Annotated in this window: 54 protein-coding genes (2 of these 54 cut by a window edge); 19 read left to right on the top strand and 35 right to left on the bottom strand. The window is 63.3% G+C overall.

The window, feature by feature from the left end; translation table 11 throughout:
• From scpA to nadB, 6 genes are all read left to right on the top strand, one after another.
• Positions 1–1929 carry the 3' portion of a methylmalonyl-CoA mutase gene (scpA, locus tag SALLO_RS0103435; RefSeq protein WP_022834920.1) on the top strand. 225 nt of this gene lie to the left of the window's left edge, so the window shows 1929 of its 2154 coding nt (coding positions 226–2154); its start codon lies beyond the left edge, outside the window; the stop codon is at positions 1927–1929.
• Between the two features lie 242 nt (positions 1930–2171).
• Positions 2172–2600 (top strand): type II RES/Xre toxin-antitoxin system antitoxin, encoded by a 429-nt coding sequence (parS, locus tag SALLO_RS14925; RefSeq protein ID WP_022834919.1) that lies wholly within the window; start codon positions 2172–2174, stop codon positions 2598–2600.
• A gap of 10 nt (positions 2601–2610) precedes the next feature.
• On the top strand, positions 2611–3123 hold the full coding sequence (locus tag SALLO_RS0103425; protein WP_211214076.1) for an RES family NAD+ phosphorylase: 513 nt from the start codon (positions 2611–2613) through the stop codon (positions 3121–3123).
• Between the two features lie 267 nt (positions 3124–3390).
• Positions 3391–4335, top strand: a complete 945-nt coding sequence (mdh, locus tag SALLO_RS0103420) for a malate dehydrogenase (RefSeq protein WP_022834917.1) — start codon at positions 3391–3393, stop codon at positions 4333–4335.
• A gap of 180 nt (positions 4336–4515) precedes the next feature.
• Positions 4516–5880 (top strand): serine hydrolase, encoded by a 1365-nt coding sequence (locus tag SALLO_RS14920; RefSeq protein WP_169577875.1) that lies wholly within the window; start codon positions 4516–4518, stop codon positions 5878–5880.
• 114 nt (positions 5881–5994) lie between these two features.
• The gene (gene nadB, locus SALLO_RS0103410) at positions 5995–7584 is read left to right on the top strand and encodes an L-aspartate oxidase (protein ID WP_022834915.1); all 1590 of its coding nucleotides are present in this window, start codon (positions 5995–5997) and stop codon (positions 7582–7584) included.
• 118 nt (positions 7585–7702) lie between these two features.
• Here nadB and SALLO_RS0103405 read toward each other — a convergent pair whose 3' ends face one another.
• From SALLO_RS0103405 to SALLO_RS0103390, 4 genes are all read right to left on the bottom strand, one after another.
• Entirely contained in the window at positions 7703–8623 is a 921-nt protein-coding gene (locus SALLO_RS0103405; RefSeq protein ID WP_022834914.1) for a universal stress protein, read from the bottom strand.
• Between the two features lie 593 nt (positions 8624–9216).
• Positions 9217–9537: a PIN domain-containing protein gene (locus SALLO_RS18860; RefSeq protein WP_211214075.1), complete on the bottom strand. Its 321-nt coding sequence runs from the start codon at positions 9535–9537 to the stop codon at positions 9217–9219.
• A gap of 51 nt (positions 9538–9588) precedes the next feature.
• Positions 9589–9918: a helix-turn-helix domain-containing protein gene (locus SALLO_RS0103395; protein WP_040605934.1), complete on the bottom strand. Its 330-nt coding sequence runs from the start codon at positions 9916–9918 to the stop codon at positions 9589–9591.
• A gap of 240 nt (positions 9919–10158) precedes the next feature.
• Complete coding sequence (locus SALLO_RS0103390) at positions 10159–10893, bottom strand: polyprenol monophosphomannose synthase (protein ID WP_022834912.1); 735 nt, start codon at positions 10891–10893, stop codon at positions 10159–10161.
• Positions 10894–11034: 141 nt separating this feature from the next.
• On the opposite strand from SALLO_RS0103390, the gene SALLO_RS0103385 reads away from it, so the two are divergent.
• Positions 11035–13581 carry an ABC transporter permease gene (locus SALLO_RS0103385; protein ID WP_022834911.1) on the top strand — a complete coding sequence of 849 codons (2547 nt, stop codon included), beginning with the start codon at positions 11035–11037 and terminating at the stop codon, positions 13579–13581.
• Between the two features lie 38 nt (positions 13582–13619).
• Positions 13620–14393 (top strand): SDR family NAD(P)-dependent oxidoreductase, encoded by a 774-nt coding sequence (locus SALLO_RS0103380; protein ID WP_022834910.1) that lies wholly within the window; start codon positions 13620–13622, stop codon positions 14391–14393.
• Between the two features lie 73 nt (positions 14394–14466).
• Here SALLO_RS0103380 and SALLO_RS0103375 read toward each other — a convergent pair whose 3' ends face one another.
• From SALLO_RS0103375 to SALLO_RS17600, 7 genes are all read right to left on the bottom strand, one after another.
• Entirely contained in the window at positions 14467–15069 is a 603-nt protein-coding gene (locus SALLO_RS0103375) for a biotin transporter BioY (protein WP_022834909.1), read from the bottom strand.
• 147 nt (positions 15070–15216) lie between these two features.
• On the bottom strand, positions 15217–15567 hold the full coding sequence (locus SALLO_RS18995; protein ID WP_228702764.1) for a hypothetical protein: 351 nt from the start codon (positions 15565–15567) through the stop codon (positions 15217–15219).
• Positions 15568–15600: 33 nt separating this feature from the next.
• Positions 15601–15810 carry a nucleotidyltransferase domain-containing protein gene (locus tag SALLO_RS18850; RefSeq protein ID WP_407689955.1) on the bottom strand — a complete coding sequence of 70 codons (210 nt, stop codon included), beginning with the start codon at positions 15808–15810 and terminating at the stop codon, positions 15601–15603.
• 195 nt (positions 15811–16005) lie between these two features.
• Complete coding sequence (locus tag SALLO_RS0103365; RefSeq protein ID WP_022834908.1) at positions 16006–16362, bottom strand: type II toxin-antitoxin system PemK/MazF family toxin; 357 nt, start codon at positions 16360–16362, stop codon at positions 16006–16008.
• Positions 16359–16592, bottom strand: coding sequence for a DUF2281 domain-containing protein (locus SALLO_RS0103360; RefSeq protein WP_022834907.1), 234 nt, complete (start codon positions 16590–16592; stop codon positions 16359–16361). Before SALLO_RS0103360 ends, SALLO_RS0103365 begins: the two co-directional genes overlap by 4 nt.
• 219 nt (positions 16593–16811) lie before the next feature.
• Positions 16812–17729 (bottom strand): restriction endonuclease, encoded by a 918-nt coding sequence (locus tag SALLO_RS0103355; RefSeq protein WP_022834906.1) that lies wholly within the window; start codon positions 17727–17729, stop codon positions 16812–16814.
• Between the two features lie 163 nt (positions 17730–17892).
• Positions 17893–18651 carry a hypothetical protein gene (locus SALLO_RS17600; RefSeq protein WP_169577874.1) on the bottom strand — a complete coding sequence of 253 codons (759 nt, stop codon included), beginning with the start codon at positions 18649–18651 and terminating at the stop codon, positions 17893–17895.
• A gap of 304 nt (positions 18652–18955) precedes the next feature.
• On the opposite strand from SALLO_RS17600, the gene SALLO_RS14900 reads away from it, so the two are divergent.
• A complete protein-coding gene (locus SALLO_RS14900) occupies positions 18956–19348 on the top strand; it encodes a site-specific integrase (RefSeq protein ID WP_022834904.1) in 393 nt (130 codons plus the stop codon).
• A gap of 19 nt (positions 19349–19367) precedes the next feature.
• On the opposite strand, the gene SALLO_RS14895 is transcribed toward SALLO_RS14900, so the two are convergent.
• The 3 genes from SALLO_RS14895 to rpoN form a co-directional block, all read right to left on the bottom strand.
• The gene (locus SALLO_RS14895) at positions 19368–19904 is read right to left on the bottom strand and encodes a fasciclin domain-containing protein (protein ID WP_022834903.1); all 537 of its coding nucleotides are present in this window, start codon (positions 19902–19904) and stop codon (positions 19368–19370) included.
• Between the two features lie 139 nt (positions 19905–20043).
• Positions 20044–21381 (bottom strand): TolC family protein, encoded by a 1338-nt coding sequence (locus tag SALLO_RS0103335; RefSeq protein WP_022834902.1) that lies wholly within the window; start codon positions 21379–21381, stop codon positions 20044–20046.
• Between the two features lie 172 nt (positions 21382–21553).
• Positions 21554–23056: an RNA polymerase factor sigma-54 gene (gene rpoN, locus SALLO_RS0103330; RefSeq protein ID WP_022834901.1), complete on the bottom strand. Its 1503-nt coding sequence runs from the start codon at positions 23054–23056 to the stop codon at positions 21554–21556.
• A gap of 704 nt (positions 23057–23760) precedes the next feature.
• Here rpoN and ruvB point away from each other — a divergent pair.
• Complete coding sequence (gene ruvB / locus SALLO_RS0103325) at positions 23761–24816, top strand: Holliday junction branch migration DNA helicase RuvB (RefSeq protein WP_022834900.1); 1056 nt, start codon at positions 23761–23763, stop codon at positions 24814–24816.
• A gap of 22 nt (positions 24817–24838) precedes the next feature.
• Here ruvB and SALLO_RS0103320 read toward each other — a convergent pair whose 3' ends face one another.
• From SALLO_RS0103320 to cruF, 4 genes are all read right to left on the bottom strand, one after another.
• On the bottom strand, positions 24839–25456 hold the full coding sequence (locus SALLO_RS0103320; RefSeq protein ID WP_051141278.1) for a hypothetical protein: 618 nt from the start codon (positions 25454–25456) through the stop codon (positions 24839–24841).
• Positions 25457–25555: 99 nt separating this feature from the next.
• Positions 25556–26233, bottom strand: a complete 678-nt coding sequence (locus tag SALLO_RS0103315) for a 1-acyl-sn-glycerol-3-phosphate acyltransferase (protein WP_028566848.1) — start codon at positions 26231–26233, stop codon at positions 25556–25558.
• A gap of 6 nt (positions 26234–26239) precedes the next feature.
• Positions 26240–27166 (bottom strand): phytoene/squalene synthase family protein, encoded by a 927-nt coding sequence (locus SALLO_RS0103310; RefSeq protein ID WP_028566847.1) that lies wholly within the window; start codon positions 27164–27166, stop codon positions 26240–26242.
• Between the two features lie 7 nt (positions 27167–27173).
• The gene (gene cruF / locus SALLO_RS17595) at positions 27174–28040 is read right to left on the bottom strand and encodes a bisanhydrobacterioruberin hydratase CruF (RefSeq protein WP_022834898.1); all 867 of its coding nucleotides are present in this window, start codon (positions 28038–28040) and stop codon (positions 27174–27176) included.
• 149 nt (positions 28041–28189) lie between these two features.
• Between cruF and SALLO_RS14885 the strand changes: the two genes are divergently transcribed.
• Positions 28190–28891 carry a WbqC family protein gene (locus SALLO_RS14885; protein WP_022834897.1) on the top strand — a complete coding sequence of 234 codons (702 nt, stop codon included), beginning with the start codon at positions 28190–28192 and terminating at the stop codon, positions 28889–28891.
• Positions 28888–29448 (top strand): dCTP deaminase, encoded by a 561-nt coding sequence (gene dcd, locus SALLO_RS0103295; protein ID WP_022834896.1) that lies wholly within the window; start codon positions 28888–28890, stop codon positions 29446–29448. Before SALLO_RS14885 ends, dcd begins: the two co-directional genes overlap by 4 nt.
• Before the next feature lie 30 nt (positions 29449–29478).
• Here the strand turns inward: dcd and SALLO_RS0103290 are convergent, their stop codons facing one another.
• Positions 29479–31482 (bottom strand): alpha-ketoacid dehydrogenase subunit alpha/beta, encoded by a 2004-nt coding sequence (locus SALLO_RS0103290; RefSeq protein ID WP_022834895.1) that lies wholly within the window; start codon positions 31480–31482, stop codon positions 29479–29481.
• Between the two features lie 229 nt (positions 31483–31711).
• On the opposite strand from SALLO_RS0103290, the gene SALLO_RS0103285 reads away from it, so the two are divergent.
• A complete protein-coding gene (locus SALLO_RS0103285) occupies positions 31712–33820 on the top strand; it encodes an elongation factor G (RefSeq protein WP_022834894.1) in 2109 nt (702 codons plus the stop codon).
• Positions 33821–33832: 12 nt separating this feature from the next.
• Here SALLO_RS0103285 and SALLO_RS14880 read toward each other — a convergent pair whose 3' ends face one another.
• Entirely contained in the window at positions 33833–35263 is a 1431-nt protein-coding gene (locus SALLO_RS14880; protein WP_022834893.1) for an alpha/beta hydrolase family protein, read from the bottom strand.
• A gap of 215 nt (positions 35264–35478) precedes the next feature.
• On the opposite strand from SALLO_RS14880, the gene SALLO_RS14875 reads away from it, so the two are divergent.
• From SALLO_RS14875 to SALLO_RS14865, 6 genes are all read left to right on the top strand, one after another.
• Positions 35479–36585, top strand: a complete 1107-nt coding sequence (locus tag SALLO_RS14875) for a glycosyltransferase family 4 protein (RefSeq protein ID WP_022834892.1) — start codon at positions 35479–35481, stop codon at positions 36583–36585.
• Positions 36582–37463 carry a sulfotransferase domain-containing protein gene (locus SALLO_RS18365; RefSeq protein WP_022834891.1) on the top strand — a complete coding sequence of 294 codons (882 nt, stop codon included), beginning with the start codon at positions 36582–36584 and terminating at the stop codon, positions 37461–37463. Before SALLO_RS14875 ends, SALLO_RS18365 begins: the two co-directional genes overlap by 4 nt.
• A 4-nt stretch (positions 37464–37467) precedes the next feature.
• Entirely contained in the window at positions 37468–38610 is a 1143-nt protein-coding gene (locus SALLO_RS0103265) for a glycosyltransferase family 4 protein (protein WP_022834890.1), read from the top strand.
• Positions 38607–39566, top strand: coding sequence for a sulfotransferase family protein (locus tag SALLO_RS0103260; protein ID WP_084696127.1), 960 nt, complete (start codon positions 38607–38609; stop codon positions 39564–39566). Before SALLO_RS0103265 ends, SALLO_RS0103260 begins: the two co-directional genes overlap by 4 nt.
• Positions 39567–39695: 129 nt before the next feature.
• The gene (locus SALLO_RS0103255) at positions 39696–40259 is read left to right on the top strand and encodes a DinB family protein (protein ID WP_022834888.1); all 564 of its coding nucleotides are present in this window, start codon (positions 39696–39698) and stop codon (positions 40257–40259) included.
• Positions 40256–40717 (top strand): GIY-YIG nuclease family protein, encoded by a 462-nt coding sequence (locus SALLO_RS14865; RefSeq protein WP_022834887.1) that lies wholly within the window; start codon positions 40256–40258, stop codon positions 40715–40717. The genes SALLO_RS0103255 and SALLO_RS14865 overlap by 4 nt, the downstream gene beginning before the upstream one ends.
• 2 nt (positions 40718–40719) lie before the next feature.
• On the opposite strand, the gene SALLO_RS17590 is transcribed toward SALLO_RS14865, so the two are convergent.
• From SALLO_RS17590 to SALLO_RS17580, 15 genes are all read right to left on the bottom strand, one after another.
• Entirely contained in the window at positions 40720–41658 is a 939-nt protein-coding gene (locus tag SALLO_RS17590) for a DsbA family protein (protein ID WP_051141274.1), read from the bottom strand.
• Between the two features lie 68 nt (positions 41659–41726).
• Complete coding sequence (locus tag SALLO_RS0103240; RefSeq protein ID WP_022834885.1) at positions 41727–42281, bottom strand: hypothetical protein; 555 nt, start codon at positions 42279–42281, stop codon at positions 41727–41729.
• A gap of 12 nt (positions 42282–42293) precedes the next feature.
• A complete protein-coding gene (locus SALLO_RS0103235; RefSeq protein ID WP_022834884.1) occupies positions 42294–43796 on the bottom strand; it encodes an NADH-quinone oxidoreductase subunit N in 1503 nt (500 codons plus the stop codon).
• Positions 43797–43843: 47 nt separating this feature from the next.
• The gene (locus SALLO_RS0103230; RefSeq protein ID WP_022834883.1) at positions 43844–44140 is read right to left on the bottom strand and encodes a 4a-hydroxytetrahydrobiopterin dehydratase; all 297 of its coding nucleotides are present in this window, start codon (positions 44138–44140) and stop codon (positions 43844–43846) included.
• A 34-nt stretch (positions 44141–44174) separates the two neighbouring features.
• Positions 44175–45809: a complex I subunit 4 family protein gene (locus SALLO_RS0103225; RefSeq protein WP_022834882.1), complete on the bottom strand. Its 1635-nt coding sequence runs from the start codon at positions 45807–45809 to the stop codon at positions 44175–44177.
• Between the two features lie 58 nt (positions 45810–45867).
• Positions 45868–47877, bottom strand: a complete 2010-nt coding sequence (gene nuoL, locus SALLO_RS0103220) for an NADH-quinone oxidoreductase subunit L (protein ID WP_022834881.1) — start codon at positions 47875–47877, stop codon at positions 45868–45870.
• A gap of 77 nt (positions 47878–47954) precedes the next feature.
• The gene (gene nuoK, locus SALLO_RS0103215) at positions 47955–48260 is read right to left on the bottom strand and encodes an NADH-quinone oxidoreductase subunit NuoK (protein ID WP_022834880.1); all 306 of its coding nucleotides are present in this window, start codon (positions 48258–48260) and stop codon (positions 47955–47957) included.
• A 40-nt stretch (positions 48261–48300) separates the two neighbouring features.
• The gene (locus SALLO_RS0103210; RefSeq protein ID WP_022834879.1) at positions 48301–48810 is read right to left on the bottom strand and encodes an NADH-quinone oxidoreductase subunit J family protein; all 510 of its coding nucleotides are present in this window, start codon (positions 48808–48810) and stop codon (positions 48301–48303) included.
• Between the two features lie 221 nt (positions 48811–49031).
• Positions 49032–49559 carry a rhodanese-like domain-containing protein gene (locus SALLO_RS0103205; protein ID WP_022834878.1) on the bottom strand — a complete coding sequence of 176 codons (528 nt, stop codon included), beginning with the start codon at positions 49557–49559 and terminating at the stop codon, positions 49032–49034.
• Entirely contained in the window at positions 49556–50356 is an 801-nt protein-coding gene (locus SALLO_RS0103200) for a GntR family transcriptional regulator (RefSeq protein WP_022834877.1), read from the bottom strand. Before SALLO_RS0103200 ends, SALLO_RS0103205 begins: the two co-directional genes overlap by 4 nt.
• Positions 50357–50578: 222 nt before the next feature.
• A complete protein-coding gene (tesB, locus tag SALLO_RS0103195; protein WP_022834876.1) occupies positions 50579–51448 on the bottom strand; it encodes an acyl-CoA thioesterase II in 870 nt (289 codons plus the stop codon).
• 186 nt (positions 51449–51634) lie between these two features.
• Positions 51635–52405 (bottom strand): coiled-coil domain-containing protein, encoded by a 771-nt coding sequence (locus tag SALLO_RS17585; protein ID WP_022834875.1) that lies wholly within the window; start codon positions 52403–52405, stop codon positions 51635–51637.
• Between the two features lie 168 nt (positions 52406–52573).
• Positions 52574–53212 (bottom strand): thiamine phosphate synthase, encoded by a 639-nt coding sequence (locus tag SALLO_RS0103185; protein ID WP_022834874.1) that lies wholly within the window; start codon positions 53210–53212, stop codon positions 52574–52576.
• The gene (locus SALLO_RS14850; protein ID WP_022834873.1) at positions 53209–54018 is read right to left on the bottom strand and encodes an aspartyl/asparaginyl beta-hydroxylase domain-containing protein; all 810 of its coding nucleotides are present in this window, start codon (positions 54016–54018) and stop codon (positions 53209–53211) included. The genes SALLO_RS0103185 and SALLO_RS14850 overlap by 4 nt, the downstream gene beginning before the upstream one ends.
• A 121-nt stretch (positions 54019–54139) precedes the next feature.
• Positions 54140–56585: the 3' portion of an efflux RND transporter permease subunit gene (locus SALLO_RS17580; protein WP_022834872.1), read on the bottom strand. The gene runs 1445 nt beyond the window's last position; only the last 2446 of its 3891 coding nucleotides appear in the window; its start codon lies beyond the right edge, outside the window — the gene reads right to left on this strand; its stop codon occupies positions 54140–54142.

Raw genomic sequence — 56585 nt, 5'->3', positions numbered from 1 at the left:
CAGTACGCCGGCTTTTCGACCGCCGAGGAATCGAACGCCTTTTACCGGAAAGCCCTGGCCTCGGGGCAAAAGGGGCTCTCCGTCGCGTTCGACCTGGCCACGCACCGCGGCTACGACTCCGATCATGAGCGGGTGCGCGGCGACGTGGGCAAGGCCGGCGTGGCCGTTGACAGCGTGGAGGACATGAAGGTGCTGTTCGACGGCATTCCGCTCGACGAGATGTCCGTGTCGATGACCATGAACGGCGCGGTGCTTCCGGTGATGGCCTTTTACATCGTGGCCGCCGAGGAGCAAGGCGTGTCGCACGCGCAACTGAGCGGCACCATCCAGAACGACATCCTGAAGGAGTTCATGGTGCGCAACACGTACATCTATCCCCCGCAGCCTTCCATGCGCATCATTGGGGATATTTTTGCGTACTGCGCCGACGAGATGCCGCGCTTTAACGCCATCAGCGTGAGCGGCTATCACATGCACGAGGCCGGGGCCCCGGCCGACCTGGAGCTCGCCTACACGCTTGCGGATGGTCTGGAGTACCTGCGCACCGGGTTGGACGCGGGCCTCGGCATTGACGACTTCGCACCGCGCGTGTCCTTCTTTTGGGCCATCGGCATGAATCCGTTCATGGAGATCGCGAAGATGCGGGCCGGACGGCTGCTGTGGGCGAAGCTGGTGAGGGAATTTGCTCCTGAAAATCCGAAGTCGATGGCGCTGCGCACGCACTGCCAGACCTCGGGGTACTCGCTGGCCGAGCAGGATCCGTTCAATAACGTGATGCGCACCGGGCTAGAGGCCCTCGCGGCCGCGCTGGGGCACACGCAGAGCCTGCACACCAACGCCCTCGACGAAGCCATTGCGCTGCCCAGCGACTTTGCCGCTCGCATTGCGCGCAACACGCAGCTGTACCTGCAACACGAAACCGACATCACGCGGGCCATCGACCCGTGGGGCGGCTCCTATTACGTCGAGCGCCTCACGGCCACGCTCGCCCGCCGCGCCTGGGCCCTCATCCAGGAGGTGGAAGACGCCGGCGGCATGACGGAAGCCATCGAGCAGGGCCTGCCCAAGCTGCGGATTGAAGAAGCCGCCGCCCGTAAGCAGGCGCGCATCGACACCGGAAAAGACGTGCTGGTGGGCGTCAACCGCTACCGCCCCGACGACGTTGAGCCCATCGACACGCTCGAAGTAGACAACGAAGCCGTGCGCCGCCAGCAGATTGAACAGTTGGGGGCGCTCCGCGACGCCCGCGATGCAACAACCGTCGACGACGCCCTCGACGCCCTGCGCCACGCCGCCGAAACGGGCGACGGCAACCTGCTTGCCCGCGCCGTAGACGCCGCCCGGGCCCGCGCGACCCTCGGGGAAATTTCGCGGGCGCTGGAAGACGTATACGGTCGTCATGTCGCGCGCACCGCGTCGGTCAGCGGCGTGTATGCCGAAGAAGCCGGACGCGACGAACAGTTTCAGGCGACCCGCGCCCTTGCCGACCGGTTTGCCGAAGTGGCCGGGCGCCGCCCGCGCATCATGATCGCAAAGATGGGCCAGGACGGCCACGACCGCGGCGCCAAGGTCATTGCCACCAGTTTTGCCGACCTGGGGTTCGACGTTGACATCGGCCCGCTCTTTCAGACGCCCGCCGAGGCCGCCCGACAGGCCGTGGAAAACGACGTGCACATCCTGGGCGTCTCCAGTCTGGCCGGCGGCCACAAGACCCTGGTGCCCGAGGTGATGGACGCGCTCGCGGACTTTGGCCGCGACGACATCCTCGTGATTGTGGGCGGGGTGATTCCGCACAAGGATTACGACGTGCTGTACGAGCACGGCGTGGCCGGCATCTTCGGTCCCGGCACCGTCATCGCCGAGGCCGCCGCACAAATCCTGCATGTGCTGCTCGAACAGTACGGCGCTCCTACACCAGCGCACGGATAAAGGGCCATATTCGTGTGCCATGCAGTAGGACATATCAATCCGACTTACGTCCTATAACCAGCAACATCCGAGCTCCCCTCTGACCATTCATGTCATTGTGAGCGGACACCGGGAGCGTGGAGGCCTTTGGCGGCAATCTCCGCGATGAGACAACATCTTCCCGCAGATGAGAAACAGCGAAGCATCTAATCGCGTGGAACGCCACATGGCACACCGTTCTCCGCCACACGCCCCGCGCGGTTATGAAATGCTCCGCTGCTACGACATCCGCTGCACTGCACGATGCCCTCGCTCCCGATGCGCCACCCACCGAAGCGATTGCCATCATTCGTGAGGGCGTATCCACTGACGCCTTGCAGCGCCTAAAAGAAGCACTGGCGCTCACGGACGCCGCGCTGGCACGTGTTGTGCGCATCCCCAAACGCACGCTAACCCGCCGCAGACGCGAGGGCACGCTTCGCCCCGACGAGTCTGAGCGCGTAATTCGCCTGCTTCAGCTCATCCGCCACGCAACGTCTGTGTTCGGCTCAACGGAAGACGCCCGAACCTGGATGCACGAACCCAACGTGGCGCTAGGAGACGAAACGCCCCTACAGTTTGCCGACACAGAGCCCGGCGCGCGTCGCGTCGACCAGCTGCTTGGTCAAATTGCACACGGCGTCGCCCTGTAGCCCAGCCCACGTGGTTTCCTTCGTTCAGCCCACCGTCCCTGTGGCGCAACGCATCACGGCATGGCGCATCACCCAGGCAACGTATCAGGACACAGCGTTTACGGGAGAAGGCGCCAAGCAATACGGGGGACGCTTCAACAGCGTGGGCGTCCCCGTGGTCTACACCGCCGAGTCGCTAGCTTTGGCAACGCTAGAGCTGCTCGTGCGCGTCACCCAACGCAAGCATCTGCAGTCATACGTACGCATTCCCGCGTACTTCTCATCCGATCACGTTGCCACGCCAGATCGCCTGCCCGATGGATGGGACGACCGCCCGTACGGCCCCGTGAGTCAAGCCGTAGGTGATGCGTGGGCCCGGTCTAATCAATCGCTTGTGTTGAACGTCCCGAGCGTGGTGGAGCCCCTCGAATCGAACTATCTTATCAACCCCCGGCATCCGGCCTTCGACGCTTTGGAGATCGGCACGCCACGCCCGCTGCGCCCCGATCCGCGAGTCTTTGACTCACCAAGAGCCGCACACTGACGCCGCCCACGAGCAACCTATCACCCGTGCAATCATCGGAGGCAATCGGCGCCATGGGACGATCCCTTTCACACCCGGAGATCGCATCGTAGATATGACCAAGGCCCCATCGCAGATATGACCTTCGGTCGCCGCTGCTTCGGCACGCAAGCGCTTCCGAAGGCCACGTGAATTTGTCGAATTTTGGTGGCAGGGCAATGCGTCATCCGCCATTTTGTGTAGTGAGACGCTCAAAATCGCTCTTTTCTGATCCGAACGGAGAATATTATGAAGGTTACCGTTATCGGCGCCGGCAACGTAGGCGCAACCGCCGCCGAGTGCGTTGCACGCAAAGACATGGTGCAAGAGGTGGTGATGGTCGACATCCAGGAAGGCATGCCGCAGGGCAAGGCCCTCGACATGATGGAGTCGGCGCCCATCCACGGGTTCGATACCCGCATCGTGGGCACCAACAGCTACGGCCCCACCGAAGGCTCGGACGTGTGTATCATCACGGCCGGCCTGCCGCGCAAACCGGGCATGAGCCGCGACGACCTGCTCGCCAAAAACGCCGAGATCGTAGGCTCGGTGACATCGCAATTCGCCGCGGGCAGCCCCGACGCTGCCATCATCGTCGTCTCCAATCCGCTCGACGTCATGACGTACGTGGCGTTCGAGGAGAGCGGCTTTGCCGATAACAAGGTGATGGGCATGGCCGGCGTGCTCGACACGGCCCGCTACCGCGCGTTCCTCGCGATGGAGCTAAACGTGTCGGTGCGCGACATTCAGGCGCTGCTCATGGGCGGCCACGGCGACACGATGGTGCCGCTCCCCCGCTACACCACCGTTGGCGGCATCCCGATCACCGAGTTGCTCGACGACGACACCATCCACGGCATCGTGGAGCGCACCAAGGGCGGCGGCGGCGAAATCGTGGAGATGATGGGCACCTCGGCCTGGTACGCCCCCGGCGCGGCGGCCGCGGAAATGACCGAAGCCATCATCAAAGATAACAAGCGCATCCTGCCCTGCGCGGCCTATTGCACCGGCGAATATGGCCTCGACGACCTGTTCATTGGCGTGCCCGCTCGGTTGGGCGCGGACGGCGTGGAGGACATCATTGAGGTGGACCTCAACGACGACGAGCAGGACCTCATGGCCACCTCGGCCGATCACGTGCAGTCGAATCTCGACACGCTGGCCCGCCTGAAGGACGAAGGCAAGATCGGATAACGACCCGCAAGCACGTCTCGAAAGCCCCCACCGCACCGCCCGTCGGCTCCCCGGCGTGGCGGTGCGCTGCATTTGGCTGCGTTACATTATTGTATCATTTTAAGATTGGGGGGTTGTTACCGTCGAGCGTGTATGCACAGTGGATCGCCTCATGCTATGATTCCTACACACGCAGCCGCCATGTATCGCTCCCTACTTATTTTCTTTGCTCTACTCGTTGGATGCAGCGCCGCAACACCGCCGGTCGCCCAAGATCCTCCGACAACGGGTCCCATCCCCGAAGAGAATCTCCAGATGGCAGCCGCCTACTCCGAAGCCCATGCGGGCGATGCAGTGCTGGTGTGGGTGGACGGCACGCTTGTGTTGGAGACGTACCAGAACGGGTACGACGCTACGACACCGCATCTTTTGGCCAGCGGCACCAAGACCTTCAACGGAGTGCTCGCGCACGCAGCCATTGCCGATGGGCTGCTGATGCTCGACCAGCGCGTAGCCACGGTCCTGCCGTCCTGGCGCACGGATTCTCAGAAGGCTACGATTACGATCCGGCAGCTGCTGCACCTTACCAGCGGACTCAAGACCGGCGTTCACCCCTCCATGACTTTTGCGGAGGCCCTCAACCAACCGCTTGTGCATCCGCCGGGCGAAGGCTTCCGCTACGGCTCAACCGGCTTTCAGGTATTTGGGGCCGTGCTGCGCGACGTGCTTGGCGACACGACGCCCACACAGTACCTGCAGGAGCGCCTCCTCGACCCCATCGGGGCCGAGGTCGCGCGGTGGGCCCGCACGCAGGGCGACCCGAACCTGGCGGGCGGCGCGTACATGACGGCCCGCGACTGGCTGCGCTTCGGTCGCCTCATCCTTAACGACGGACGCTGGGCGGGCGCCGCGGTGGTGCCGCCGGGCCTCATCGACCGCCTCACCACGGCGAGCCCTGTAGCGCCGGGTTACGGGCTGTCGGTCTGGCTCAACGCCCCGGTAGATACCAGCAACGCGTTCTTCCAGCAGATCCCCCGGTCTGTAGGCGGTGCCCAAGAACGCCTCATCTATGGCGAGGGGCCGCCGGATGTGTTCATGGCGGCCGGTCTGTTCAACCAGCGCCTGTACATCATCCCGTCGCGCCACATGGTCGTCGTGCGGCTCGGACGACCGAATGCCGAATGGCAGGACAGCGAGTTTCTGGCGCGCCTGCTCGATGGCACCGCCTACGAAGCCCCGCCACGCCCGCCGGCGGATCCGGAGATGATCGCCAACCTGTACCTGCTCCGCCTCTCGAAGGACTTAGACCTCACGTCCAAGCAAGAGCAAGCCGTGCGCCCGATACTCGTTGACCATATCACGCAGCTTCGCGCCCTTAGGCCGCCAGAGGCCCAACGCGACGCCCTGAGCCGCCGCGCGCGCTGGCGCCTGCTGCAAAAGATGCGTCGCCTCAACGAACGCACCGCGGCGCGCCTGCGAACCGTCCTTACCCCTCAACAGATGGACGCGTACGAGGCATGGCGCACGGAACAACGCGAGCGCTTGAGGGAGCGGCAAGGTAAATGAGGCGTTACTGGAAAATTCCCGGTATCGTTGGAGGCCCCCGCGGTAGCGACAACTCCCTCCGGCGGCCGGCGTATGCTGTGGTGCCACTGTACTACAGCAGCGTATTCAGCTTTTATGCACCACGACGTACTTGTGATTGGAAGCGGCGTAGCGGGCCTCACGTTCGCGCTGCGCATGGCCGACCATGCCTCCGTTGCCCTCGTCACGAAGGCCGCGATTGACGAAGCCAACACCGCGTATGCACAGGGCGGTATTGCCGCGGTGATGGCCGACGACGACGCCCCCGAGCAACACATCGAGGACACGTGCATCGCGGGCGCCGGGCTGTGCAACCGCGACATTGTAGAGATCGTCGTGCGCGAGGGCCCCGCGCGGGTTCGCGAACTCATGGACATGGGCGCCACCTTTACTCGCATCAACGGCAACGGCGCGCTGCACCTGGGCCGCGAGGGCGGGCACTCCGCCAACCGCATTGTGCACGCGGCCGACGCCACCGGCTACGAGGTAGAGCACACGCTGGTGGAGCGCGTGCAGGCCCATCCCAACATCCACGTGTTCGAGGCGCACTACGCCGTCGACCTCATCACCGAGCACCACCTGGGCCGCCACGTCTCGCGGCTGCGGCCCGATGTGCACTGCTTTGGCGCGTACGTCCTGGAGAAAGCCACAGGCACGGTACACACGTGTACCGCCGGCGTCACAATGCTGGCCACCGGCGGCTGCGGGCAAGTCTACCGCCACACCACCAATCCGCTGGTAGCCACCGGCGACGGCGTGGCCATGGCCTATCGCGCCAAGGCCCGCGTGGCCAACATGGAGTTTATGCAGTTCCACCCCACGGCGCTCTACCACCCCGAGGCCGATTCCTTTCTCATCTCGGAAGCGGTGCGCGGTGAGGGCGGCATCCTGCGCAACCAGGCCGGCGAGCGGTTTATGCCCGAATATGATGCACGCGGCGAGCTTGCCCCGCGCGACATCGTGGCCCGCGCCATCGACGACCAACTGAAGCAGCGGGGCGAGTCGCACGTGTGGCTCGACATCTCGCACAAGCCGGCCGAGGCCATCCGTACGCACTTCCCCACCATCTACGACACGTGCCTGCAGTACGGCATCGACATCACGGCTGCGCCCATTCCCGTCGTCCCCGCCGCCCACTATCAGTGCGGGGGCGTGCAGACCGACGCGCACGGCCGGACGTCCATCCACGGCCTCTGGGCCACGGGCGAGGTGGCCTGCACGGGCCTGCACGGCGCCAACCGCCTGGCCAGCAACTCGCTGCTGGAAGGCCTCGTCTTTAGCCACCGCGCCGCCCCCCCCGCCCTGCAGTACCTGCGCGATGACGCGTACCGCCCCGACGGCATTCCGGATTGGGACGCGAGCGGCACCGAGCAGCCCGGCGAGCACGTGCTCGTCACCCACAACCGCGACGAGCTGCAGCGCGTGATGAGCAACTACGTGGGCATCGTGCGCTCCAACGTGCGGCTGAAGCGCGCGCGGCGGCGGACGCGCCTGCTCTACGAAGAAACCGAGGCGCACTACAAAGCCTCGCACGTCTCCGAGCCGCTGTGCGAGCTCCGCAACATGATTGCCGTCAGCTACCTCATCATCGAGTGCGCACGGCAACGCCGCGAGAGCCGCGGACTGCACTACACCCTCGACTACCCCGAGCCCCACGACGCCGAACGACGCGCCACGCTGGTGTAAGGCGCGTGTCCAGCGCCATGAGGCTTGGTAAGGCAGCGGAAGTTGGGCGTCCGGTTGCCGATAGGGACTCGCCGGAGCCCATGTCTGCAGCGGCCTTCACCGCAGCAGCACGCACGCATCAGGCATCCTGGCTCTGACGCAAGGTGAGCACCGGGCAGGGCGCCAGACGCACCACGCGCTCGGTATTGCTGCCTAGTAAGAAACGCTGCATGCCCGAGAGGCCACGCGGCGCCATCACGATGAGGCTCATGCCATGCGTCTCGGCATAGTCCAGCACCTCCTCCGCCACATGGCCCTGCACCACGTGGTACGACACCGGCCCCGTAGGCCCATCGCCCGATTCGTACAGCTGCTGTAGGGCCGCCTCGGCATTCTCGATCATGGTATCGTCCATGTCCAGGCGCTGCACCGTAGGCACGCCAATGTCGCTGAAGGTAGGCACCAGGCGCTGCTCGCCTACGAAGAGCAGGTGGAGGCGCGCCCCGTACCACTCCGCCCATTCACGGGCCGTCACCAGCGCGGCCTCCGAGGCCTCCGAGAAGTCGATGGGCACCAGCAGGTCATCGTGGCCGATCTGTTCATCGGCGGTGGCCCAGGGCGCCTGTTCGTTGACGGCCAGCACGGGACAGGGGGCGTGGCGGATGATCTCATGCGCCACGTGGCCCAGCCGTTCGTCATCGGCATGGCCGCGCATGCCCATCACCACCAGGTCGATGGACCGCTCCTCGATATTGGATTCAATCGCCTCGGCCACGTCGAAGCTGACCTGCACGTCCACATCGGCCCGGACGCTAATTTCGCCCGACGGCGGCACCAGCGCCTCCAGGCGGTCCATGGCCTCCGACTCGATGAGGCGCTGAATGCTTTCGGCTTGCTCGCGGGCCGCGTCGAGGCCGTACCAGGAGGGCGACAGCTCGTTGACGATGTGCACGACGTGAAGGGTGGCGTCGCGCCGGTGGGCGAGATCCACCGCCTGGGTGAGCGCGTGCGACGCGCAGGGGGAGAAATCGGTGGGTACAAGGATGTTTTGCAGCTGCATGAGCGGATGGAGCGGTTGATGAGCAAAGCAACAAACTACAGGTAACGTACCCACTGCCGATGTGGCCGTTCGCTTCACGTACCCCCACAGCAGCAATCAGCAAACAACCCATTCGCGTGTAGGGGTCTGCACCACAGCTATCGTCGCTGCGCAGGAGGCCGTGGCAGTAGAAACGATGCGATGGGTTGATGATAGCGATGTGGTATGGATGGTTCAGATGGTTATTCGGTTCGGTTTGCCCAATTGCACGCGCAACGCCCGATCATTCGCCTGCTTTTGATCCCTGTTCAGAGCAATTGTGGGTATTGAATCGTCATAGACTTTGGAATTCATTTACGAAATCATATCCGATCTGCGTGCGCCTCTAGCCTCCCTGCAACGCTTGGCAGTCGCCCATTTCTGAGGGACTTGAGGTAGTCTGATGGACTCATTGGCGGATTTCGCAGAGAAGCGCGATGCTTGTTAGCGACCTTTATGACATCGTTTGGCGTTCGATCAAAAAGCATCACAAGGAACGTATCAGGATGTACGGCTTCGACCCCGCAGCCGTCAAGCGCCGACGCAGGGAAATCCGCTAGATTGAACGTTACGATCTATTCTGCACCCGCATGGACTGCAGCAGCCAAGACATGCCGGTCGTCTGGATCGGGAAGCGTGACCTTTGGTATGTTCTGCTGATACCTATCGACCGACGCGCCCGGAAGGGCTGCTTCCATGAGGTCACGGGTTCGCTCTAATTGGGCACGCGTCAAGTCTCTGCGATTGGCCAGCAGACTACGCATCCATTCTTCATGAATCGCGTCGCTCCAGTGCGCACGCACCAAATCTGCTATGGCCAATCGCATTAACAAGTCCCTAAGCTGCGCCGGATACAACACATTGGCGTCGTAGAGGACGACCGGCCGTGTGGACATACATGAGAAATGTCACGTCAAAGACGAACAGAAAATCATCACGACCTCATCCTAATACCCCATATCTAGCGCTTGTGCCTGATCGGCAAGCGCCTGCATGGCTTCGTTAGAGATGTCCTGCTGCTTGCGTTTGTACGCCAGCACATCACCGCGGTACACACGGCGGTGGGTTCCTACCTTATGGTGGGGAATCTTGCCCTGTGTGAGGAGCTTCACGAGATGGGGACGTGAGACGTTGAGCAGGTCGGCGGCCTCAGTTGTCGTCAACTCCTTGTCCGCAAGCGGATCCTCACCACGAGCAAGCGCTGCAAACGCCTCTAGCATCTGAGCAACCAGGCCAGCATCTAGGTCAACCGCTTCATCTTCGACGGTGAGCGTCACGGCTGAGGCGTCAGGGTGGCGCTCCAACACGCGGCGCACATCATTAAGAGCATCCGTTTGCCTATCCGGTAGCGTAGAACTACGGCGTGTGGCTTGGGGCATCGCAATGGTTTTTTTGGGATACTGAAGTAAGCTACACACGCGTTAAGTGAAATAAACGAAATGAGCAGCCGTTCCGATGTGTGGAGATTGCCCAACTGTGGAGATTGCCCCTACGGGATGACCTAAAGTCGCCCGCGCTCACAGCTTGCCCGACAGCGCCCGCAGCCGCAGCTCCCACACCTTCCAGGCCGCTTCGCGTACGATGGCCTTGCTCATCTTGGACTGCCCCTCGGTGCGCTCGGTAAACACCACGGGCACTTCCACAATATCGAAGCCCGCGCGCCACGTGCGGTAATGCATCTCCACCTGAAACGCATACCCATTCGAGCGCACGCGGTCGAGGTCGATCCGCTCCAGCACCCGGCGGTGAAAGCACTTAAAGCCCGCCGTCACGTCTTGCACCGGCAGGCCCGTGATGAGCCGCGTGTACACGCCCGCGCCGTACGACAGCATCAGCCGGGTCAGGGGCCAGTTGATGACGCGCACGCCGCCCACATAGCGCGACCCGATGGCCAGGTCGGCCGATCCGCTGCGCACCGGCCCCACCAGCCGCGGCAGGTCCTCCGGGTCGTGCGACAGGTCGGCGTCCATCTCGCAGATGTAGGTGTACGAGCGCTGCAAGGCGAACTGAAACCCGCGCAGGTAGGCCGTACCTAAGCCCAGCTTGCCCTCCCGCTGGATCAGATGAATGCGCTCGGGATGACGCGCCTGCCGCGCTGTCACCAGTTCGGCGGTGCCATCGGGCGAGCCGTCGTCGATGACGAGCACCGACAGCCGGCCGGGCTGCTGCAGCACCGCTTCCAGCACGGCTTCAATGTTTTGGGCCTCATTATACGTGGGAATGATGACAAGCGTGGACGAAGCGTCAGGCAAGAACCGATCGACGACTGATGAGCAAAAACGGGAATCGTTCAAACATAGCAGCAGCGCGTTTCATCCGCAACGGTTCCGTAACCGTGGAGCGCCTGCGGCGCCTGTGCGTTGGGGGCTACTCACGATTTTCTGCACGGATTCATGTATCTCCTCAACGCCATGGGCTTTTTGTTTCGGATGGCGTGGCGCGACAGCCGCGGCAGTCGCTCGCGTTTGCTACTGTACCTTGCCGCTATGGTGCTTGGTGTAGCGGCGCTGGTGGCCATCAATGGCTTTGGCGACAACCTCACACGGTCTATCGAAAACGAGGCCCGCGCCCTCCTGGGGGCCGATCTGCGGATCGAGCACGAGGAGCCGCTGCCGCCCCACATCGTGAGCCTCATCGACTCGATCGGGGGCACGCAGGCCCGCCGCACCTCGTTCGCCTCCATGGCGTACTTCCCCTCCGCCAACGGCACGCGCCTCGTCACGGTGCGCGCCATCGACGGCCCCTATCCGTTCTACGGCGACGCCCAAACGCGGCCCGACTCGGCCTACGCCACCTACCGGGCACGCGGCGGGGCACTGGTGGATGGCGCCCTCTTGCGGCAGTTTAACCTGACGATGGGCGACTCGGTGCGCATCGGCGACCGCGCCTACCCCATCGCCGGCGAGGTGCTAAAGATGCCCGGACAATCGGCGGCGTTCTCCACCATCAGCCCGCGCGTCTACGTTCCCCAAGCCGGCATCGACTCGACGCTGTTTGCCCGCGGCAGCCGCGTGGAGCGCTCCATTCTGTTCAAGTTCAACGACGGCCGCGATGTGCAGGCCCTCGTGGAATCCATCCGCCCGGCGTTTGAGAAGGCCGACGTAGACCTCGACACCGTGGCCGAAACGTCGGAGCGCTGGCAAGAGGGGCTGGGCAATCTGTACCGCTTCCTGAGCCTGGTGGGCTTCATCGCCCTCATCTTGGGGAGCCTGGGCGTGGCGAGCGCGGTGCATGTGTACGTGCAGCAGCGCATCGAGACGGTTGCTGTGCTGCGCTGCCTGGGCGCGGCCGGGCGCACCACGTTCGGCATCTACGTGCTGCAGGCCGCTGCGCTGGGACTCATTGGCGCGCTGGCGGGCTGCCTCGTGGGCGTCGGCGTGCAGGTGATCGTGCCGTGGCTGCTCGCGGACTTCCTCCCGGTGGCCGTCAACTTTGCGGTGTCGTGGGAGGCGCTCGTGCTGGGGCTGAGCGTGGGCGTGAGCGTGACGGTGCTGTTTGCGCTGTTGCCGTTGCTGGAGGTGCGCGACGTTTCGCCCATGCGCGCGCTGCGGTCGTCGGTGGAGTCGGGCCCGCCGGCGTGGAAGGACCCGTGGCGCGTGGGTATCGCGCTCGCCATTGCCAGCGGCGTCACCGGATTTGCTGTCTTGCAGGCACCCACGTGGGAAATTGGGCTGGGCTACGCGGGCGGCCTGTTCGTCGTCTTTGGTCTGCTAGCACTTACGGCCCGGGGCATCGCGGTCGGCGCGCGGTACATCCTCTCCGATGCCTGGTCGTACCCGTGGCGGCAGGGGCTCGCCAACCTGTACCGGCCCCAAAACCAGACCACCTTGCTGATGCTGGCGCTGGGGCTGGGCACCTTCCTCATCATGACGCTCTTCCTCACGCAGCGCACACTCCTCGAAACCATTGAGGTCACCGGCGGAAGCGGACAGCCCAACCTCGTGCTGTTCGACGTGCAGACGGATCAGCTGGCGGGTGTCACCTCCATCGTGCGCAACGAAAACCTGCCCGTGTTGCAGCGCGTGCCGATCGTCACCACGCAGCTGCAAGGCGTAAAAGGCCGGTCGATTGAGGCCCTGGAGGCCGACTCGGTCGACCTCACGTGGGCCCACCGCCGCGACTACCGCGTCACCTACCGCGACCATCTCAGCCCAAGCGAAACGCTCCTCAAAGGCTCGCTGGCCGACTCGGTAGCCGGCAACCCGTTCCGGAGCGGCGCAGCGGTGCCCGTCTCGATCGAAGAAGAAATCGCCGGCGAGTTGGGCGTGACGCTGGGCGATACGCTCACGTTTGACGTGCAGGGCATTCCGCTCGCCACCACCGTGGGCAGCATCCGGCAGGTCGACTGGCAACGCATTGGCACCAACTTCTTCGTCGTCTTTCCGGAAGGGGTGCTGGAGCAAGCCCCGCAGATGTGGGTCGTGCTCAGCCGGGCGTCAACGGAAGAGGCATCCGGCCGCGTCCAGGCGGAAGTGGTGCAGCGCTACCCCAACGTCTCGGCCATCGACCTCTCGCTGATCCTCTCCACCTTCAACGCGCTCTTTGAGCGCATGGCCTTCGTGATTCGGTTCATGGCGCTCTTTAGCATCCTCACGGGCCTGCTGGTGCTGGTGGGCGCCGTGGTGGTGAGCCGCTCGCAGCGCGCCGCCGAAAGTGTGCTCCTCAAAACCCTGGGCGCGTCCAAACGCACCGTCTTTCAGATTACGACCATCGAGTACCTGTTCTTGGGTACGTTTGCCGCGCTCACCGGCATCGTACTATCGCTCGTGGCCGCGTGGAGCCTGTCGCTGTTCGTGTTTGAGGGTCCGTTTGTGTGGGCCCCAGCGGCGCTTGCAGGGGCCTTGCTCGCGGTGGTCGCGCTCACCGTGGGCGTCGGACTCACGACAAGCCGCGGCCTGTACAACCGTCCGCCGCTTGAGGTCTTGCGCGCCGAGACGTAGCGCTTCGCCCGCTTGCTTTCATCCAGCCCATCGTTCCCATGGACACCGCTCTTATCACCGGCGCCTCCTCCGGCATTGGCGCCGCCCTGGCGCGCTGCTTCGCGGCCGACGGGTCGGATGTTATCGTGCTGGCCCGCTCGGAGGACGCGTTAAACGAGCAGGCTACCGAGCTTTCGCGCACACATGGCGTACAGGCCGAGGTGCTGGTGGCCGACCTGGCCCGTCCCGATGCTACGGCACACATCGTCGACACGCTCGACGCCCGCGGGCTGTCGCCGGATGTGCTCGTCAATAACGCCGGGTTTGGCCTGCGCGGGCCCTTTGCCACGTTGGATGCCGAGCAGCAAGCCGACATGGTGCAGGTGAACGTGACCGCCCTCACCACGCTCACCCGCGCCCTGCTCCCGGCCATGCAGGCGCGCGGCACGGGCGGCGTGCTCAACGTAGCGTCGACGGCCGCCTTCCAGCCCGGACCGTACATGGCGGTGTACTACGCCACCAAAGCCTACGTGCTGTCCTTTAGCGCGGGCCTCGCGGAGGAAGTGGCCGCCGATGGGCTCACCGTCAGTTGCCTGTGCCCCGGCCCCACGGACACGTCGTTCATCGACAAAGCCAAGATGCAGGAGACCGCGCTCTTTCAACATGCCAGCGTCATGACGCCGGAGGCGGTAGCCGCAGCGGGCTATCGGGGCTTTCGGCGGGGGCAGCGGATAGTGGTGCCCGGAGCCGCCAACAAGGCCGGGGCGGTGCTCGCGCAGCTCACGCCGCGCCGCCTGAGCGCCAAGGTTGCCGGGTGGCTCCAGCGCGACTGACGCCCCCAACCAACGCGCGGCCCGCCTGTGTCCAGACGCGCCGCGCACAAAGGTCCGATACGTGTGCGTAGGATTAGGCGTCCTCCGCCGGGAAAAGTCCGCGGACGCCGCTGTACACCACCGCCACGGCGATGATTTTGGCGAGATCGATGACGACGAAGCGGAGCCAGCCGCGGTCGATGGACGTCCACCACGAAGCATGATCAGCGGCGTAGTGGAGCCACGAAACGCCCACCGTAAACAGGAGTGCCGAGCCCGCCAGCATGGCGACGGTGCTCCCGGCGAGCGTCTTCCAGCGCTTCGAGAGGAATCCCACGACGGCCGCAGCAAACGGGTAGGCCAGCAGGTAGCCCGCGGAGGCCGCGCCCGCAAAGTAGGCCACGCCGGTACCGTCGCCCGCGTACACCGGCACAAACAATCCCAGCGAGAGGTACAGCAGCTGCGCCAGCAAGCCGTTACGCGCGCCCAAAAAGAGGCCGCTGCCGTACACCGCAAGCGTTTGCAGCGTGATGGGCACCTCCCAGAGATACACCCGCGCGCTAAACTGTGCGCCCAGGGCGGTGAGCAGCGCAAAGCCCGCGATCCCCAGCACTTGCAGGGCCGCCGCGGCCTGTTCTTCGCGCAGCCCGTCAATCCAGGACGCGCGCGTCGAGCGAAGCGAAAGCAGTTTCGTCATTACAGCCATCCGTTTGTTTGTTTAACAGCATGATCGCTACAGTGTACGAGTGCGCCCCGAGAACTTCCAGCGCGATGTTGTAACGTCGGTGCGGGCCGTACGACCGCGGCTCATGTCCAGCTGTAGCAGGCGGGGGTTATGTAGCTCCTACAGATCTCCGATTTCTACAACGGTTTCATCGCCTTTGAGCATCTCCACGGCCGGCTGAAGCGTCTTCCCAAGAAGCTTTCGCATCGCCGGTTCGACGTGTTTCTGCACGTTATCCAGATCACGCTCGGAGGCGGGCCGTGCCGGCCAAGCAGGTTCAGAAAGGCGCTGTCCTTGCTCATCACGATAACGTTCGCTTCCCGCGCGGCCTGAAATATCTCTCCATTCTCCGATCTCGACATATTCGACCTCCTTCAAAATATGCGGACCGATGTGTGGGCTCAACGCTTCCGGGGTCACCAGTTCTACAGAGCGGCCAAGCTCCTCTTCCAACAAGAACGACAGCGCCATGTAGTGATCAAAGGACTTCTTTCCCGGAGCAAACTACAAGAGAAGGTCAACGTCGCTCTCCAGATGGGGGTCATCCCGTTGGAATGAGCCAAACAATCCCAAGCGCTGCACACCAAGTCGACGCAAATCGTCTCGAAGGCGTCTCAGACGCTCAGCCAGATCTTGTTTTGTTTTGACGGCAGTAGTTATAGTGATTACAAAACCGACAGCGAACCCAGATGTTGCCCTGCAGCATAAGGACAAAGCTCAGCTGAAATGTGCAGGAAAGGCTCAACAGAATCCGATACGGCAAATCGGCATCGCTCCTCGAAATTCCCAATCGCCGGCGTCGCCAATCTGGGTCCGCGAAGCCGAACCCGTTTGGCTGACCTCGCCTGAAAACAGCCAGAGACCATTTTCAGCTGAACCGGGCATGTTATGCGGCCACACCTGTTCTGCTCAGTTCCTCTTGCTTCCTTGAATCCACTCCGCGAGCCGCCTTCGTATCCGCTGCATCCGACCGGAACTGATCTTCCCAATTCTACCCTCAAGGATCTGCCCCTCCACAATCGCCAGCCTGCTGATTCGAACAATACTCGTCTTTTTGAGCCCCGATTGCTGGAAATCGCTGTCACCTTCCTCAATCAACTCATCGAATTCCTCAATCTGCTGGTGGAGCTGCGAGGAAATCATGCAGATCAGCCAGTCGTCGTACGGCCCAGGAGCTTTGCTTATCAACAGAGCTGGGCGAAGTTTGCCCTCCGCCAAATCTGTACGGGGAAATCGATACAGAACGATTTGGCCAGGTTCTTTCACGACGACGTAAACCGCTCTTCGAGATCTCCTTCTGTATATTCAGGCTCCGTCTCTTCTTCGATTCCCCGCATTGCAGAGGCTAGCGAGAACTGCGTCCATTCCTGATCCTCTTCGCGAGCCTGATCGCGCTCGGTTTTCGTAAGCAGATACTCTACAAAGTCAAGCACCTCGGCCTGCGTTTGCTCCGGAAGGCGTTGAACCTGCTTGTTGATCTTCTCGGCAACGTTCATAATCGAGCCAGAGGATGTAAAGGCATTCACGTCTCAAAAGTACCTACGCCGAAGCGAACAATTCGGTTCAGGTCTCTCTACGCGGGCCGCATAACGGGAGAGCTCTGCTGCGAAGGGCGTCGGCAAGCTACGAACGAGGCGAAGAAGACGCTACCGGCTGGAAATGGGTACCCGCCCTTCGTCAGCAGCAGCGTGGTGTTATCCGGATTTCGAAAAAGGCTATCCGGCATGATCTGACTGATTCGAATCGTGATGGACTGTGAGAGGCACGATTCTTTTGAGCAGGTGCTTTATTTTCCGAATGTTTCTTCGCTCATAATGGAGCTCGCTGAATAGGACGATAAAGAAAATGAAGTGTCCAAACTCGGCAAACCCGGTTATTTCAGCGCTCGGATACGCTGGCGTTTCAACTCTGCGAACCAATCTTCTCACAGGTGGACCTGAGTTAGAGTTTATTTCCTCATAAGAGAACTCTGCTTCTGGTTGTACGCTTAGAATTTCTTGCTTTTGAAACCGAAGCAGCTTGTCTAAATCGTCAATTCGATGCTGCCTATTCCACAGCTGCACATAAGCAAATTCGGGAATCTGCAGGGCTTCCTCGAAAGTCAATCCTCGGCGAAACAACCGTGCCAGTCCGGGAGCTGGTTGGTTGTTGTTTATATCAACCGTCCAGCCCATCGGAGCAGGTAAGATTACAGCTGCGTCGCCAGCGTAAGGAATGGCCCCGGCTGCTTGCCAGCTCTTGAACTCATCGAGCGACCAAATGTCAAGGTCTAGGTCTCTTTCATCATGAAATACCCGCTTGTATGCAGAGCTTGTATATCCCTCTTTGCTTACCAGCACTCCACGATTGACCTGAATATCCTTGAGCATCCCAAGAAATGACTCGACGTGCTTCAGGTCTATTGGCCTACTGTGAAACTTGGCGTCATAGGCCGTCTGAATTTTCTCCCCCTCGATGTCTTCGATCAGCAAGATGTCGACTTGTCGCTTCCTCCCAGAAATTGCTCCCTCAATTCTCACGTCTCGCTTGACCTCAGCGTGGGAGAAACCAGAATATTCTTGGACTAGATGTCCGTATATCTCGTTCTCGTACTCTCTCCAGTCATCGACGTGAAACTCCTTGTTGCCGCCCATGCTTGCTGTTTTCAAACGGAAGACAGAATCTGCCAGAAGCCGGATAACGGTGAAACTCTGCCGCGAAGGGCGGGAAAACTTGCAAATTGAGCAGCGGAGTCACCACCGCTGAAATCTGGCCGCCGCCCTTCGTCGGCAGCAGTGATGGGTTATGCACACCTACTCAATATTCAGATAATCGCCTGAGAAAGTGGTGCGCCAAAAGTATTGCAAGGTGTAACCTCACCGTACTGTCTTCCCTGTCCGAAGAGCCAGGATGAGACCCATCTGGACAGAGCCGTTTCCAAAAGCCCTGAACAAATCCTCCCTTGTCACCTACCTCCCACTCGTTGAGAGAAGGAATAAGGAAGGGCGGATCAATTTGAGCCAAGTGCTCTCGTCGAGCATGACTTGAATCTCTCATTTCATCTTCAGGAATCAGCTTCTGACTAATGGCGTCGAATAGGCTCTCGATGAAACTTCGAATCTGTGCATTCGCTGATTCCCATTCTCCCCGGGCGTGGCATGAAAAGGCTTGGTTTAGATGGTTGCCAGCTACTTCAAACTCATACTCCTCAAGCAGATTCTCTAATTCGCTTTCCTTTTCAGGCAGATCCAGCTCTTTGGGCAGTCTCGATTTCAGCGACCCATCTTTAATTTCGTAACCGTCGCGCGCGAGGCAATTTTTGAGTTCCGAATACTGATCGTCTGAGTAGGTCCAATCGTCTTCGTCCGGGACCTCGCTAACAAGGTGATCGATCACCTCAAAAGTCAGATTTGTCCCTTTCGGTCCTTGCTGCTCCGGATTCTTAATCAGGTGTCTCGCGATCGCATTGGCTTTCTCACGCAGATAATTCAGATCCTCCGTCAGTACGTCCTCTAGGCCGAATCGAAGTGCGACCCTGTCAACTTCGCCATGTGTTTTGGATTCGAGCAGTGACATAGTCTCCAATATCGTCGCCCGGGAGAAGTTAGACATATAGAAATTCCGGCTTACTTCGGGTGTGCATAACTATGTATTGAGCCGATCCATTCCGTGTTACATCACGGATCCATTCGGCATAAGACGAATCCGGATTTCGAAGAACTCTAGCTAATTCATAGGGCTCCCCAAACGGCGGTGAGTGGAAGACTGAAGGCTTCCATATATGACGTTATGACAGAGGGAGGCCACGTGCCTAAAAGATACAGTCCTCTTTGCCGAGAATCAAATTCGTAACTCATCCCCGACTCCCCCTTCCGCCATCATGTCCACGTCCCCGCATGAATCCTCGTCCCTCCTCGACCGCGTCCGGGCGGCCTGCCGGCGGAAAGGCTACAGCTACCGCACCGAGCAGACCTACACCCGCTGGATTGTCCGATACGTAAAATACCACGACACCACGCACCCGCGTCACCTTGAGAAATCCGACGTTCGGACGTACCTCTCCTACCTCGCCACGGAACGAAACGTCGCGGCCTCCACGCAAAACCAGGCGCTCAATGCGCTCGTGGTTCTCTATGATCGCGTATTAGAGACGGAGCTCGGCGCCATCGGAGGCATTACGCCGCCGCAGCGCACAAAAAAACGACCCCCAGTGCCTGAAGGCCCCGAGGGTCGCGTGCGGTCCAATCCTGTTCTGCCACAAAAGCAGCGTTGAACAGGCAAGCAAACGGGCGTTACCGGCCGTCGCTGTCTCCGCCCATGTCGCCGCTGTCTTCTTCGGCGGGCGGCAGTAGCACGGTGTCAATCACGTGGATCACGCCGTTGGAGGTCTGGATATCGGTGGTGACGACCTGCGCTTTGTTCTTGCCTTGCAGGTACACCGTACCGTCCTGTACCATGATGCCCAGGGGCTGGCCCTGCACGGTCATGGCCTGATCCATGCCCACTACTTCCTCGGCGGTCACTTCACCCGAGACGACGTGGTACGTCAGGATCGCGCGCAGCTGATCTTTGTTTTCTGGCTTCAGCAGGCTTTCAAGCGTGCCGTCGGGCAGCGCGGCAAACGCCTTGTCCGTCGGAGCGAACACCGTGAACGGCCCTTCCCCCTTCAGCGTCTCGACCAGATCGGCTGCTTGTACGGCTTTCACGAGTGTGTTGAAGCCTTTCGCCTCGATGGCTGTCTCTACGATGTCGCCCGTGTCGGATTGTGCTTGGGCGGGAATCACGAGCAACAGCGCCAAGAGGCCGCTAGCAATGAGTGTACGGTACATAGTTGGTTCTACTGTGCAATGAGTAGGTGTCGGAAAAACATCTACTACGCACAACGCACGCACGCCTCAAGTATTGCATGCGTCCTTCACAACGTAACAGGTTTGTGGCAGCCCAACAATAACCTTACAATACCGCGTTTCAGGGACGCTCGGGCGAGGCGTAGGCGCCTGTAAGGGCGCGCAATTCTATCGCGGCGCGCTTGGCTTCAAATTGCGCGTCGAGGAGGCGGCTCTCGGCCCGAATAAATTGCTCCTGCACTTCCCGAAGCTCGACGGACGTGATGGTGCCTTGCTCGAATTGCGCAAGCGCAACGGTCACGTTGGCGGCGGCCGCTTGCTGGTTTTCGCGGACGATGGAGACAAGGGCGAGCTGATTGCGGTAGTCGGCATACTGCTGGTCGATGCGCGTGGCAAGTTGGAGCCGGATGTCGCGGGCCTGCAGCGTGGCCGATCGCACCGCGACGGCCGCGTTCTCCAGACGCCGGTAGCGGTTCAAGCCGTCAAAGATGTCGAAGCTGAGCGTGAGGCCGTACGTGAGGTTGGTGCTGGTGCTCTCAATCAGGAAGCCGCTGGGGGCATTGACCGAGGCATAGCTGTAGCCCACCGAGGCATCCAGCGTCGGGAAAAAGTCGGCCCGCACGGCGCGCTGCGTGGCCTGCTCGGCGCGCACCTGCTGCTGCGCCTGCGCGAGGGCCGGGCTGGCCTGCACGGCGGCCGCCTGCAACCGATCCTTCTGCAGGGTCGTGTCAACCGGAATGCGCGGCGTGACGGCGTAGCCCAACGGCGCGCGCGGCGGACGGTTCATGAGGCGGTTGAGCGCGGCCTTCGTGCGCACAAGCGCCGTCTCCTGCCGCAGCAGATCGGAGCGGTCGGCGTTTAGGTCCACCAGCGCCTGCCGCACGTCCAGCACCGATGCGGTGCCTACGGCTTCGCGGGCGCGGGCGATACGCAGCCGCTCACGCGAGATGGAGACGGCCTCGCGCAAAACCTCGAGCTGTTGCTGCTGCCGCACGATCTCGTAGTACGTGATGCGCGCGTCGGCCACCAGCTGGTTGGCCACGCCGGCGGCACCGGCTTCTGCCCCGGCCCGCTCGGCCTGAAGGCGGTCGTACACCGAAAAGCGCCGCAGCCCGTCAAACACCGTCCACGACAGGGTGGCGCCGGCGCCGTACTGCGTCTCGCGGGCCCCGTTGATCTCCTCGCTCGGCTGGCCCACAAACTGCTGCGTCGCGTCGGTGATGGTCCCGTCGTAGTACCCCTGCGCCGTCACGCGCGGCAAAAACGACGCGTTGCCCCAGCTGACGTTGTTGCGGGCAATCTGCGCGGTGTTGCGGGCTACTTGCGCCTGCAGATTGGCCTGTAGTACGCGTTGCACCACCGCTCCCACGCGCAAGGTATCGGGGCTTGACGCGGGCTGCGCTGCTACCGGGGCGCCCCCAAGCGTCAGCGCAATGACAACCCAACAATATCGAAACACACGTCCTCCTTCATTTTGCGAAGTGATTTGCGACGCGCCGTTCTACTTCCGCCCCTGCGCCCTGATTCTCAGCGCGCGCGTCGTTCCGCGCTTGTTGCAATGCGCGCTTGCCACGGGGCGCCTGATGCGCCAACGGCTGAACGTCTGTCCCACGAGCGTTTGCCGGCAGCGGCTACCCCTCAACGGTTTCGTCGTCGAGCACAATTTCTTTCCGCAGGCGCGCCACCGGAATGCCCAACTGCTTCCGATACTTCGAGACGGTGCGGCGGGCAATCTTGAATCCTTTCTCCTCTAGCGCATCGGCCAGGCTCTGATCGGACATCGGATCGGTCTTGTCTTCGTGATCCACGATGTCCTGCAGGATCGCCTTCACCTCTTTGTTCGACACCTCCTCGCCGTCCACCGTCTCCAGGCCCTCCGAGAAGAAGTACTTCAGCTCGTAGACGCCGAACTCCGTTTGCACGTACTTGCCGTTCACCACGCGGCTCACCGTCGAGATATCCATGTCGATGATGTCGGCCACGTCCTGCAAAATCATGGGCTTGAGGTTGCCCTCGCCATATCGGAAGAAATCCTCCTGGAGCTGCACAATCGCATCCATGACCAGCGACATGGTGTGGCGCCGCTGATTGATGGAGTTGATGAACCAGCGGGCCGAGTCGAACTTATTTTTCAGGAACTGCTTCGTGTCGGTGTCCACTTCTTTCGTTTCCTTTTTCTTTTGCGCCCGCAGCTTTTCGAGCATCTTGCGGTAGTGGCGCGAGATGTGCAGGTCGGGGGCGTTGCGGCCGTTGAGCGTGATGATGAACTCGCCATCGACGTACCGCACGGTAAAATCGGGCGTGATGTAGTTCGTCTCCTCCGAGAAGGTCCCCTCGCCGGGCTTCGGGTCGAGGCGGTTCTGGATCAGTTCGAAGGCCGTCTTGAGCGTCCGGTCGTCTACGTCCAGGCGCTTTTTCAGCTTTCCGAAGTGCTTCATGGTGAACGCCTTGTACTGGCGCTCCAGCATCTCTATAGCGACGGCGCGCCCCTCCACGTCCTCCGGCATACGGTAGAGCTGCAGCAGCAGGCACTCCTGCAAGTCGCGCGCGGCGATGCCGGCCGGATCGAGCGACTGCACCTGCCGGAGCACGCGTTCTACGTCCGCTTCCGTGAGGTCGACGCCGTGATTGAAGAGGATGTCGTCGAGAATGGACTCCACCGGACGGCGCAGGTAGCCGTCCTCGTCAATCGACCCGATGATTTGCTCGGCGATGAGCTGATCGGTGTCGCTGAGGTCCAGAAACGAGAGTTGATCGGACAGCCGCTCGGCCAGCGTGGGCGCCGAGGGCATGGGGCGCTCGCGGTCGTCATCGTCTTCATTGTAGCCCGGACTCGCCTTGTAGCCGTACAGGTCGTCGCTGCTGTTGAGCAGGTCCTCGACGTCAAACTCCTCGTCGTCCACGTCCTCCGTCTCCACCTCGTTTTCGGATTCGGCGGAGGTGTTCGCCTCGATCTCTTCCTCGCGCCGGCGCTCCTCGTCGTCCAGTCCTTCCTCCAGCAACGGATTTTCTTCAAGCTCGTCCTTAATCCGCTGCTCAAGGTCCAACGTGTTAAGCTGCAGCAGCTTGATGTACTGAATTTGCTGCGGCGAGAGCTTCTGTTGGAGCTCTTGTTTCTGATGAAGTTCAAGCATGGGAGGGCGGATCTGATGAATCAGCTTCGCAAGCAGGGGCTGTGCCGCCGACGGGTTCCCCTCTGTGGCCTACGACGGCAACACACAGCTAAGCATACGGCACGCGCTTAGCAATTTCCATTCCGCTTCGGAATTTCTTAACGTAAGCACGACACCTGTGTTGCGCGGCGCGTTTGGCGCAACGCGCCTATGCGCTGTTTGATAGAAGTAACGGGTACGCGAGCCTGTGGCAGAAGGCGCTGCTGCCCGTAGCACCGAGAGAGAGCGTAGATATAATGTAGATTTCACACCTTTCGTCTTTGCTCAGTCCTCGCGATGCCAAGGTGAGGCGTACTTTTCTGTGCGTTGAGCATGCACATTTGAGCCATCAACGCGCGGTTAATCATCTCCCCAGGTGGGTCATTTTCAAAAGCGATCTCCACGGGTCGGCAATCTCCACAACAAGCGTCTCCCTCCGTACACGGAGATTGCCACGTCGCCTTCGGCTCCTCGCAATGACAAGTGGGTGTGCATTTTCTTTCGAATGGTGAACGTGCAGTTGTAAAGCCAATCCGGATAACCTTCTGAATCATCAGTGCTCTGTTCTTGGTTTTCTTCTTCTCGTCATTGTATTGCAAGGAGCGAAGCGAGGGCCGCCACGGAACCCCTCCATTTGCTGTTGGCTTGAATGCACCGGTCGCTTTTGTGTCTAACCTATGTGTGGCATGCCCGAATCCCGCGCCAACGATCTTACGCCGCGCCCCGACGCCTCCGATGCCGATGTGGAGCAGCTGTTGCGTCCGCAAACGCTGGATGATTTTATCGGTCAGGACAAGATCAAGAAGAACCTGCGCGTCTTCATGACCGCCGCGCTGCAACGCGGCGAGACGCTGGATCATGTGCTGCTCTCGGGGCCGCCCGGCCTGGGCAAAACGACGCTCTCGTACATCATTGCGCACGAGATGGGCGCGCGCATTCGCACCACGAGCGGGCCGGTGCTGGAGCGCCCCGCCGACATTGCAGGCGTGCTCACCAACCTGCAGGAGGGCGACGTGATGTTTATCGATGAGATTCACCGCCTCAGCTCGGTGGTGGAGGAATACCTCTACTCGGCCATGGAGGACTACCGCATCGACATCGTCATCGACGCGGGGCCCAACGCGCGCACCGTGCAGATTCAGCTGCCGCCGTTTACGCTGGTGGGGGCCACCACCCGCAAGGGACTGCTCACGGCGCCGCTGCGCGCGCGCTTCGGCATCGACTTCCGCTACGACTACTACACGGCCGAGCTGCTCCAGCAGATTACGCTCCGCTCGGCCGGAATCCTCAACGTGGAGACCACCCACGACGGCGCACACGAGATTGCTACGCGCAGCCGCGGCACCCCGCGCGTGGCGAACCGGCTCCTGCGCCGCACGCGCGACTTCGCGGAGGTGGAGGGCGATGGCATCATCACGCGCGCCGTGGCCGATCATGCGCTGAATGCGCTCGACGTGGATGCCGCGGGCCTCGACGACATGGACACGCGCATCCTGCTCACCCTCATCGACAACTTCGATGGCGGCCCCACCGGCCTCAAAAACCTGGCGGTTTCGGTCGGCGAGGAGTCGGGGACGCTGGAGGAGGTGTACGAGCCGTACCTCATCCAGGAGGGCTTTCTGGAGCGCACCCCGCGCGGGCGCGTCGCGCTGCCGCGGGCCTACAAACACTTCGACCGCGATAGCGGCAGCCGCACCGGCGACCTGTTTACGCGCGGCCATCCCCGCGAGCGTCAGGAATAAGGACGCACGAGGGCGCGCTCGATCAGATGCGGGGCGGGTCGTTCAGAAATTGGGTGTAGAGCGACGGCAGCCCACCCGCTAACAACTCCGCACGCAAGCGGTCGGCTTTCCCCGTCCACTCAAGGGCACGGTACGCCATCCACAACCACGTCTTGGCTTCTGCCATCGCGATGCCCGCCGAGGTATGCGCGTGCACGACATCCACCAGCCGCTGGAAGTGCTGTGCGGCGGCCTCCAGATCGCGCCCCGCGATGGCTGGGCGAAACATAAGCGATTGCCCGGCCACGAGCAGCACATACGGGTCGTTGGGGTCGCGGGCCCGTGCCTTCTCCAACAGATCTTGCGAGCGGCGCCCGTAGCGAATGGCCCCAAAGAACGACGCCTCCCCGGCGCGATAGGCCCACAGCCCCGACAACAGCGCCAGCTCACGCGCCGATCCGTTCGGGAGGTCTTCCGGAATGTCCTCGATGATGTCGCCCTCTTCGGTGAGCGGATAGAGCCGATACCGGCACAGCAGGCGGTGCATGCGGGTGTCGGCCTGCTGCAGGAGGCTCCGCAGCGCGGCCACATCCTGTTGGGCGTAATTTGCTTGAACCGAGTCGGCAAAGGTAAGCGACACCGCAAGCACCAGGGCTATCATGGAAAGCAACGGTTGATGGTAAAGGACCAGCGCATGGATAACGGTTGAGCCGCCTGCTGTTCGCCCTACGTCACGTGTTGGCGTTTTGTTTGTGGCATTTCAGCGCAAGTAGCGCGCAAAGAAGCCGCGGGTCCACCGCAGGCTCCACCGCTCGGCCCGCGCCCGCGGCCCGCGCATGAGGCGCACCGTTGTGCCGGGCACCGCATCGCGCAGGGGGCGCCACACCGCCTGCAGCGTCGCCCGCGGCGTACGAGGCGGCTCCGGCTGCACCGTGCCGCCCCTGAGCAGCGCCACCGGCCGCTGATGGCCCCGCCACGTCACATGCAGCCCCACCGGCCACCAGTGGGCGTTGGGGTAAAGCCGCGCCAGGCGCTCGACGGCTCCCGAAGGAAACGGCCGGAGGCCCTCCTCGGGCGCGTGCAGCTCGCCCTCCGGGAAATAGACGAGCACCGTGCGGGGCGCCGACCGAAACCGGCGCGCCGTACGGCGCACCGTTGCTGCGCGCCGGGCGGGGTCGGACGCCGGAAACGGCTGCGCACCGACCGGCGCAAACAGCGGATACCGGTCCCATTCCTCCATCCACACCGTGCTGGGGCGGCCCATCGTGTGCGAGACGAGGTACCACAGGAGGTGCGCGTCGTACACATGGTGGTGGTTCGCGTAGCAGATGACCGGCCCCTCGGGCAGCGCAGGAAGCTGCGGCGCCGCATAGTCGATCCAACGGAACGCCTGCCACAGCTCGTACCGAATGAGCGTGCGAATGAGGAACGGCATCATAGGCGATTACGCATCTTTGAGCGCCGCCTTGCGCCGGGCGTACGTATCCACCGCCACGCGCCCCAGCTTGCGCGGCCACGAGACGTATGCGCGCTCCGTGAGGTTGTCGTAGCCGTTGCGGCGCACCTCGTTCATGATCTCCCGGTACATGCGCGCCGCGCTGCCAATGCCGAGGCGCACTTTCCACGGTAGGGCATCGATAGCCGCCATCCCTTCGGTGTACCGCTCCTCGGCCGCTTCCATCACGCGCTCCATGAGGCCACGGTAGGCCGGCGTCACGCGGCCGGCGCGCAGGTCGTCCACCGTCACCCCGGCTTCGTCCATCCACGCCCGCGGCAGGTACACCCGCTCGCGCATCCGGAGGTCTTCCCCCACGTCGCGGGTGATGTTTGTGATCTGCATGGCGATGCCCAGCGTGCGCGCCGGCGCATCGAGCGGTTCGTGGTCTTGCCCAACGCACAGAAACGGCAGCATCATAGCGCCCACGCTGCCGCCCACCAGGTTCGAATAGTGCACCAGGTCGTCCAGCGTCTCCACCGTACGCCCCTCCAAGTCGAAGCGGGCCCCGGCGATGAGCTCATCCATCGGCGCCCGCTGCAGCCCGTAGCGCGCATGCACATCCGCGAGCCGCTGCCACAGCAGGGCTTCCGGCGGATGGCCTGCCAGCGTCCGATCGAGGCGGTCTTCCAGCGCCGCCACCTCACGCAGCGCCTGCTCGGCCCCTACATCGAGCACGCGCTCATCGGCGAGCGTGTCCACCCGCCGGCAGAACAGATAGAGCGTGGCGATGGGCAGTTGCCGCGACGGCGGAAGCAGCCGCGCAGCCATCGAGAAGGTGCGGGAGTGATGGTGAAAGGCGTTCCAGATGTACGCATCCGGGTCGCCATCCGGGGCCTCCACATCTTCAGAATGCGTCGAAGCAGCAACGTCCATGGCATCTCTAGGCTTGTGCAGGCGTCATCGAGAGCGTAGGCGTGCCGCGCACCTTCCAGATTATGACAAATGGAAGTGCCGTAGCCGCCGCCCCCACGAGGGCCGCGACATACAACCCTTGCAGCAAGCAGATGGCCAGCGGAAACAGGCAGTTGAGCGCATACACGGCCGGCGCCCAGCGGCTGAGCTTGTCGAGGCCGCCGCCCAGGTACTCGTAGCCCACAAGAATCACAAAGGTAACGCCAGCCCATCCAAACCAGTTAGACAGCGGCATGCCGTAGTAAAAGCCGTCCACGCCGTACGTCCAAAACGGAAATGCGCGGCTCATGGCCGGATCGAGCGATACGTCCCACAGCACCATAAACAGCGTGCCCCAGGCCACCGCCGCCCAGCGCGTATCGGCCACCCGCCGCGCCAAATCCAGCGAGACAATCGACATGGCAAACCACGACGGCGGAATGAAATAGGGCACGTGGCCCGCTATTTTCGCTCCCAGCCAGTGCGTGTACTCGTAGGCGCCAAACGGAAAGACAAACCCACCCGGCGTAAACACCCCTGTCGTTCCAATCAGCTCGCTTGCCCCGCCAATGATGCAGCCCCAGGCGGCGATGAACGTCATCCGCTTCCATCCCAACGACGCGCCGTACATGAGCAGCGGCATCACAGCCAGCAGCGTCATGTACGTCCACGTCGGCGACTTCACGAGCTTCGTGTACATTGGGCCAAAGAATTGCATGACGCTTGGAAACAGCCGCAACAGCAGCAGGCCCATCACGCTGAACGCGATGGAGCCCACAAACAGCCAGAAGACAAACGTAAGCACCTGCTCGATCGTGTCGGGCAGGTCAATAAACCGGATTTTGCGGTGGGGCATGGGTGATGCGTAAAACCGTAAGTGCATGAGATGGGAAATATAGGCGAAACCGACCGGAAAGTGCACCCGCGCAAATGTGATAACCTTGCATTCCGGCGCGCCAACGGCCTCTTTACACATGCCGCGGCCCCAACTGACCCGACCGCCCCATGCCCATGACCATTGCCATCCGTCCGCCCGAGTACTTTCCGCGCCTGTCGTACCTGTCGCTTGCGCACCACGCCGACCGGCTGATCGTGGCCGATACGCTGCAGTACAGCCGGCAGTCGTTTCAAAACCGCGCCAAGCTACGCAATCCCGACGGCTGGCAATGGATCTCCGTTCCGCTGGAAGGCGGACAACACGGGCGGGTCATCAAAGACGTTGCAATTGCCGACCGCGGGCGGTGGCGCGCGAAGCACTGGCGCGCGTTTATGTACAACTACCGCTCGACGATGTACTTCGAGTTCTTCGAGGATCGGCTCCGCCCGCTCTTTGACGCGTCGTGGAGCCGATTGGCGGACCTCACGTGCCGCTCGGTTGCGCTGCTCGCCGACCTGATGGACCTGGACACGCCCATCACGCGCGCTTCAGCGCTCCCCGGCGCCCCCAATTCTGTAGCGGGCATCGTAGAGGCGGTGGGGGCCGAGACGCTCCTTGCCCCGCCCGAGGCCGCGGCAGAAGATGCACCAGCGGCGCCGCACACCCGCGTGTTGCGCTACGAAACGCCCACCTACCGCCAAAACTTTGAGGGCTTCGTGCCGGGCATGTCTGCTGCCGACGCCCTCTTTAACTACGGACCCGAAGCCCGCCGCTTTCTCACCACCGGCGCCCACACCCAACCCTACCACCCAGCCGCCTCCAACGCATGATTCTGCCCGACCATCGCATCCGCCGCCGTGCTGTAGACTACGACATGATTGCGCCGTTCGTTGACGGCCAGGTGCGCGACGGCGTAATCAGCTACGGCCTCAGCTCGTTTGGCTACGATATGCGCATCGCCGACGAGTTTCGCGTCTTTACGCCCAACATCTACAACAGCGTCGTCGACCCCAAGCAGATCGACGAGCGCGCCATGGTGGAATACCAAACCGACGACCACATTCTCATTCCACCCAATTCGTACGTGCTGGGGCGCTCGGTAGAATACTTCCGCATGCCCGATGACCTGCTCGCCGTCGTCCTTGGCAAATCGACCTATGCGCGGTCGGGAATCATTGTGAACGTAACGCCCCTTGAGCCCGGCTGGGAGGGCCACGTGACCATTGAGGTGGGCAACGCCACGCCGCTGCCGGCCAAGGTGTACGCCAACGAGGGCATCGCGCAGGTGCTGTTCTTGCAAGGCGAAGCGCCCGAAATTTCGTACGCCGACAAGTCGGGCAAGTACCAGCACCAGCGCGGCATTACGCTACCGCGCATGGACGCATAGCCCCACAGCCGCACGATTGGCGCGGGGTGATCAGAAGCGGAGCAACGTGTCGAGGGCCGGGCGCAGCTTGGCTTGGGCCGAGAAGATGTCTTGCTCCAGCGGCCGCGCAAACGGCACCGGCAGCTGCTCGGCCGCCACACGCGTCGGCGGAGCATCGAGCGCTGTGAACGCAACTTCGGAGAGCTCGGCGGCCAACTCGGCGCCCACGCCCGCTGTGCGCGTCGCCTCGTGCAATACGAGGAGGCGATTCGTCTTTTCGAGCGACGCCCGCACCGTTGCTTTATCCCACGGCACGAGCGTGCGCAGGTCGATGACCTCCAGCTCCACGCCATTCTCGGCGGCCTGGTACTCGGCTTCTTCCAGCGCCCAGTGCACCGCCAGCCCGTAGGTGACGATGGTGGCATCGGTGCCGGTGCGCGCTACGCGGGCCGCGCCAAAAGGGAGCGGCGACGGGTCGTTCGGGACGGCGCCCCGCACCGACCGGTACAGCTTCTTGTGCTCAAAGAACAGCACGGGGTTCGGATCGTCCAGCGCCGTCTGCAACAAGCGACGTGCATCGGCCGGGGTCGACGGCACCACCACCTTCAGCCCCGGTGTGTGCATAAACCACGCCTCCATCGACTGCGAGTGGAACGGCCCCGCCCCCACGTCGCCGCCAAAGGGCATGCGCAGCGTCACGTTTACCGGCTGCCCCCATCGGTAGTGCGTGGTGGCCAGGTTGTTTACCGTCTGATTGAACCCGCACGTGATGAAGTCGGCGTACTGCAGCTCCACCACGGGCCGGTAGCCCTCAAGGGCCAGCCCAAACGCGGCCCCAATCGCGCCGCTTTCAATGATGGGCGTGTTGCGCACGCGGGCCGGGCCAAACGTATCGACGAAGCCTTCGGTGACCTTGAAGACGCCGCCGTACGCGGCGATGTCCTGGCCCATCAGCACCACACGGTCGTCGGTGGCAAGGGCCTCGCGCAGCCCATCGCTGATGGCATCGATGAACCGTTTGGACGCGGCCGATTCGTCCGCGGACGCCTCCGACGCATCGGTGGGCCCCGCGGGCACCGGGGCGAAGAGGTCGGCACGCTCGTCGGCGCGGGTGCTCGTCACCGGGGGCTGCTCCAGCGCCCACTCGGCCACCTCGTCGACGGTGGCGGTGAGCTGCGCGCGCAGGGCGTCCAGCGCCTCCTCGTCCATCCAGTCGCTGCTGCGCACCTGCCGCAGGAAGCGCTCCACCGGATCGCGTTCTTTCCACTCCTCAAACAGGTGATCGGGCACGTACGCCGTGCCCGAGGCTTCCTCGTGACCGCGCATCCGAAAGGTTTTCATCTCCAGGAGCACCGGCCCCTCGTTGCGCGCATAATCGGCGGCGCTCTGCACGGCATCCATCACGCCAAACAGGTCGTTGCCATCCACCACCTCGCCGGGCATGCCGTAGCCCATCGCGGCGTCCGCGATGTCTTCTGCCGCCACGGCCTCATGGGTGGGCGTCGAGAGGCCGTAGCCGTTGTTTTCCACGACAAACACGACGGGCAATTTCCACACCGCCGCCAGGTTAAGCGCCTCGTGGAAGTCGCCCTCGCGCGAGCCGCCATCCCCACAAAAAGCCAGCGCCACAAAGTCTTCGCCGCCTAAGCGCGCCGCCTGCCCCAGCCCGCACGCCACCGGCAGCATCGCCGCCATGTGCGAGATCATGCCAATGATGCGGCGGTCCGGCAGTCCAAAGTGAAAGGTTCGGTCGCGTCCCTTTGTAAAGCCGCCCTGCTTGCCCATCAGCTGACAAAACAGCGGCTTCAGCGGCACGCCGCGGGTCGTCCACACGCCCAGGTTGCGGTGCATGGGCAAGATGTAGTCGTCGTCCGACAGCGCCAACGTGCTGCCCACGGCGATGGCCTCTTGGCCGTATCCGCTGAACCACTTCGAAATGCGTCCCTGCCGAATGAGGCGCAGCATCTTTTCCTCGATGAGGCGCGGCAGCAGCAGATCGTGGCATAGCGAACGGGTCGGAATGTCGGTAATCACTTGGGTCGGAACGTCGGGCATAAAAGGAAGAATGGCGAACCAAAGAAACAGCGATACCACGGCACGAGACACGCAGCTCCCTACCCCGCAACTTGTCATTGCCTCGCAAGATTCGCGCGCGCACCGGTTGCCGACACTTCGTGCGCACTTGACAATGAACAAAACGTGAACAATCTTAACAACCAGCGGAAGCGCTTTTCTGCGAATCCGCTACGCGCCGGTTCGTCTGCTCACCTTTCCCCCTGTACGCATGGCTACCTACGACGGATTGCACATTCGCAACATCGCCCTTGCGGGGCACCAAGACAGCGGAAAGACGGCCCTAGCCGAAGCGATGCTTCATGCCAGCGGTGCCATTGAACGCATGGGCACCATAGCCGAGGGCACCACCCGTAGCGACTACCACCCCAGCGAGCAAGAGCGACAAACGTCGATTTTCACCTCGCTGCTGCACGCCGACTGGCACGGTCACAAGATCAACATCCTGGATACGCCCGGCTACCCCGATTTTGTGAGCGAGGTGATTGCGGCCATGAAAGTGGCCGACACCGCCGTCTACCTGATGGATGCGCGCGCCGGGGTGCAGGTGGGCACCGAGCTGTCGTGGACGTACGGGGCCATGACCGACACGCCCGCCATGTTTGTGATTAACCACCTGGATCATGCCGAGGCCGACTTCCGAATGCTGGTCGAGCAGATCAAGGATCGCTTTGGCGCGGGCGCAACCGTGGTGCAGCTCCCGGCCGGGTCGGGCACGCGCACGGTCATTGACGTGCTGCGCATGGAGCAGCTGTACTACCCGGAGGGCCAGTCGACGCCAGCGGTGCAGCCCATCGACGCGGCGTTTCAGGACGAGGCGCAGGCGCTGCACCGGGATCTCGTGGAAGACATTGCGGCCAATGACGAGGCCCTCATGGAGCTGTACTTCGAGAAGGATAACCTGACGGAGGATGAGATGCGCGACGGGCTGCACGCCGCCATGGTAGAGCGACAGCTCTTTCCCATTTTTGTGACCAGCGCGACCGAGCAAATTGGCGTGTCGCGGCTCATGCACTTCATCACCAACGTGTGCCCGACCCCGCTCGACCGCCCGCTTGCCACGCGCGACGACGCCTCATTCGTGCCCGATCCCGACGGCCCCGCGGCCGCCTTTGTATACCGCACCATGAGCGAGGCCCACGTGGGCTCGTACGCGTTCGTGCGCGTGTGCAACGGCAGCGTGCGCGCCGGGCAAGACCTTCACAATGCCCGCACCGGCACCGCCGAACGGCTGGGCACGCTCTACACCCTCAACGGCGCCGACCGCACGCCCGTCGACCGCCTCGTAACCGGCGACCTGGGCGCCATCGTGAAGCTCAAAGACACGCACACCAACGACACGCTGCACGATCTGTCAATCGATGTGGCTATTTCGCCAATTGAGTTTCCAGAGCCGCGCTACCGCATGGCCGTCCGCGCGGCCAACGGGCAGGAAGACAAGCTGGCGCGCGGGCTGCATCAGCTGACAGCCGAAGATCCGTCGCTCGTTGTGACGCACGATCCTCTGCTCAACCAACTGACCCTGAGCGGCCAGGGGCAGATGCACCTCGACATTGCCAAGCAGCGCCTCGCCGACCGCGCGGGCGTCGAGATTACGTTTGAGCGTCCAAAGATTGCCTACCGCGAGACGGTGCGCACGGACGCGCGGGCTACGTACCGGCACAAGAAACAAAGCGGTGGCGCCGGGCAGTTTGCCGACATTGCGCTGTACCTTGCGCCGCTCAGCGACACGTTCGATCCGCCCTCCGACATTACCGTACGCGACGAAACGACCCTAACCACCGACTGGGACGCCACCGTGCACTTTGTGGATGCCATTGTGGGCGGTGTCATCGACATGCGGCGCTTCTCTGGCGCCATTCAGAAGGGCGTGCTCGATGCGATGGCCGAGGGCCCCACCGCCGGATTTCCGGTCGGCGACATCCGCGTGGCGGTGTATGACGGCGGTATGCACCCGGTGGACTCCAACGAGGCCGCGTTTCGTGCGGCGGCCGCAGCGGCTTTTCGCCGTGCGTTTGAAGACGCGCGGCCCGCGGTGCGCGAACCCCTCTTTACCCTTACCGTCACGACGCCCGACGCCTACACGGGCGATGTCATCAGCGACCTCAACGCGCGGCGCGGGCGCATCCAGGGCATGACGGTGGACGGCCCGTTCCAAAAGATTGAAGCACTCATTCCCGAAGCCGAGCTGTACCAGTACGCCACAGCCCTCCGCTCCATCACCCATGGCCGCGGGCTTCACCACGCGCGCTTCAGCCACTACGCGCAGGTGCCCCGCGACGTGCAAGCCTCGCTCACCGACGCACACGTGGCCGCCTGAGCGTTGGAGCGCCTAGGGCGCCTCGGGCGTCTTGGGAAGCAACTGCGGCGTCTGCTCATGAATCCAGCGGTAGATGCGCCGGAGCGCCGCCGGGCTGAAGGTCTGCGCAATCGCGCCGTACTCTGACGGATCGCCCGTCGCAGACGGCTGAAACAGGTGGTTGAGCCCCGACAGCCGCTCAATCGTGAACGTGTTATTATCGCGGGCCGCGAGGGCCTGGCGCATGGCCGTCTGGTTCGTATCGGGCATTACCTGCCGGTCGTTTCCGGGAAAGAGCGCCAACGTGGGCACCGACAGCTGTCGCAAGGCCGCCTGCGGATCGTAGGTGATGAAGTAACGCAGCCACGGGCTCATGAGACGGCGCACCTCTCGGTTCATCGTTTGGGTGCCCGAGATCCCCTGCACATCGCGCATGATTTGCTTTAGCTCGGTAGCCACCCGCGTGGAGTCCCATTGCGTTTGCTTGAGCACGTAAAAGATGCGCTGCTGCACGCCCTGCTGCACGGCCCGGTTGCGTCGGTTAAAGCCCTGCTGCTTGGTCCGGTAGGCCAGCTGATCGGCGAGGATGACATCGCCCGATACCGCGGACGCCGCCAGCAGCACCACGAAGTCTACGCGCGATGAGGCGTTGGCCACCATCGGCGCAATGAGGCCGCCTTCGCTGTGGCCAATGAGGCCGAGGGCCGACGTGTCGACCGCCGGCACCGTGGCGAGATGCGCAAGGGCCGCCTGCACGTCGGTGGCCAGATCGGCGGTGGTGGCGCCGCGCTGTTGGCCGCCCGACGCCCCGACGCCCCGTTCGTCGAAGCGCAGCACCGCAATGCCGCGGCGCGTGAGGTAATCGGCCAGTACCGCCAGCGGCTTGTGCTTGAAGAGGGTGCCGTCGCGATCTTGCGGCCCCGAGCCCGCGATGAGCACGACCCCCGGATGCGGCGCGGGCCCCGTGGGCAGCGTGAGCGTGCCGCGCAGCGTGATGCCTGCTTGCGGATTCTGAAAAGCCACCGGCCGCGTGGTGTAGGGAAAGGGCGGCTTGGGCGTTTGGGGGCGGCGCACCGTAGGCGGCGCGTCGGTACGGCGCAGCACAAGCGGCAACTGCAAGCCCCCCTGCGCCCAGCGCCCGCGAATGACCCGTAGGCTGTCGCCAATCACGCCTTCAAAACGCCCCGCAATGGAGCCCACCGCAACGCGGAGCGTGTCGGACTGGCGGGCAACGTCCGTTAGCGGAATGCCCGTAGCGCCCTGGTCGGGGCTATCCATGGTGCCGGTGAGCGAATCGCCAGCGGCCGGGCGGAGATGAAACACCACCCGTAGCGACGTGCCCTGCAGCGAAAGGCGTCCCATCCAGGTGCCCACAAGCGACGAATCGGGGCCCGCGGACTGCGCCCCGGCGGGCGCGACTGATCCTGCGAGCACGCAACAAGCCAAAACAAAAGCGCGAAGCATAAAGCAGCGGTTTGGTGATAAAAATCGGTGGTTACACGCAGCACCGCACCAGACGTTGGCACCGGGCGCGGGCGCACTGGCGCGATAGCCCCAAACATCGCCCGTCGGTCATCCAAAGGTCTGTTCTGGTTGCGCCAAATCCGGTGCGCCGCCTCTTGCGTACGCCGGTAGGTTGTGCGCAGTTCGTACGTTCCGTCCATCCAAACACACAGGCTATGCGCGTTCTCGCGTGCAACTCGCCGTATGAGCAGGGCGGCATTGGGCAGCATTTTGCGCAGCTCGTAGAGGAATCGCGGGCGGCGGGTCTGCTGTATCGCTACTACACCCCCGGCAACATTCCCGCCGCCGATGTGCTGGGGGCGCCCATTGCGCGGCCCTCGTGGTGGCACACGCTGCTTCAGGTGCCGCCGCTGCGCTGGTCGCCCGGCTGGAAGAGCTGGACGCTGAACACCTTGTTCGATCGCCACATGGCCCGTCGCCTCCCCGACGGTGCATCGGCCTACATGGGCTTTGTGGGCAAGTCGCTGCACACGTTTCGCGCGGCCCGCGCACAAGGCTACGAGACGCTGGAGCTCGTGGCCGCCAACAGCCACGTCGACCAAGTCATGCGCCAGCACCGCACCGCCGCCCGGGCCACCGGCCTCCATGATTCGTGGCTCAATGACGCCCAGCGCCGGGCCACGCGCGCCGAGTACGCCCTGGCCGACCGGATCTACGTGCATTCCAACTATGTGCGGGCAAGCTTCGTTGCTGCGGGCATTCCGTCGCACAAGCTGGTGCGCACCGTGCTGCGCCCCCACCCGCGCTTTGCGCCCCCCGCGGCCCGCCCTGCAGACGGGCGCTTCCGCATGGTGTACGTGGGCCGCCTCGATGCAACCAAGGGCATCACGCACCTCGTGGAAGCCTTTGCGGCCCTCAACGACCCGACGGCCGAGCTCACGCTCGTGGGCGGATGGACGGGCCGCCCGATGCGCCGCTACCTTGAACGCGCGCAGCAGACCCACCCAAACCTCACCGTGGCCCCCGGCGACCCGCTGCCCGCCCTGCATCGCGCCGATGTCTTTGTGCATCCGACCTACGAAGATGGCTTTGGCTACGCTCCCATGGAGGCCCTTGCCTGCGGCGTTCCGGTCATCGTGACCGAAGACACCGGCATGAAAGAGTACGTGCAACCGGGCGACAATGGATACGTGGTGCCCACCGGAGACACCGCCGCTCTCATCGACCACCTGCAGATGCTGCGCCGCCGTCCCCTGGCCGCTACAACGTCGCTGTTGCCCGCCCTCACCCCTTCTCCCCCAGCGCCCCTACCTGCATCATGACCCGCTTGCCTTCCCTTCGCGTAGTGTACGGCCACCACAAGTGCGCCACCGGCTGGATCACCGAGATCATGCGCGAATGCGCCTTTCACCTCGGCCTCCGTCACGACATCGTCCACCTCCCAAGCGATATTGCGCCGCATGGGAATTTGGGGGGCCGCGTGGCGACGCGACAGCCCGACCTGCTCTTCTACACCAATGCCACCCATGCCCAGGCCCGTACGCTGCCGGCCCACCGCGGCGTGCACGTGGTGCGCGACCCGCGCGACGTGCTCGTGTCGGCGTACTTCTCGCACCTGCGCTCGCACCCCACCGACGAGTGGCCCGCGCTTCAGCCGCACCGCGCGGCCCTGCAGGCAGCCGATAAGGACGAAGGACTGCTGTTGGAGCTTGCGTTCAGCCAGGACGTCTTCGATGCGATGGCCGCGTGGGACTACGGCCAGGCCCACGTGCTTGAGCTCAAGATGGAAGTACTGACGGCCGCGCCGCTGGATGGCTTCACCCAAATCGCCGACTTCTTTGGCTGGCTGGATGCGCCCGCAGGCGGCGTCCGCAAAACCGTGCGTCAGGCCCAACTGCGGTGGAACCGCCTCAGCCACAAGGGCAAGCGCCTCACCGGCGGCTGGCCCCTGCTGCCGCTGCCGCGCCGGCGCCTCGCGTCCATGCCGCACGATCAGCTGGTGCGCATTCTTGAGGCGAAGAGCTTTAAGAAGCTCTCCGGGGGCCGCGCGCGCGGAGAGGAGAAGCGGTCCAGCCACTACCGCAAAGGCGTGCCGGGCGACTGGGCCAATCACTTTACCCCCGCCGTCACCGACGCCTTCAAAGCACGCTACGGCGACCTGCTCGTCCGGCTGGGCTATGCTTCCAACCAATCCTGGTAACGCCATGCATATCGCGCATTTCGCTCCCGACCTGTGGGCTCCCGGCGGCATTGCAACGTACGTGCGTCGCCTGGCCCATGCGCAGCGCGCCCGGGGGCACACCGTCCACTTTTTTTGCCACCAGGCCCCGCCCGACGCCCCCGACGGAACGCGCACGTTTGCGTCTGATCAAGCCGTCGTTCAGGCCGCGCGCGACCTCGGCGTCGATGTGCTGCACCTGCACAAGCCGCTGGCGCTTCGCCCGCCCGCCAATCTGCCGGTCGTACGCACCATGCACGGCAATCAGGGCAACTGCCCCGCTGGGTCGCGCTACCTGTCGCGCACCGGCAGGCCCTGCAACCGTACCCCGTCGGTTGCAGGCTGCGTGTGGGGGCATTTTGTCGACCGCTGCGAGCAACGCACCGCTGTGGCGTCGCACTGGACGAACTGGCTGCACGAACGCTCGCAGGCCGCGCACATTCGCACCCTGCCGGTGAGTCACTTCCTAAAAGAGCGCATGGTGCAGGCCGGCCTGCCGGCGGAGCAGCTCCACGTGGTGCCCTCCCCAGCGCCCGCGCCCCGCTCCGCGTTTGTGCCCGTTCCAACCGACGGGCCGCCCCGGGTGCTGTTTTTGGGCCGCCTCTCGCCCCAAAAGGGCGTCGATTGGCTGACGAAGGCGTGCAACGACGTGCCCGATGTGCACCTCGACATTGCCGGCACCGGGGCGGCCATGGACGACCTCCAGGCCCTCGCCCAGCAGCTGGGGTGCACCGACCGCGTGACATTTCATGGCTGGTGCGCGCCCGAGCGCCTTGCCGTTCTGTTTCAGCGTGCTCGCATGGTGGCCGTGCCGTCGGTCTGGCACGAACCGGCGGGCCTCGTCACCCTCGAAGCGGCCGCGGCCGGACGCCCCGTCGTGGCCAGCGCGGTGGGCGGCATCCCCGAATATGCCGACCCCGATTTTTCGCTCCTTGTGCCCCCACGCGACCGGGCCGGGCTGGCTCGCACCATTGCCTTACTGGCCCACAATGCTCCACGCGCCAACGAGATGGGCCGCGCCGGGCTCCGCCATGCCGCCACCACCTTCAGCATGGACGCGTTCGTAACGGCCGTTCATCGGCAGTACGACGCCGTCCACCCGCTCACCTTGCACCCCACCGCCCCATGACCCCCCCAACAGTGCTTTCCTCCGCGCCTACCGCCGCCCGCCCCGCGACAACCGCCGCTGCGGCCTCCAACGCCCGCGCCATGCGCTACGGCATCGTACTGGGCGCGCCGCGCTCGGGCACCACCTACCTCATGAGCGTCTTCAACAGCTTGCCCGCGGTAGAGGCCCTCACGGGCACCGTCTTGCCCACGGCCATCCCACACGTGGTGAACCAGGACATTTCCCCGGACGTGTACGACGCGCTTGCGGTTGGATTTGAGCGGGCGCTGGATGCGTATCTGCATTCCGGGCGCTACCGGTCGCGGGCCGCGGCGCTCCAAAAGTGGGTGCGTGCGCCCAGCGGACTCGCCGGCCTGCGCCGTGCCTGGCGCAGCGAGCGCACCGAGTCATTGTTCGTGTACAAAGAGCCGTTCCTAAGCTTTGCACCCGAGTTTGTGCTCGATGCCCTGCCCGCGGCCAAGATCGTGCACATCTACCGCGACGGGCGCGACGTCGCCAACTCGCTCGTCAAAACGTACAACGTGCTCACCGACGAGGCCCTCACCACGCTCCAGGGCTCCGAGATGCGCATCGGGCGGCGCGTAGGCGATCGGTACGTGCCGTGGTGGGTGCCTGCGGAAGAGTCGGAGGCATTCCTTGGCGCCACGCCGTACGTGCGTGCCATCTGGATGTGGAGCTACATGCTGCGGCGCTGCCACGAGGCGTTCACTGCACCCGCCGTGAGCGATAGCGGACGCGTGCTCACCATCCGCTACGAGGACTTTGTGCGCGATCCGGTGGCCACCGGCGAAGCCATTTTGGCACACTACGGCGTGGCCCCCACCCGCTCCTTCCGCCGCCAACTGGCCAAGGCCCGCACCACGTCCATCGGCAAGCATGAGCAGCGCCCGCCCGAGGAAATTGCGGCCGCCGAGCGCGTGGCTGGCGAGACGCTTGCGCTGTACGGATACCTCTGATGGGTGGTCACGGATGATGGATGTACCGCGGAGCCCCTCCGTGCATTAAAATACGGTGGAGCGTGCACCTCGCCGCTGGTTGCTCGTTCATGTGGCTCATTGTGTCTTCTAGCTGCCTTGGTCTTTTCTATGGCGCTACCCGAACCGCTTGCGTCCTACAGCACGCAGCTCCGCTCCTTGAACGACGAGGTGCAGGCCCTCCTCGAACGCACGCCCGCCGATGCCCTGAATGCCAAACCCGGCCGCGGGGAGTGGTCGGCGGCCCAGTGCATCGATCACCTGGACGAGGCCGGACGGCTACTGCTTCCGCGCCTGGAAGCGGCCATCGAAACGGCGAAAGCGTCCGGCCCCTTTGCCGATCCGCCGTTTCAATACGGCTTTGTGAGCCGCCTGATGGTGCGCCTGTTGCGCCCCGAGAGCCGGTGGAAGTTTCCCGCGCCGGAAGGCTACCGCCCGGAGCCCATTAGCAACTGTGCGCCGTCGCGGCTTGCAACGGACTTTGCGGACATGCAGGAGCGCTTTGTGGCGTGCTGCGCGGCGGCGGAGGGTCTGGATTTGCGTAGCATTCGGGTTACGTCGCCGGTGGTGCCCTTCCTACGCATTAGCCTGGGGGCCTGGTTTGAAGCGACGATTCAGCACGAGCGGCGGCATCTGAAGCAAGCCCGGCAAACGCTCGCAGTGGTCCGGGGATGATGGCTGCACTGCTACGCAACGCGCCGGGCACTTACGTGCTGTGGTTGCACGCCGACAGCGTCCGCACCGTAACGGTGGGCGCGCGGGGCCCGGTGACGCTACAACCGGGCTGGTACGCGTATGTGGGCAGTGCCCGCGGGCCGGGCGGTCTGCGGGCCCGAGTCCAGCGCCACGCGCGACGCCAAAAGAACGCGCACTGGCACATCGATTACCTGCGTGAAGCGCTGACCCTACGCACCGTCTGGCTGGCCTACGATGCCTCGTCGCACGAGTGCACCTGGGCAGCGGCGCTGCGCACCCACCCGGTGGCCACGAGTCCGCGCAAGGGCCTGGGCAGCTCCGATTGTGCCTGCCCGACACACTTCATCCGCTGGAATGCGCCGATGCCGTCGCGCACTCTACTCAGCGACGCATCTGCAGCCGCCTCCCTCACGGTGCACCGGTGGATGCCGACGTAGCCCTACGAATCGGACGATTCCTTCAGGGCTTCCTCCACGTGCTGCTTCAGCACGGAAAACGGCTGCGCGCCCTCGACCATCGTACCGTTGATGAAGAACGCCGGCGTCCCTTGAACGCCCAGCGCGCGGCCCGTGCTGTGTGTGGCGCGCACGGTGCGCTGCGCTTCCTTGTGGGCTGCCGACGACGGATCGGTCGCGCAGGTGCGCCACTGTTGCATGTCGATGCTCGTCCCTTGCAGATACGTAGCTGCCTTCTCGGTCAGGTTTTGCTTTGTGATGCTGCCCTGATGGGTAAACAGCGCGTCGTGGAGCGTCCAGAACGCCGCTTCGCTTTGGCGCGCCGCGCACTGCGATGCGATCGCTGCGGGCTCGGCCCACCCATGCATCGGCAACGGAAAGTGCAGGTACACCAGCCGTACCTTGTCGGGATAGGCCTTCAGGAGGCGATCGATCGACGACTGGGCGCGCTGGCAGTACGGGCATTGAAACTCGGAGAACTCCACCACCGTCACCGGGGCATCGGACGGGCCGCGGGCGGGCATGCCGGCCATCACGTTGGCAAGCCGCTTCATGCGCTCGGCTTTTTGCGCCGACTGCTGCGCGTCGATTTCCTGAATCGTGCGGCTCACATCGAGCGGCTCGCTGGCCAAGAGGAGCAGTTGCGTACCGTCGCTGCTAATGAGGACGGGCAGCTGCCGCTGGCCCACCTGCAGCGTGGCGCGCTTAAAGCCCTTCACGGTGCTGGCGCGCACGTCGCGAAGGGTGGGGTTGGCCGCGCGTAACTGCGGAATTTCGAGCTTCAGGTTTTCAACGATCCGCTCCGTTGAGAGGGCATCGTCGGACGATTGCTGGGCGTCGGACGGGGTGCATCCCACCGACATGAAGAGAAGGGCAACGACGACACAGGCCACGAGGCGCGTGCAGCGAAACAGGCGATGCATGAGCAGCAAGCAGAAAAGTCAGAGGTACGATGCAGCGCGCCAACGCGAGACGGGAGGCGGGGTTCGCGCTATGCGTCGTGCAGCACGCGCATGAGGCGCTCATAGTCGGGGCCCGCGAGCTTGCCCTCGTCGCGGAGGGCCTGCAGCGCGTGCTCTACGGCCCGCACGTCGGTGCCGGTAGATGCGTCGTCAGCCGCTGCCGGTTCATGCAGCATGGCCTCCGAGAGGAAGCGGGCGATGTAGGGAGCCGCCTCCGGCTGGCCCGAGAAGTCCATCGACAGATCGAACGTGGCCCGCCCGCGGTTCACCGTAAGCTCGACCTTCGCACCGCCCAGCCCCAGCCACCGTTTCTTGGCCTTCACCTCGACCACGTTGGTGTACCCAATCGACTGCGGAGCCTGCAAATTGGTATTCTGAAAGACGAACCCCTCGGCGGTGAAGAGGGCCCCGTCTTTCGCATTGCCGGAAAGCGTCGCGTCGTACAGCGCCAGCACATCCGCCGGATCAACCGCCGGCGCATAGTCGGCAATAGCATTCTGTAGGCGGTCCGCCGGCACATCCGGCGCCACGTACAGCCCCATCTGCGGCGCATGCGGAATATGTTCACGAACGAGCGTGTGCATGGGGCGCAATCGTTAGGGCATTGTGGTGGCCATGGCTTGGGCCGCTTCAAAGAACCCGGTGGTGGTCTCCATGAGGCCCCCGGGAAAGAGTCCCAGTACCAGCAGCAGCACCGTGCAGAGCGACAACACCGCGAGTGCGCTAGGCGTTACGCGCGGCAGCTGTGCATCGGCGGATTCCTGCGTTGCAGCGAGCGATTCCGGCGCCTGCATCCAAAAGACGTACACCACGCGCAGGTAATAGTAGGCGCTCAACGCACTCATCAGAAGCGCCGTAACCACCAACCCGATGGCGCCCGCATCAACGGCCGGGCCAAACACGGCCACCTTCCCCATGAAGCCTCCTAACGGCGGAAAGCCGGTGAGGCTAAACATGAAAACGCCCATCGCCACGCCCAGCACGGGCCGCTTGTATCCGATGCCCGCGAGTGAATCGAGCGTCTGCTCGCGGCCTTCCTTCCCATCCCATTCCAGCAGGGCCATCACGCCAAACGCGCCGATGTTCATGAGGGTGTACACCAGCAGGTAGAACATCGCGCCGCCGTATCCTTCAGCCGTTCCGGCACTTAGGCCCACGAGTACGTAGCCCGCGTGGGCGACCGACGAGTACGCCAGCATGCGCTTCACGTTGGCCTGCGAAAGCGCCAGCACGTTGCCAATCACCATCGTGAGCACAGCCACCACCGCCAGCACGCTGCTCCAGCGTTCAGACGGCAGGGCGTAGAACAGCACCAAAATCAGCGATGCAAACGCCGAAGCCTTCGCTGCCGTCGACATAAAGCCCGTTAGGGGCGTCGGCGACCCCTGATACACATCCGGCGTCCACATATGGAACGGCGCTGCACTCACCTTAAACATGAACCCGATGAAGAGCAGCGCAACGCCCGCCCAAAAAAGCAGCGGCGCGCCCCCGGCCTGCAGCGCGTTGGTCATCTCCGGGAGATACATCGTGCCGGTGGCGCCGTAGATGAGCGCCATGCCGTACAAGAAAAAGCCGGTTGAGAAGGCCCCCAGCAGAAAGTACTTGAGGGCGCTTTCGATCGCGCCTTCGTCCTCGCGCACTAGGCCCGTCAGTACGTACAGGCACACCGACATCGTTTCGAGGCCCACAAAGATGGAAATCAGGTTGTTGGCCGTTCCCAGCAGCAGCATGCCCACCACGGCAAACATCACGAGGGCGTACACCTCGCCGTAGTTGCGGCGCATGCGGCGCAGGTACGGCTCGACCAGCAACAGGCTGAGCGCACCCGCGCCCAGTACGATGGTGTTGATGAACGCCGCAAAGCCGCCGGTGCGCACCGACCCCAAGAACGCCGTCCCGGGGGCCGCGCCAAAGTGAAACGCTTCCCACACCGCCGCCACCGTGAGCGTGCCCACGCCCAGCCACGGAATGGAGCGGGCGTCGTTGCGGAACGCATCAAGTACCACCATTGCCATGCCCATCACCCCTACCAGGAGGATCGAGGAAATCGCCGGCAAGTCGGCGGCCATTGCAGAAAAAGCGTCAGAGAGTTCCATACGTAGCGCTACAATCTAAAGGAGAGGAGCCGACGAAACGGGGCGCGTCAGGCCCAGGCAAATTCTTCAATCGCTTCGGCGAGCTGCACGTCCAGGTCGGTCACCACGTTGCCCGCATCGTGCGTCGTGAGGGCCACGGTCACTTCGTTGTAGACGTTGGTCAGCTCGGGGTGATGATTGAGCTCCTCGGCATAGAAGCTCAGCCGCACGATGAAGCTGATGGCGGCACGAAAATCCGTAAAGGTGAACGACTTGACCAGCTGGTCGTCGGTGTGCGACCAGCCGTCGAGGCCTGCAAGCGCATCCTGCAGGTCAGCGTCGGAAAGGGGGGTTGCGTTTGGCATAACAGTATGTACAATGGATGCAGGAGAGCACGAACTACGGGGTGCGAACGCTGAGCGAAGAAACGCGGGCGTCGAGCGGCAGGCGCTGGGCGTGCGGCGGTGCAGTCTGCACGGCCTTCGGCGCCTCGGGGCGGGCGTTATCCGTCTCCGCAAGCTCTTGTTTCTCGTGTACCACATCGAGCAGAAAGTCGGTGGTGGGCGCAGTGCGCGCGAGAAACGGTTGCGGGTAGAAGCCCATCACGAGCATGAGCACCACGAGCGGGGCCATCAGGCCAAACTCGCGGCCGTTCACGTCGTCCATCGTGCGATTCGCTTCGTTGGTCAGTTCACCAAAGAAGGTTTTGTACACCATGTGCAGCAGGTACACCGCCGCGAGGATGACGCCGGTGGTGGCCACGCCGATGAGCACCGGATCGCCAATCACCTGGCTCTTAAACGCCCCCAGCAGAATCATGAACTCGCCCACGAAGCCGTTGAGGCCGGGCAAGCCAGCCGACGCCAGCACCGAGAAAATCATGAGTGTCGTGAGAATGGGCACGGACGTCGCCAATCCGCCATACTCTTCCATCAGGCGCGTGTGGCGGCGTTCATACAGCATGCCCACGAGCAAAAAGAGGGCGCCGGTGGAGATGCCGTGGTTCACCATCTGGATGACGGCGCCTTGCATCGCTTCGGTGGTAAACGCGAAGATGCCCAGCACTACAAAGCCCAGGTGGGCCACCGAGGAGTAGGCGACCAGCTTTTTCGCATCGGGCTGCACGCGGGCCACGAGGGCACCGTACACAATGCCAATGACAGCAAGCACCGCGATGAACATCGCCGCCTCGAAGGCCGCACTCGGAAAGAACGGCAAGCAGAACCGCACGAGGCCATAAGTCCCCATCTTCAGCAGCACGCCCGCCAGAATGACCGACCCGCCGGTAGGAGCCTGCACGTGCGCATCCGGCAGCCAGGTATGCAGCGGAAAGAGCGGCACCTTAATGGCAAACGACAGCGCAAACAAGAAGAACAGCCACCCCTGATCCGCCAGCGGCACATTGTACTGCAGCAGCTTGTACCAGTCGGTTGTAAACACCCCGCCGTTAATGGCTTCGCCCGCGCTGTAGCCCAGGTAGAGAATGCCCGCCAGCATCAGGAGCGAGCCCACGAGCGTGTACAGCACAAACTTGATCGCCGCATACACGCGGTCTTCGCCGCCCCACACGCCGATGATGAAGTACATCGGGATGAGCGTAAGCTCAAAGAAGACGTAGAACAGCAGCAGGTCGAACGACGCAAACACGCCCGTAATGCCCGTTTGCAGAAGCAGCAACAGCCCGTAGTATCCGCGCTCCTTCTCGCCGATGTACGTCCACGACGAGAGCACAACGATGGGGCCCAGCAGCGTTGTAAGCAGAATGAGGAGAATGTTCAGCCCATCGATGCCCACAAAGTAGGAGATGTCGAACATGGCCGGCAGCCACGCCACGTGGGTGGCCAGTTGCGGCATGTGCGACGTAGCCACGGCCGGGTCGTACCCAAACCACAGCCCCAGCGACAAGACAAACGTGACGCTCGTCGTGCCCAGGGCCGTCCACCGGATCGCCCGCGCATTGCGCATCGCCGCCACGGCGAGGGCACCAACGGCCGGAAGAAAGATGACCAGCGAAAGCAGGTACGGGATGTTCATCTACCTTAGAGTAATTGAGTGAACGCGTTGCAGGGCCGGGCTAGCAGGGCGGTAGCGCTTATCCGAAGATCATGAGATACACCACGAGCGTGACGCCCACCACAAACGCAAGCGCGTACGTCTGCACCACGCCGGTTTGCAGCTTGCCCAGCAGGCGGCTGATGTATTGCGACAGGATGGCAAGGCCATTGACGATGCCATCCACGATGCGAGCGTCAAACGGCGCCAGCACCTTGCGCGCGCCGCGGTGGATGAGCGGCCCCACGACCGTGCGGTCGTAGAACTCGTCCCAGTAGTACTTTCCGCGGAAGACCCGGTAGAGGCCGCCCAGGCGTTGCTTCAGCGTCTCGTCGTACGCCACGCCGTGTGCCTTGTAGGCCCGCCAGGCAAATGCCACGGTGCCTACGGCAATGAGTGCGCTAAGCGCAATCAGCCCCCATTCCAGCGCCAGCGGCACGTGGGCATTCATCGCCGCCTCCGCGACCGGCCCGCCGTACTCCATCCCTAGGTAGTGGTGAATCCAGTTCCACTTGCCGTGCGCAATGACGGCCGGCAGCCCAATAAAGCCACCCACCACCGACAGCCCGCCCAATATCCAGAGCGGAATAGTCATCGACGAGGCCGACTCGTGGGCGTGCACCGTATCGGCCTCGGGCCAGCGGGGCGTGCCCTCAAACGTTAGGATGTACGAGCGCGTCATGTAGAACGCCGTCAGCGCCGCGGTCACGATGCCCAGCCCCCACACCATCCAGGCATAGGGATGGCCGTCGTAGCCATATGCAAACGCCTTAAACAGAATCTCGTCCTTCGAGAAGAAGCCGGCGAACAGCGGAATGCCCGAGATAGCCATGGTGGCCAGCAGATACGTCTTGCTCGTCGAGGGCATGTACTGCTTCAGGCCGCCCATCGTGCGCATATCCTGCGGATCGAAATCGGACATGTCGTGGCCTTTGTCTTCCAGGTCGTGCTCCACATGCTCCATCGCATGGATCACGCTGCCCGACCCCAAGAAGAGGCAGGCCTTAAAGAATGCGTGCGTCACCACATGGAAGATGCTCACGAAGAAGGCCCCCACGCCGGCCGCCATAAACATGTAGCCAAGCTGCGAGACGGTGGAGTATGCCAGTACCTTCTTGATGTCGTTTTGGGCGATGGCAATCGTTGCAGCCATAAACGAGGTGAGCGCCCCGATGACGCCAATGGCCACCATAATCTCGGGCGCGCCGAGCACGAGGGGCGAGAGGCGGGCGAGCAGGTACAAGCCGCTGGTCACCATCGTCGCCGCGTGGATCAGCGCGGACACCGGGGTGGGGCCGGCCATGGCATCGGGCAGCCACACAAAGAGCGGAATTTGGGCGCTTTTGCCCGTCGCCCCAATGAATAGCAAGCCCACCGCCCACAGCAGCGCCGTACTCGACATCGACACGCTGCCGCCGGGCTGCCCCAGGTCGAGCAGCACATCGAAGCTGAGGCTGCCCACCTGCTGAAAGATCAAGAACATGGCCATCAGGAAGGCAAAGTCGCCCACGCGGTTCACGATGAACGCCTTGTTGGCCGCGGCGCTGTTCTTGAGATCGGTGTACCAGAAGCCAATGAGCAGATACGAGCACAGTCCCACGCCTTCCCATCCCAGAAACAGCACCAACAGGTTGTTGGCCAGGATGAGGTTCAGCATCGCAAAGATGAACAGGTTGAGGTAGGCGAAGAAGCGCCAGTACCCCGGATCGCCGTGCATGTAGCCGGTGGAGTAGACGTGGATCAGGCTCCCCACGCCGGTGACCACCAGCAGCATGATCAGCGAGAGTTCATCGACCCGATACGCAAAGTCGACCGACAGGTCGCCGGCCTGCAGCCACGTAAAGTAGTTTGCCACCACCGGATCGCCGCCGTACGTTGCAAACAGGTACACCGCCAGCGCAAAAGGAATCGCGACGACTGCTGTGCCAATGGCGCCGATCAGGCCCTCTTTGCGCCGAAAACGCGGCAGAAAGAGCGGCACAAGCCCGTTGACGAGGGCCCCGAGCAAGGGCAGGAGCAGAATGAGGCGAACGATCAGGTCGGTTTTCATAGACGAAAGCAAAGGCAACAGGCGAAAGGCGTACACAGGCCAGGGCGCACTTCGCTCTGGCAGTTAGCGCGAGGGCGTCAATGCTTGAACAGGTTGATCTCGGTAATGTCGACCGTCGACTTCCCACGAAAGATGGCAATGACAATCGCTAATCCAACGGCCGCCTCGGCTGCAGCCACCGCAATCGAAAAGAGGACCAGTATTTGGCCGTCGGCGTCGCCCATAAATTGGCTAAAGGCCACCAGCGTCAGGTTGACGGCATTCAGCATGAGTTCGATGGACATGAGCAGAACGATGGCGTTGCGCTTAAACAGGACGCCAAGGGTGCCAATCGTGAACAGCAGGGCGCCGAGCGCAAGGTACCAGTTCAGGGCGACTTCCATACCAATGGGGAGTTAAACGAGTCGGAACGACAAGGGAACGTTATTGAAAGCGGCGTTGCGCGAGCATCACCGCGCCGATGGTTGCTGCAAGCAACAGGATCCCGGCAATTTCAAGGTGCAAGGCATACCGCGTAAAGAGCGCTTTGCCCAGGGTGCCTGCGTCGCCCCCCTCGGCTGCCATTGCTGGCGTAACCGGTGCGATGGGAAGGTCGAACCCCAGCGCAAGCACATACAGCAGCTGCGCAAGGATGGCAACACCCAGTATGAAGCCCAGGATCTTCGTACCGTCGAGATCGCCCAGTTGGGGAAGGGCCGACAGGTTCAGCAGCATGATCACAAACAGAAACAGCACCATGATGGCCCCGGCGTACACCAAGATCTGGATGACCCCGATGAAGGTCGCATTCAGGGTCAGGTAGATGCCCGAGAGGCTGAACATGGTAAGGACCAGCCAGAGCGCACTGCTGACGGGGCTGCGCGCAACCAGCATCCCTATCGATGCCACAATGGCAAGAGCGGCCAGCAGAAAAAACAGGAATGGAGAGGCCATAAACCGCGCGTGCTGGGTTCGGTGAACGGAGGGAGCGAAGAGCGTGCAACGGGCGCACGTTCCAGATCGCAAAGTACCAAGGCGCGCTGCCATCAGCAAGAACGCGGGCGGTTAATCCCGGATGAATACAGCGCACGCCGAATAATTCCGTGCGATTCTCTCCGGACGGCCCTAGAAACGTATGCTGCATTGAAAAGTGGTCGGGCGTTCTGCCCCGCAGCTCACTCGACGGTGTAGGCCCGCAATGAGTCCGCAAGAAGCCGCCCCCACGTAGCGTCGTACGGGTGCACCGCCTGCACCCGGCGCCCGCGGCGATACACAGGGCGTCCTTCGTTGGCCCATTGAAAGATAGAGCCCCGCAGATTGTAGACGTTGGTAAAGCCCTGTTGCCGCAGCTGCTGCACCACGCCGGCCGACCGGTAGCCCACCGAGCAGTAAACCACCACCGGCGTATCGCGCGCCAGGGTGTCTTGGAGAGCCTTATAGTTTGTCGCCCCTGGGTCGATGCGCCGGGCGCCCGGCAGATGGCTCACGGCAAACTCCTCGGGCGTGCGGGCATCCAGCAGCACCGGCGCCGCCCGGGTGGTGTCGGCGAGCCGCTGGGCGAGCGCGTCGGTCGTCAGCGTCGGCACCGCGCCGTACGTGGCGTCAATCATGGCGTGCACGGCTTTCCAGCTTAGTTCATCCGAGCACCCAACCCACAGCAAGGCACCGCAGGCCATGGTGGTCGCCCATCCGCGAAAGGTCATGCGTCGCTCGTGTCGGACTGGAAGACAGGTTCGAAGTCGCGGAGGGGCATGCCCGCATCGTAGGCCTCCGAGGCCGTGCGCTCCAGTTCCACGATGTAGGCCACGCGATCGCTGCGGTAGTAGCGCGTTTGAAAGTAGATCGGCTTGTCGGCTGTTGTGAACGAGCAGCGATCAATTTGGAGCACGGCCTGCCCAGACGGTACATCGAGGGCCGCCGCAGCCTCGTCATCCGCGTGGGCCGCGCCAATGCGATAGCGGCCGCGCAGCACCGGGATGTCGTACGATCCTTCCAGGATGCCGTAGATCGTCTCGCGCGCCAGGTCGTGCCCTTCCAGCAGCTGCGCATAGAACGGCGGCAGCCACGTCCGGTCGAAGGCAATGGGTTGTTCGTCGCCCAGGCGCAGGCGGTCGAGCCGAATGACGGTCGTATCGGGCGCTACATCGAGGCGCCGTGCCACGGCTGCGGGCACCGGTTCGGGGGCCTGATGCTTGACGACCGAACGAGCCTCCAGTCCCGCCTGCGCCATGTCTTGCGCGAAGTCGGTGAGGCGCACCAACCCCTGCGGCGGACGGCGCTCTTGGACGAACGAGCCGAGGCCCTGCTGGCGGTAGATGAGTCCTTCGTGCTCAAGGGTTTGCAGCGCGCGGCGCACCGTCACGCGGCTTACACCGAACATCTCGCCGAGCGCTTTCTCCGAAGGAAGCTGCTCATCGACGCCGTACGTTTCATCTGTGATGCGCGCGCGGAGCCAATCGCTGATTTGTTCGTGGCGCGGGCGGCCCGATTCAAGTTCCATGCTATGTGCTTGCGTTTCTGAGGTACCTGTCACGCTTGTAAGGACAAGCAAACACGACAGGTTCCTGCAGTCACGCGCAGCGCACGGTGTTACTCCCACAGCAGGCGAGCAGGGCGTGGGCTGGTGTAGGCTTTCGCCTGAGGAAACAGGTTCAAATGTTCAAAGGATTGGCACCGTACGCCTTCTGATCATTGAAGCCGCCGTCCGATGACGTTGCATGCATCAGGTGTCCTCCCACACGCGCATCAGCCCTTCTTGCGCTACCGAAGCCACGAGCGTGCCGTCTTGGGCAAAGATCTGCCCCCGCGTAAAGCCGCGGGCCTGGTCGGCGGCCGGACTGTCCATGGCGTACAGTAGCCACTCGTCGGTACGAAACGGCCGATGAAACCAGATCGCGTGGTCGAGCGAGGCAAGCTGCAGGTTCGGCTGCACGAACGAGAGCCCGTGCGGACGCAGCGCTGTGCCGAGCAGCCCGTAGTCCGATGCGTAAGCCAGTACGGCTTGATGCAATAACGGATCATCGGGCATGGGGCCGTGGGTGCGCAGCCAGCGATAGCTCACGGGCGTGGTGGGCGCAGGGTCGAACGGGTTGACGGGGTCAACGGGCCGCACCTCGATGGGCCGCTCGCGGGTGTAGAAGTGGCGCACCTTGGGCGGAATGCGGTCGGCGATGGCGCGGAGCAGGTCCAGCTCGGCCGTCAGTCCCTCGGGGCCCGGCACATCGGGCATCTCGGTCTGATGGCTCGCGCCGTCCTCGGGACTCTGAAAGGAAGCCGCCATATTGAAGATCGCGCGGCCGTGCTGAATCGCAACAATGCGACGCGTGGCAAAGCTGTTGCCATCCCGCAGGCGGTCTACATCGTACACGATGGGCGCGGCCACGTCGCCCGCGAGAATAAAGTAGCCGTGCATGGAGTGTGCGCGGCGGGTGTCGTCGCCCACCGTGTAGCGCGCAGCCACCAGCGACTGCGCCAGCGCCTGTCCGCCGTACACGCTGCCCGACCCGATGTCTACGCTCTGCCCGCGAAAGATATTGTGCTCGATGCGCTCCAAGTCCAACAGCGCCAGAAGGTCCTCCAGTGAAAAGCCCATACGACGGGTGAAAAGGAAAGAAGATACGCGTTTGATCGTCGCACCCGCTACGCAACGACGGCCTGCGATGGTTCCTACCGCCTCGTGCAGGCTGCCACAGAAGCCATCGCTGGCGGTTTGCCGCACCGGGCCGCAGCCGATTGAAGCCGCTCGCGCACCTCGCGCGCCGGAGCGATGCGCACGCACTCAGGCAATCAAGTAGTCAAGCAGCGTGACGAGTGCACTCGTTGCAATGATAATCGTGGCAGCCATCTGGTACCGCTCGGAACGGAGCTGGGCCGCTACGGTCTCGATCCGCTGCTCCAGGCGGTTCTCCGTCTCCAACACGTAATGCCGCAGGCGCCCTTCCATTTCCTTCATCTCTGCCCGAAGCTCTTCCCCCAACGCTGTCATATCTTCACGCAATGCTTTGTTTGCCGCCTCCATGTCTTTACGGAGCGATGCGTTTGCGGCCTCCATATCCTCACGAAGCGCAGTGTTTGCCGCTTGCATCTCCTCGCGCAACGAGGTGTATTGCTTGCGCAACGAGACGTTTGCAGCCTCCATATCCTCTCGGAGCGAGACGTTTGCAGCCTCCATATCCTCTCGGAGCGAGGCGTTTGCAGCCTCCATATCCTCTCGGAGCGAGGCGTTTGCAGCCTCCATATCCTCCCGAAGCGAGGCATTTGCTGCCTTCATCTCCTCCCGAAGCGAGGCATTTGCTGCCTTCATCTCCTCCCGAAGCGAGGCATTTGCTGCCTTCATCTCCTCCCGAAGCGAGGCGTTTTCAGCCTTCACCTCCTCGCGCAACGATGCGATATCACTTCGGAGGGCCGTTTCGGTGGCTGCCAAGTCGTCCTTCGTTACAGAAGCCGCGTCCGTATCAGCCAGAATCTCGGCAATGCGTTCGGCCTGATCGGAGGAGAAGGTACCGCCTTCCTGCAGACGTTTGGCGGCCTTGAGGGTGTCGATGGGCATGCCGGCGATGCGTCTAGTGTGCGGTAGAAGCGAGCCGTATGAATACTTGTATGAACACGACGTTAACACGCAGTGTTTGGGAAAGATTCGCGCAGCGACCCGGGCACACACGCCGGCCGGTGCTTGGGGGTGGCCCTCGCGTTCGCGCGTGCTTCCACCGGTGCAGCGTCATTGCGCGGCCGCCGCCAACGCCTGTTGATAGGCGCGCGCCGCGGCGACCGGGTCGGCGGCGTCCATGATGCCCGAGAGCACCGCAACGCCCGCGGCGCCCGCGGTGCAACACGCCGCCACGCGCGTGGGCGTGATGCCCCCGAGGGCCATGACGGGCTGCGGTGCGGCGGCACAGAACTGCGCCAGCGCCCCGACGCCCGCGCCTGGATGGCCCGGCTTGCTCGACGTAGGAAACACCGGACTGAAAAAGAAATAGTCGGCAGCCCGCTGCGACGCGGTCAGGTCCGCCACGGCATGCGCGGAGCACCCAATTTGCGCGGCCGGGCCCAACCGGCGCCGCGCAGCAGCCACTGGCGGACCGTGCGCGCCGGTATGGAACCCGCTCCCGAGGGCCGCGGCCACCGCCAGCCGGCTGTTCACGGACACATGCGCGCCCGCTTCGCGCGCTGCGGGCTGAAGGGCCTTCGCTGCTTCGGCGAATGCGGCTACTGAGGCATCGTGTGCCCGCAGGTGCACCCACCGCACGACGCCCGCTGCTAAAACATCGCGCACAATGGCCGCGCGCGCCGGATCGACAAACCCATCGGCGATCAGCACCAGCCGGTCCGGCACCGCGTCGTTGCCTCGTGCCGTCATCCCTGCTCCATGGCTTCCGCCTCCTCAAGGCGCTTCGACCATTGCTGCTGATTGGTCGTCGCGTCTTGCACCACCGAGGTATGCTGCGCAAGGCTGATGAGGCCGCTGTTGAGCGCATGCAGCGGCTGCGGGAGCGGGCGCTTCACATCCAGAAAGAGAATGGCGCGCTCGCCGCTCGTCGCGTTCCACACCTCGTGGTTGTAGGTGTCGTCAAACACAAGGCTTTTGCCTTCCGCCCAATGCACCACCTCATCGGCTATGCGGATGCGGCACTGCGATGCAGGCTCGGGCACTTTTAGCCCCAGGTGGTACCGCAGCACGCCCTTGTACGGGCCGCGATGCGCGGGAATGTGCTTACCGGGAGCCAAAATCGAAAAGAAGGCCGTCGTCATGCCCGGCACACGCTCAATCAACTCAGTGGTGCGTGGGCAGCGGGCGCAATTTTCTTCGGCTTTCGTGCCATAGCCATAAAAGAAAAACGTCTTCCACTTTTCGTCGGAGATCGTGGATGCGTCCTCGGCAATGTCGTGAAAGCTGGGCAGCGCCTCGCGGTACTGCAAGATGGCCTCCAGCTCGTCCCGAATCTCCTCCCAGTGCGCCTCTAGGTGCTGCGTCCATGGAAACTGTGCCGGGTCGTGCACCGGACGATCGCCTACACGCGAGAACCGTCCAAACAGCCAGTCGAGGCTATGGATGGCTTTTTGTCCGAGGCGACGCCCCAGGCTGTCATCACGATCCTTGAAGGTAGACTGCTGAAGGCGCGCAGTGTCAGTTGGTGCAGATGGTGTTGCAGTTTGTTCGGACATAATAGAGAATGAAATTGAAATCGATGCATTGTAGCATAACAAGCCGCTACCGGCAGATCCACAGCAGCCGCTGCAGCACTTGTTGTAATGCTGCAACGGGCCGTGGGTCTTGCATCCGCGTTTAGGCCTTATCGGGGGCCACTTGGGGCGCGGGCGTCGGCTCCGCCCCATCGCCTGCGGGCACCGCACCGTTTCCAGCCATCGTCGCCGAGGTGATGCCCTCCGGATCGACGCCGGGCCCGCCAAAGAGCCGCTGCAAGCGTAAGCTCAGCGAATCGAAGGCGGAATACATCACCGGCACAATGACGAGCGTCAGGAACGTGCCAAAGGTGAGGCCGCTGATGATGGCCGTGCCCATCGGTCCCCAGAACTGCGTATTCTCCGAGCCAATGGCAAACGCCGGATCGAAGTCCGCGAGAAGCCCCACAAAGTCGATGTTGATGCCGAACGTCAGCGGAATAAGACCGATGACGGTCGTAAGCGCTGTCAGCAGCACCGGCCGCAGGCGCGTGGCACCGGCTTCCACCACGGCCTCGCGCTTGTCGAGGCCACGCTCGCGCAGTTGCATCGTGTAGTCGATCAGCACGATGCCGTTGTTCACCACAATCCCCGCAAGCGAGATCACCCCGATAAAGGTGAACAGGCTGAACGGCGTGCGTGTGAGGATGAGGCCCAACAGCACGCCCACAAGGCTAAGCCCAACGCCCACCATGATGATGAACGGTGCGCTAACGGTGTTAAACTGCGCCACCATAATCAGGAAGATGAGGGCAATGCCCACCAGCAGCGCCGTTGCCAGGAACTGAAAGGCCTCCTGCTGATCCTGATTTTCGCCGGTGTAGCTCATGCTGTAGCTTGGCGGCAGCTCTTGCCGGTACGTCTTCAAGTACTGTTGCACGGTTTGCAGCACCTGCTGCCCGGTATACCCCGGGGCCGCGTCGCCCTGCACCGTCACGGTAGGCTGCAGGTCGAGCCGCGTGATGGAACCCAGCCCACTCTGCGTACGCAAATCGGCCACAGCAACCAGCGGAATCTGTTGCCCCTCGTGTAAAATGGTGAGGTTCTTCAGGCTCTCCAGGTTGTCACGGTCGCCTTTCTTCAAGCGGACGCGGATGTCGTATTCCTTCTCGCCGGCGCGGTACTTCGACGCCTCCACGCCATTGATCGCCGCACGCACGGTGTTTCCAATCTGCGCGGTCGAGAGCCCAAAGCGCCCGGCACGGTCGCGGTCGATGGCCACTTCCAGTTCGGGGCGGCCCTTGTTCAGGTTGTCGCGCACGTCAACGAGGCCAGGCAGCTTGCCGGCTTTCACGCCCTGTTCCAGCTTGCGCCGAATCTCGCTGGCAATTTGCGCCACGCGGTCGAAGTTTTCGCCCGTCACCTCAATGTTTATCGGGGGCCCCGTCGGCGGCCCGCTCTCGTCCTGCGTGAACTCAATTTCCACGCCCGGCACGCCCGTCAGGTTATTGCGCAGCTTGCGCATGGTTTGCGTGCTTCGCTCGGGGCGCTCCACAAAGTCGATCAGGTTGAGGGTAACACGCGAGCGCTCGGGGCTAGAGGCGCCGCCGCCAAACTGCTGATCGCCGCCCACACCTACATTGACCAGCATGTTCTTCACGTTGGTGCGCGAATCGGGGTTGGTGCGCAGCAGCGTGCTGATGCGGTCTTGCAGTTCCTTTGCGAGGTTGTTCGACGCGTCAATGTTGGTGCCCAGCGGCGCCTCGGCGGTGATGCGGATGAGGTTCGGGTCGGTGCTCGGGAAGAACGACGTGCCTGTGGGCGCAATGGCAAACAGCCCGATGATGCCCAGCAGCGCACCCAGCGAGCCGTTCAGCAGGCGCGCCCGGTTGTCGGTAAGCAGCAAGTAATCGGACCGCGCAAACAGCAGCCCCAGCAGCCCGACGCCCACAATGAGCGCGGGCAACAGCAAGAGCTGCCCGATGGTGGTCAGCGTGACGTCACCGCCCGTGAGGTACTGAAGGCCCGTGATGCCGCCCACGACCAGCGCCAGCACGCCGCCAATCACCACGCTGGCGCGGCGGCCGAGGTAGACGCTCTCCAGGGTGTGTACCACAATGCCCAACACGCCCAGTCCCGCCAACACGCCGCCTATGATAAGCAGCGGCCAGGCCGGGGGCATGCTCATGAGCCCGGCCACTAGGCCGCCCACAATGAGCACCAGCACACCTGCACTAAACGCGGCCAGTGCAGCCACGTTACGCAACAGCGCATGCTTTACGTTGTAGTCGCGGGTCAGCATCCATTCCAAAAAGGTTCGGTACCGCGCAATGATCGCCGGCAGCCCACTGGAAATGAACCAGTCGCCCAGCGGTTTAAAGAACCGTGTGTGCACGACGTAGAGCGTGGGCACGAGCACGGCCACAACCACGAGCGTCTTCCAATTCGCCAGCCCCAATGTGAGCGCCGCGAGGCCCGCAATGGCGCCCGCCGTAATCTTCTGGGCCCGCGTCCATGGCTCCGTCTCTTCAGTTTCCAGCTTCACGAAGTAGCCCGTCACCACAGGATTCATCACCAGCGCCACAAACAGCGACGACGTGAGCGTAATG

Origin of the sequence: Salisaeta longa DSM 21114 (assembly GCF_000419585.1) — a bacterium.
In the GTDB taxonomy this organism is placed as follows: domain Bacteria; phylum Bacteroidota; class Rhodothermia; order Rhodothermales; family Salinibacteraceae; genus Salisaeta; species Salisaeta longa.
This window is presented reverse-complemented; position numbering and strand designations above follow the sequence as displayed.

What these genes read in the sequence shown, in the direction of transcription:
- parS (WP_022834919.1), top strand. Translation starts at nt 2,172, where the DNA reads ATGAAATGCTCCGCTGCTACGACATCCGCTGCACTGCACGATGCCCTC.
- mdh (WP_022834917.1), top strand. Translation starts at nt 3,391, where the DNA reads ATGAAGGTTACCGTTATCGGCGCCGGCAACGTAGGCGCAACCGCCGCC.
- SALLO_RS14920 (WP_169577875.1), top strand. Translation starts at nt 4,516, where the DNA reads ATGTATCGCTCCCTACTTATTTTCTTTGCTCTACTCGTTGGATGCAGC.
- nadB (WP_022834915.1), top strand. Translation starts at nt 5,995, where the DNA reads ATGCACCACGACGTACTTGTGATTGGAAGCGGCGTAGCGGGCCTCACG.
- SALLO_RS0103405 (WP_022834914.1), bottom strand. Translation starts at nt 8,623, where the DNA reads ATGCAGCTGCAAAACATCCTTGTACCCACCGATTTCTCCCCCTGCGCG.
- SALLO_RS18860 (WP_211214075.1), bottom strand. Translation starts at nt 9,537, where the DNA reads ATGTCCACACGGCCGGTCGTCCTCTACGACGCCAATGTGTTGTATCCG.
- SALLO_RS0103385 (WP_022834911.1), top strand. Translation starts at nt 11,035, where the DNA reads ATGTATCTCCTCAACGCCATGGGCTTTTTGTTTCGGATGGCGTGGCGC.
- SALLO_RS0103380 (WP_022834910.1), top strand. Translation starts at nt 13,620, where the DNA reads ATGGACACCGCTCTTATCACCGGCGCCTCCTCCGGCATTGGCGCCGCC.
- SALLO_RS0103375 (WP_022834909.1), bottom strand. Translation starts at nt 15,069, where the DNA reads ATGACGAAACTGCTTTCGCTTCGCTCGACGCGCGCGTCCTGGATTGAC.
- SALLO_RS18995 (WP_228702764.1), bottom strand. Translation starts at nt 15,567, where the DNA reads ATGGCGCTGTCGTTCTTGTTGGAAGAGGAGCTTGGCCGCTCTGTAGAA.
- SALLO_RS0103360 (WP_022834907.1), bottom strand. Translation starts at nt 16,592, where the DNA reads ATGAACGTTGCCGAGAAGATCAACAAGCAGGTTCAACGCCTTCCGGAG.
- SALLO_RS0103355 (WP_022834906.1), bottom strand. Translation starts at nt 17,729, where the DNA reads ATGGGCGGCAACAAGGAGTTTCACGTCGATGACTGGAGAGAGTACGAG.
- SALLO_RS17600 (WP_169577874.1), bottom strand. Translation starts at nt 18,651, where the DNA reads ATGTCACTGCTCGAATCCAAAACACATGGCGAAGTTGACAGGGTCGCA.
- SALLO_RS14900 (WP_022834904.1), top strand. Translation starts at nt 18,956, where the DNA reads ATGTCCACGTCCCCGCATGAATCCTCGTCCCTCCTCGACCGCGTCCGG.
- SALLO_RS14895 (WP_022834903.1), bottom strand. Translation starts at nt 19,904, where the DNA reads ATGTACCGTACACTCATTGCTAGCGGCCTCTTGGCGCTGTTGCTCGTG.
- rpoN (WP_022834901.1), bottom strand. Translation starts at nt 23,056, where the DNA reads ATGCTTGAACTTCATCAGAAACAAGAGCTCCAACAGAAGCTCTCGCCG.
- ruvB (WP_022834900.1), top strand. Translation starts at nt 23,761, where the DNA reads ATGCCCGAATCCCGCGCCAACGATCTTACGCCGCGCCCCGACGCCTCC.
- SALLO_RS0103320 (WP_051141278.1), bottom strand. Translation starts at nt 25,456, where the DNA reads ATGATAGCCCTGGTGCTTGCGGTGTCGCTTACCTTTGCCGACTCGGTT.
- SALLO_RS0103315 (WP_028566848.1), bottom strand. Translation starts at nt 26,233, where the DNA reads ATGATGCCGTTCCTCATTCGCACGCTCATTCGGTACGAGCTGTGGCAG.
- SALLO_RS0103310 (WP_028566847.1), bottom strand. Translation starts at nt 27,166, where the DNA reads ATGGACGTTGCTGCTTCGACGCATTCTGAAGATGTGGAGGCCCCGGAT.
- cruF (WP_022834898.1), bottom strand. Translation starts at nt 28,040, where the DNA reads ATGCCCCACCGCAAAATCCGGTTTATTGACCTGCCCGACACGATCGAG.
- SALLO_RS14885 (WP_022834897.1), top strand. Translation starts at nt 28,190, where the DNA reads ATGCCCATGACCATTGCCATCCGTCCGCCCGAGTACTTTCCGCGCCTG.
- dcd (WP_022834896.1), top strand. Translation starts at nt 28,888, where the DNA reads ATGATTCTGCCCGACCATCGCATCCGCCGCCGTGCTGTAGACTACGAC.
- SALLO_RS0103290 (WP_022834895.1), bottom strand. Translation starts at nt 31,482, where the DNA reads ATGCCCGACGTTCCGACCCAAGTGATTACCGACATTCCGACCCGTTCG.
- SALLO_RS0103285 (WP_022834894.1), top strand. Translation starts at nt 31,712, where the DNA reads ATGGCTACCTACGACGGATTGCACATTCGCAACATCGCCCTTGCGGGG.
- SALLO_RS14880 (WP_022834893.1), bottom strand. Translation starts at nt 35,263, where the DNA reads ATGCTTCGCGCTTTTGTTTTGGCTTGTTGCGTGCTCGCAGGATCAGTC.
- SALLO_RS14875 (WP_022834892.1), top strand. Translation starts at nt 35,479, where the DNA reads ATGCGCGTTCTCGCGTGCAACTCGCCGTATGAGCAGGGCGGCATTGGG.
- SALLO_RS18365 (WP_022834891.1), top strand. Translation starts at nt 36,582, where the DNA reads ATGACCCGCTTGCCTTCCCTTCGCGTAGTGTACGGCCACCACAAGTGC.
- SALLO_RS0103265 (WP_022834890.1), top strand. Translation starts at nt 37,468, where the DNA reads ATGCATATCGCGCATTTCGCTCCCGACCTGTGGGCTCCCGGCGGCATT.
- SALLO_RS0103260 (WP_084696127.1), top strand. Translation starts at nt 38,607, where the DNA reads ATGACCCCCCCAACAGTGCTTTCCTCCGCGCCTACCGCCGCCCGCCCC.
- SALLO_RS0103255 (WP_022834888.1), top strand. Translation starts at nt 39,696, where the DNA reads ATGGCGCTACCCGAACCGCTTGCGTCCTACAGCACGCAGCTCCGCTCC.
- SALLO_RS14865 (WP_022834887.1), top strand. Translation starts at nt 40,256, where the DNA reads ATGATGGCTGCACTGCTACGCAACGCGCCGGGCACTTACGTGCTGTGG.
- SALLO_RS17590 (WP_051141274.1), bottom strand. Translation starts at nt 41,658, where the DNA reads ATGCATCGCCTGTTTCGCTGCACGCGCCTCGTGGCCTGTGTCGTCGTT.
- SALLO_RS0103240 (WP_022834885.1), bottom strand. Translation starts at nt 42,281, where the DNA reads ATGCACACGCTCGTTCGTGAACATATTCCGCATGCGCCGCAGATGGGG.
- SALLO_RS0103235 (WP_022834884.1), bottom strand. Translation starts at nt 43,796, where the DNA reads ATGGAACTCTCTGACGCTTTTTCTGCAATGGCCGCCGACTTGCCGGCG.
- SALLO_RS0103230 (WP_022834883.1), bottom strand. Translation starts at nt 44,140, where the DNA reads ATGCCAAACGCAACCCCCCTTTCCGACGCTGACCTGCAGGATGCGCTT.
- SALLO_RS0103225 (WP_022834882.1), bottom strand. Translation starts at nt 45,809, where the DNA reads ATGAACATCCCGTACCTGCTTTCGCTGGTCATCTTTCTTCCGGCCGTT.
- nuoL (WP_022834881.1), bottom strand. Translation starts at nt 47,877, where the DNA reads ATGAAAACCGACCTGATCGTTCGCCTCATTCTGCTCCTGCCCTTGCTC.
- nuoK (WP_022834880.1), bottom strand. Translation starts at nt 48,260, where the DNA reads ATGGAAGTCGCCCTGAACTGGTACCTTGCGCTCGGCGCCCTGCTGTTC.
- SALLO_RS0103210 (WP_022834879.1), bottom strand. Translation starts at nt 48,810, where the DNA reads ATGGCCTCTCCATTCCTGTTTTTTCTGCTGGCCGCTCTTGCCATTGTG.
- SALLO_RS0103205 (WP_022834878.1), bottom strand. Translation starts at nt 49,559, where the DNA reads ATGACCTTTCGCGGATGGGCGACCACCATGGCCTGCGGTGCCTTGCTG.
- SALLO_RS0103200 (WP_022834877.1), bottom strand. Translation starts at nt 50,356, where the DNA reads ATGGAACTTGAATCGGGCCGCCCGCGCCACGAACAAATCAGCGATTGG.
- tesB (WP_022834876.1), bottom strand. Translation starts at nt 51,448, where the DNA reads ATGGGCTTTTCACTGGAGGACCTTCTGGCGCTGTTGGACTTGGAGCGC.
- SALLO_RS17585 (WP_022834875.1), bottom strand. Translation starts at nt 52,405, where the DNA reads ATGCCCATCGACACCCTCAAGGCCGCCAAACGTCTGCAGGAAGGCGGT.
- SALLO_RS0103185 (WP_022834874.1), bottom strand. Translation starts at nt 53,212, where the DNA reads ATGACGGCACGAGGCAACGACGCGGTGCCGGACCGGCTGGTGCTGATC.
- SALLO_RS14850 (WP_022834873.1), bottom strand. Translation starts at nt 54,018, where the DNA reads ATGTCCGAACAAACTGCAACACCATCTGCACCAACTGACACTGCGCGC.